39 protein-coding genes and 1 pseudogene are annotated in these 43,143 nt (G+C 63.2%); 22 read left to right on the top strand and 18 right to left on the bottom strand.

The features are described from left to right. Nucleotides 1-43: 43 nt before the first annotated feature. The 5 genes from tmk to ACLP2E_RS01055 form a co-directional block, all read right to left on the bottom strand. Entirely contained in the window at nt 44-745 is a 702-nt protein-coding gene (gene tmk, locus ACLP2E_RS01075) for a dTMP kinase (RefSeq protein ID WP_442464906.1), read from the bottom strand. 19 nt (nt 746-764) lie between these two features. After that, nucleotides 765-1,988, bottom strand: coding sequence for a D-alanyl-D-alanine carboxypeptidase family protein (locus ACLP2E_RS01070; RefSeq protein WP_442464242.1), 1,224 nt, complete (start codon nt 1,986-1,988; stop codon nt 765-767). Between the two features lie 195 nt (nt 1,989-2,183). Then, entirely contained in the window at nt 2,184-3,161 is a 978-nt protein-coding gene (locus ACLP2E_RS01065; protein WP_442464905.1) for a septal ring lytic transglycosylase RlpA family protein, read from the bottom strand. A gap of 291 nt (nt 3,162-3,452) precedes the next feature. Continuing rightward, nucleotides 3,453-3,908, bottom strand: coding sequence for a DNA polymerase III subunit chi (locus ACLP2E_RS01060; RefSeq protein WP_442462756.1), 456 nt, complete (start codon nt 3,906-3,908; stop codon nt 3,453-3,455). Beyond that, entirely contained in the window at nt 3,908-5,431 is a 1,524-nt protein-coding gene (locus ACLP2E_RS01055) for a leucyl aminopeptidase (protein WP_442462757.1), read from the bottom strand. Before ACLP2E_RS01055 ends, ACLP2E_RS01060 begins: the two co-directional genes overlap by 1 nt. On the opposite strand from ACLP2E_RS01055, the gene ACLP2E_RS01050 reads away from it, so the two are divergent. From ACLP2E_RS01050 to rsmA, 7 genes are all read left to right on the top strand, one after another. Further along, nucleotides 5,412-5,594, top strand: coding sequence for a hypothetical protein (locus ACLP2E_RS01050; RefSeq protein ID WP_442462767.1), 183 nt, complete (start codon nt 5,412-5,414; stop codon nt 5,592-5,594). The two genes, ACLP2E_RS01055 and ACLP2E_RS01050, sit on opposite strands and share 20 nt — an antisense overlap. 294 nt (nt 5,595-5,888) lie before the next feature. After that, nucleotides 5,889-7,016 (top strand): LPS export ABC transporter permease LptF, encoded by a 1,128-nt coding sequence (gene lptF, locus ACLP2E_RS01045; protein WP_442464904.1) that lies wholly within the window; start codon nt 5,889-5,891, stop codon nt 7,014-7,016. Beyond that, nucleotides 7,017-8,099 (top strand): LPS export ABC transporter permease LptG, encoded by a 1,083-nt coding sequence (gene lptG, locus ACLP2E_RS01040; RefSeq protein ID WP_442462759.1) that lies wholly within the window; start codon nt 7,017-7,019, stop codon nt 8,097-8,099. Then, nucleotides 8,099-10,774: an LPS-assembly protein LptD gene (locus ACLP2E_RS01035; RefSeq protein ID WP_442464903.1), complete on the top strand. Its 2,676-nt coding sequence runs from the start codon at nt 8,099-8,101 to the stop codon at nt 10,772-10,774. The genes lptG and ACLP2E_RS01035 overlap by 1 nt, the downstream gene beginning before the upstream one ends. A 141-nt stretch (nt 10,775-10,915) precedes the next feature. After that, on the top strand, nt 10,916-11,941 hold the full coding sequence (locus ACLP2E_RS01030; RefSeq protein WP_442464902.1) for a hypothetical protein: 1,026 nt from the start codon (nt 10,916-10,918) through the stop codon (nt 11,939-11,941). After that, on the top strand, nt 11,938-12,957 hold the full coding sequence (pdxA, locus tag ACLP2E_RS01025; RefSeq protein WP_442462762.1) for a 4-hydroxythreonine-4-phosphate dehydrogenase PdxA: 1,020 nt from the start codon (nt 11,938-11,940) through the stop codon (nt 12,955-12,957). The genes ACLP2E_RS01030 and pdxA overlap by 4 nt, the downstream gene beginning before the upstream one ends. Continuing rightward, nucleotides 12,954-13,823: a 16S rRNA (adenine(1518)-N(6)/adenine(1519)-N(6))-dimethyltransferase RsmA gene (gene rsmA / locus ACLP2E_RS01020; protein WP_442462763.1), complete on the top strand. Its 870-nt coding sequence runs from the start codon at nt 12,954-12,956 to the stop codon at nt 13,821-13,823. Before pdxA ends, rsmA begins: the two co-directional genes overlap by 4 nt. A 105-nt stretch (nt 13,824-13,928) precedes the next feature. Here the strand turns inward: rsmA and ACLP2E_RS01015 are convergent, their stop codons facing one another. Continuing rightward, nucleotides 13,929-14,807: a tRNA nucleotidyltransferase gene (locus ACLP2E_RS01015; protein ID WP_442464901.1), complete on the bottom strand. Its 879-nt coding sequence runs from the start codon at nt 14,805-14,807 to the stop codon at nt 13,929-13,931. Nucleotides 14,808-14,963: 156 nt separating this feature from the next. Here ACLP2E_RS01015 and katG point away from each other — a divergent pair, with 156 nt between their 5' ends. Beyond that, the gene (gene katG / locus ACLP2E_RS01010; RefSeq protein WP_442464900.1) at nt 14,964-17,165 is read left to right on the top strand and encodes a catalase/peroxidase HPI; all 2,202 of its coding nucleotides are present in this window, start codon (nt 14,964-14,966) and stop codon (nt 17,163-17,165) included. 91 nt (nt 17,166-17,256) lie between these two features. Here katG and ACLP2E_RS01005 read toward each other — a convergent pair whose 3' ends face one another. From ACLP2E_RS01005 to ACLP2E_RS00950, 12 genes are all read right to left on the bottom strand, one after another. Beyond that, a complete protein-coding gene (locus tag ACLP2E_RS01005) occupies nt 17,257-18,009 on the bottom strand; it encodes a cupin domain-containing protein (protein ID WP_442464899.1) in 753 nt (250 codons plus the stop codon). Between the two features lie 5 nt (nt 18,010-18,014). Then, nucleotides 18,015-18,302 (bottom strand): hypothetical protein, encoded by a 288-nt coding sequence (locus ACLP2E_RS01000; protein WP_442464898.1) that lies wholly within the window; start codon nt 18,300-18,302, stop codon nt 18,015-18,017. A gap of 36 nt (nt 18,303-18,338) precedes the next feature. Next, complete coding sequence (locus ACLP2E_RS00995; protein WP_442464897.1) at nt 18,339-18,743, bottom strand: hypothetical protein; 405 nt, start codon at nt 18,741-18,743, stop codon at nt 18,339-18,341. Continuing rightward, a complete protein-coding gene (locus ACLP2E_RS00990; protein ID WP_442464896.1) occupies nt 18,740-19,105 on the bottom strand; it encodes a hypothetical protein in 366 nt (121 codons plus the stop codon). The genes ACLP2E_RS00995 and ACLP2E_RS00990 overlap by 4 nt, the downstream gene beginning before the upstream one ends. Nucleotides 19,106-19,211: 106 nt before the next feature. Beyond that, entirely contained in the window at nt 19,212-19,874 is a 663-nt protein-coding gene (gmk, locus tag ACLP2E_RS00985; protein WP_442464895.1) for a guanylate kinase, read from the bottom strand. A gap of 87 nt (nt 19,875-19,961) precedes the next feature. Next, nucleotides 19,962-20,846 carry a YicC/YloC family endoribonuclease gene (locus ACLP2E_RS00980; protein WP_442464894.1) on the bottom strand — a complete coding sequence of 295 codons (885 nt, stop codon included), beginning with the start codon at nt 20,844-20,846 and terminating at the stop codon, nt 19,962-19,964. A gap of 137 nt (nt 20,847-20,983) precedes the next feature. After that, entirely contained in the window at nt 20,984-22,738 is a 1,755-nt protein-coding gene (gene mltG, locus ACLP2E_RS00975; protein ID WP_442464893.1) for an endolytic transglycosylase MltG, read from the bottom strand. 200 nt (nt 22,739-22,938) lie between these two features. Further along, nucleotides 22,939-24,192 carry a beta-ketoacyl-ACP synthase II gene (gene fabF / locus ACLP2E_RS00970; protein WP_442464892.1) on the bottom strand — a complete coding sequence of 418 codons (1,254 nt, stop codon included), beginning with the start codon at nt 24,190-24,192 and terminating at the stop codon, nt 22,939-22,941. Nucleotides 24,193-24,586: 394 nt separating this feature from the next. Then, nucleotides 24,587-24,829 carry an acyl carrier protein gene (locus ACLP2E_RS00965; RefSeq protein WP_442462310.1) on the bottom strand — a complete coding sequence of 81 codons (243 nt, stop codon included), beginning with the start codon at nt 24,827-24,829 and terminating at the stop codon, nt 24,587-24,589. A gap of 210 nt (nt 24,830-25,039) precedes the next feature. After that, nucleotides 25,040-25,777, bottom strand: a complete 738-nt coding sequence (gene fabG, locus ACLP2E_RS00960; protein WP_442462311.1) for a 3-oxoacyl-[acyl-carrier-protein] reductase — start codon at nt 25,775-25,777, stop codon at nt 25,040-25,042. A 22-nt stretch (nt 25,778-25,799) separates the two neighbouring features. Further along, nucleotides 25,800-26,747 carry an ACP S-malonyltransferase gene (fabD, locus tag ACLP2E_RS00955; protein WP_442462312.1) on the bottom strand — a complete coding sequence of 316 codons (948 nt, stop codon included), beginning with the start codon at nt 26,745-26,747 and terminating at the stop codon, nt 25,800-25,802. Between the two features lie 217 nt (nt 26,748-26,964). Continuing rightward, nucleotides 26,965-27,336, bottom strand: a complete 372-nt coding sequence (locus tag ACLP2E_RS00950; RefSeq protein WP_442464891.1) for a hypothetical protein — start codon at nt 27,334-27,336, stop codon at nt 26,965-26,967. Between ACLP2E_RS00950 and kaiC the strand changes: the two genes are divergently transcribed. The 14 genes and pseudogenes from kaiC to ACLP2E_RS00880 all read left to right on the top strand — a co-directional run. Beyond that, nucleotides 27,335-29,020, top strand: a complete 1,686-nt coding sequence (kaiC, locus tag ACLP2E_RS00945; protein ID WP_442464890.1) for a circadian clock protein KaiC — start codon at nt 27,335-27,337, stop codon at nt 29,018-29,020. The two genes, ACLP2E_RS00950 and kaiC, sit on opposite strands and share 2 nt — an antisense overlap. Beyond that, entirely contained in the window at nt 29,017-29,322 is a 306-nt protein-coding gene (locus ACLP2E_RS00940) for a circadian clock KaiB family protein (RefSeq protein WP_442464889.1), read from the top strand. Before kaiC ends, ACLP2E_RS00940 begins: the two co-directional genes overlap by 4 nt. A 9-nt stretch (nt 29,323-29,331) precedes the next feature. After that, nucleotides 29,332-29,634, top strand: coding sequence for a circadian clock KaiB family protein (locus ACLP2E_RS00935; protein WP_442462316.1), 303 nt, complete (start codon nt 29,332-29,334; stop codon nt 29,632-29,634). Between the two features lie 3 nt (nt 29,635-29,637). Continuing rightward, entirely contained in the window at nt 29,638-34,113 is a 4,476-nt protein-coding gene (locus tag ACLP2E_RS00930) for a PAS domain S-box protein (protein WP_442464888.1), read from the top strand. 222 nt (nt 34,114-34,335) lie between these two features. Next, a complete protein-coding gene (rpsF, locus tag ACLP2E_RS00925; protein WP_442464887.1) occupies nt 34,336-34,788 on the top strand; it encodes a 30S ribosomal protein S6 in 453 nt (150 codons plus the stop codon). Continuing rightward, on the top strand, nt 34,788-35,042 hold the full coding sequence (gene rpsR / locus ACLP2E_RS00920; RefSeq protein WP_442464886.1) for a 30S ribosomal protein S18: 255 nt from the start codon (nt 34,788-34,790) through the stop codon (nt 35,040-35,042). The genes rpsF and rpsR overlap by 1 nt, the downstream gene beginning before the upstream one ends. A 150-nt stretch (nt 35,043-35,192) precedes the next feature. After that, on the top strand, nt 35,193-36,194 hold the full coding sequence (locus ACLP2E_RS00915) for a DUF2232 domain-containing protein (RefSeq protein ID WP_442464885.1): 1,002 nt from the start codon (nt 35,193-35,195) through the stop codon (nt 36,192-36,194). Nucleotides 36,195-36,206: 12 nt separating this feature from the next. Beyond that, nucleotides 36,207-36,776 (top strand): 50S ribosomal protein L9, encoded by a 570-nt coding sequence (gene rplI / locus ACLP2E_RS00910; protein ID WP_442461562.1) that lies wholly within the window; start codon nt 36,207-36,209, stop codon nt 36,774-36,776. 306 nt (nt 36,777-37,082) lie between these two features. Next, the gene (locus ACLP2E_RS00905; RefSeq protein ID WP_442461561.1) at nt 37,083-38,570 is read left to right on the top strand and encodes a replicative DNA helicase; all 1,488 of its coding nucleotides are present in this window, start codon (nt 37,083-37,085) and stop codon (nt 38,568-38,570) included. Nucleotides 38,571-38,582: 12 nt separating this feature from the next. Continuing rightward, nucleotides 38,583-39,737, top strand: a complete 1,155-nt coding sequence (gene alr, locus ACLP2E_RS00900; RefSeq protein WP_442461560.1) for an alanine racemase — start codon at nt 38,583-38,585, stop codon at nt 39,735-39,737. 18 nt (nt 39,738-39,755) lie between these two features. After that, nucleotides 39,756-40,259: a hypothetical protein gene (locus ACLP2E_RS00895; RefSeq protein WP_442464884.1), complete on the top strand. Its 504-nt coding sequence runs from the start codon at nt 39,756-39,758 to the stop codon at nt 40,257-40,259. Nucleotides 40,260-40,341: 82 nt separating this feature from the next. Then, nucleotides 40,342-41,775, top strand: a complete 1,434-nt coding sequence (gene radA, locus ACLP2E_RS00890) for a DNA repair protein RadA (RefSeq protein ID WP_442464883.1) — start codon at nt 40,342-40,344, stop codon at nt 41,773-41,775. A gap of 130 nt (nt 41,776-41,905) precedes the next feature. Next, nucleotides 41,906-42,640 carry a CvpA family protein gene (locus tag ACLP2E_RS00885; RefSeq protein ID WP_442464882.1) on the top strand — a complete coding sequence of 245 codons (735 nt, stop codon included), beginning with the start codon at nt 41,906-41,908 and terminating at the stop codon, nt 42,638-42,640. A gap of 192 nt (nt 42,641-42,832) precedes the next feature. Continuing rightward, nucleotides 42,833-43,143, top strand: a pseudogene (locus tag ACLP2E_RS00880) (amidophosphoribosyltransferase); the annotation flags it as partial.

Below are 43,143 nucleotides of genomic sequence, written 5' to 3'. Positions count from 1 at the left end.
GGAAGAAAGCGATCGCTTTCCGGCGGCGCGTCGGCCGGCTTTCTCACGCCCATTTCTTGCCGTCCGTAAAAGCCTTCAGAAATTTTTCGCAAACCGTCGTCCAGATGGCGTCGGCGACGATTTCGGGTGGAAGCGTCGCGTCGATGACGCGGCAGCGCTGGGGTTCGGAGGCGGCGATTTCGAGAAATTTATCGCGTAGTTGCGCATGAAAAGCCAGGTCTTCGGCCTCGAAACGGTCGGCCTCGCCCTCGCCGCGCCGGCGCCGCGCCCGCTCCAGGCCCACTTCCGGCGGCAGGTCGAGAATGAAGGTCAGGTTCGGCGCCAACTTGCCGAGCGCGACTTTTTCCATTGCCAGCAGCAGAGCGGGATCTGCGCCACCCTTGGCGCCTTGATAGGCGCGGGTCGAATCGGCGAAACGGTCGCACAGGACAAAGGCGCCGCGCCGCAAGGCCGGGCCGATGACGCGGTCAATGTGGTCGATGCGGGCGGCGGAAAACAGCAAAGCCTCGCCGAGCGGTCCGAATTGCCTGGCGGCGCCGGAAAGGATCACTCCGCGGAGTTTCTCCGCCAGCGGCGTGCCGCCCGGCTCGTGCGTCACCACCACTCCTCGCACGGCATAGGGCGTCCCTTGCCGCAACCGCTCGGCGAGCAGGCGAATCTGGGTCGATTTCCCGGCGCCCTCGCCGCCTTCGAATGTGATGAACCGACCGTCGCGCAAACCAGGCTCCTGAATGCACACAGTCATAACGCTTATCAAGACTGGTTCAAGGCGCCGCGTTCGCCGAGGGTTCGGGTTTCTTTTCGGTCGCATGAAGGGCGCTGGCGAGCCCCTTGTGGAACAGTTGCATTGTCAGTTCCAGCGCCGCGTCCTTGGCGCGCTGGGCCAGCGGTCCCAATTCGACCGCTTCGCCGGTCTTCAGCGGCGTGTCGAGCGCCAGTGTCGTTCCACGATAAATCTTAAGCCGCGCCACGGTCTGTCCGGCGGCTACCGGCGCGATCAGCGGCCCGGTATAGACGATCTTGCCGCTGAGCTTGTCGCCGGAGCCGCGCGGCGCCAGCAGCCTTACGTCTGTATCCGATACCAACGGAATCTCCGTCTTGGCGCCCCCAAAGACCTTCGCCGATCCGATGGTCTCGCCAGCGGAAAAAAGCATTTTGGCGTCGAAGCCGTGAAAACCCCAGTTGAAGATGCGGCGCGCCTCCTCGGCCCGGTCCTTGGCGGTCTTGGCGTCGAGAATGACGACGATCAGCCGCTGATTGTCATAAACCGCCGATCCCACCAGATTGAAGCAGCAGCCCGGCAGGTTGCCGACTTTCAGCCCGTCGCCGTTGATGTCGTTAAACAGAATTGGATTGCGGTTGAGCTGCCGGATCTTGCTCCAGGTGAACTCCTTCTCGCCGAAGAAATGATAATATTCGGGATAGGTCTTGATCAGATATTCGGCGAGCGTCGCCATGTCGCGCGCCGTGACGACCTGGGCCGGATTGGGCGAACCCCAGGAATCGGTGAAATGGGACTTGGTCAGCCCCAATTCCGTCGCCCGGACATTCATCATAGCGGCGAAATTCTCTTCCGATCCGCCCAGACCTTCCGCCAGTGCAGTGGCGGCGTCATTGCCCGACTGCACGATCAGGCCGCGCAGCAGATCCTCGACCCTGATCTTGGTGTCGACCCTGGCGAACATCGATGTGCCGCCGGAACCGGCCTTCCAGGCTTTTTCGGAAATATAGAAGGGCGTATCGAAGGTGATCGAGCCCTTTTTCAGGTCGCGAAACACCAGTTCCGCCGTCATCAATTTGGCGACCGAGGCCGGCTGGACCGGATCGTCGGCGGCTTTCTCCAGCAAAATGGTCTGGGTGTCGACATCCATCGCCATGGCGTGAGGCGCGACGGTGGAGAAGCTCTGCGCGAAAGTGTTTCCGCCACACGCGATCACTCCCAGCGCAAGGGCGAGGCGAACCATAAAGGGCAAGGGAATCGACCGCACGTAACCCCCATCGTCGCCGTTGGCGGCGAAAAAACCACCCTGAATAATGAGCAGGCGTCAACCTTCCCGGCGCGAAAAGCGCGAGCGACGCGGGCAATAGATAGCGCTTTTGGACCGAACCCGCCAGACCCTCGAGGGAAATTGCGCCGCCAAAAGGCGTGTTTGGAAGCCTATCTTTCGACGGGCCTTGGGGCCTTATCGGCGGGCGACGGCGATCGGCGTGTCGGCGCCGGGGATCGTGCCGAGATCGAACGGCCGTTGTGGCGGCAGCGGCGGATTCTTTGGCAAGGGAACGGCTGGAGCGGCAAGTTCGGCCAAGGCGAGGCGTTCGGACGCCGGGACTGGGCGAACGGCGGTCTCGACCGGCCGGGACGGCGGCAAGGGCGCGGCCTGTTCTTCCGCCGCGCTTTCCGGTTCGGCCAGCGCCATGCGCTCCATGTCGCGGCCGGGCTGCGGCTGCGGCGCCGAGCGCGGCATTTCGCGTTGTTCGGCGACGCGCGTCTGGGAAAAGGCGAAGTCGTCGAGTTGCGCCGGTTGGCCGTCGAAGCGCAGGGTGGCCAGCAATTTGCGGTCGTCGGAGCCGGCGATGGAGGCGCGGCCGACATATTCGACTTTCACTTTGGTCGACCCGATATGTTTGTATTCCAGCGCTTCCGCCGCCTTGGCGGAAAGGTCCATGACGCGTCCGCCATGATAGGGACCGCGATCGTTGACGCGGACGATGATCGAGCGGTGGTTGCGCAGATTGGTCACCCGCGCATAGCTTGGCAGCGGCATGGTCGGATGGGCGGCCGAAATGGCGTCCTTGTCGTAAATCTCGCCATTGGCGGTGCGGCGGCCGTGAAAGGCGTCGCCATACCATGACGCCATGCCGACAGCGGCGTATTTGCGCTCGCTGGGGACATAGGTCTGTCCGGCGACCGTATAGGGGTGGCCGACGAGATATTGGCCGCCGCCCTTGGGCACAGGTTCGCCGTCGGCGATGACGCGCGGGCTGGCGGCGCCGTAGATGCTCGATGGGAAATATTCTTTGGCGTGGCGCTGCTGCTGTGAAGTCGGCGCCTGGGCGCAGCCGCCCACGGCGAGCGCGCTGGCGAGGGCCGCGAGCGACCCCGCCCTGGCGAGCAGGCGGCGGGATGGATCGGGAAGGTGGCGGGAAGCAGGCGCGGTCATGATTGGCGAACAACCCGGTTTTTCAAAACCGCGAATTCGCAGGCGCCCCATGCACGGCGGTGCAAGGCGCGGCGGTTCGGGCTCGAGACCAGCGAAAAGGCGGCGATTGGACTCATCACGCGCCACTTTGCGCCAGGGAAGTAACCACACGGTTGAGGCAAATGGTAAACTCCATCGCATGCGCGCGGCCAACAAGCCGCCACGTTGCCATAAGTCGTGCGGCCAAGCCGCACAATGGCCTTCACATTTTGGCCGAAATACGGCAGCCGCTCAGAACAGGCTTTTTATGGTTTACGCCTGTTGGCGCCAACCACCCTCTTCCGTCTCTGCCCAGTAGGCGAGTTTTGCATTGCGCTGGCGCAAAATTTTCCATTGTTCACGAGCCTGGCCGAGAGTTTCCTCATCGCGTCCGTCGAACAGCAGGATCAGCCGGACATAGTCCGTTTCGACGAAAGGCTCTGCGGCGACGCCTTCGACGAGAAAGCGGATTTTTGCGCCGTTGGGATTATCCGGCCCGAGCGTCAGCCACACGTCCTGTAGATCAGGGTTCCCATCGGCGGCGGCGCCATGAGGCAGGAAACTATCCTCGGCATAGGTCCAGAGCAGATCGTCGATGGCGGCGAGACGCTCCGGCGTTTTCGCCTGGACTACCGCTCGCCAGCCGCGTTGCAGCGTCCGCTCGACCAGATTGGGCAAAACCTGTTCGAGCGTCCGCCGCTTCAATTGATAGAACCAGATCTCAGGCATTATTTCTCATAGAAATCCGCCACGAGACGGTCGAGCAGGCGTACGCCGAAACCAGAACCCCAGCTTTGGTTGAGGTCGTTGGTGGGCGAACCCATGCCCATTCCGGCTATGTCGAGATGCGCCCAGGGCGTGTCGTTGACGAAGCGCTGGAGGAATTGCGCGGCGCTGATCGAGCCGGCGTGGCGGCCGCCAGTGTTTTTCATGTCGGCGAATTTCGAATCGATCAGCTTGTCGTAAGTCGGCCCCATCGGCATCCGCCATAACTTCTCGCCGGTGGCCACGCCGGCCTTGGTCAGGTTTTCGGCCAGTTCGTCGTTATTGCTGAAAAGGCCGGCGTATTCCTGCCCCAGCGCCACCATAATGGCGCCGGTGAGGGTGGCGAGATCGATCATGAATTTGGGCTTGTAGGCGCTCTGCACGTGCCAAAGCACGTCGGCCAGCACCAGGCGTCCCTCCGCGTCGGTATTGATGATTTCGATGGTCTGGCCCGACATGGAGGCGACAATGTCGCCTGGCCTTTGCGCCGCGCCGCCGGGCATGTTTTCGACCAGCCCGATCGCTCCGACCACGTTGGCCGCCGCCTTGCGCGAGGCCAAGGCGTGCATCAGGCCGACGACGCAGGCCGCGCCGGCCATGTCGCCCTTCATGTCTTCCATGCCGGCGCCTGGTTTCAAGGATATGCCGCCCGAATCGAAACAGACGCCCTTGCCGATGAAGGCCACCGGCGCCGCGCCCGAAGCCCCGCCGTTCCAGCGCATGACGACGACACGGCTTGGTCGCACGGAGCCCTGCCCGACCCCGAGCAGCGCCCGCATCCCCAAGGCCTCCAGCGCCGGAACGTCAAGAACCTCGACCTCGACGCCGAGCTTTTCCAGTTCCTTGGCCTTTTCCGCGAACGATTCGGGATAGAGCAGGTTCGGCGGCAGATTGACCAGGGTGCGGGCGATATCAACGCCGTCGGCTAGACCTTCGATCCTCGATGTCGCCGCTTCGAGCGCGGTCTTGTCGGCGCCAGCGAGTTGCAGATCGAGCGGCGAGGGCGAATCGGCTTCGTCCTTCTGGCTCTTTTTCGTCTTGAACTGGTCGAATTTATAGGCGCGCAGGCGCAGGCCCAAAGCAAAATCGGCCGCTGCGGTGGCGACATTTTCGGGCGGCGCGGCGAAATCGAACAGGATCAAGGCCTTTTTCGCCTTGCCGAGTTTCGACACGGCGAGGCCGCCGAGCCGCACATAATCGAGCTTTTCGCCTTCTTTTTCCGGCGCGGCTCCGAGCACGATCAACCGAGGCGCGGCGACGCCCGCCGGCGCAAGAATGTCGAGGCTGGAGCCGATCTTGCCCTTGAAACTGGCGGTTTCCGCCGCGCGCGGGATCAGCGCCGCCGCGTCGCCGAGCGCGGCTTGCGTCGCCGCCCCTAGTCCGAGCCCGTCACCCGCGAAAACCACCAGGACCTGCCCGCTATGTTCGGGCAGAGAGGCCACGCCCTCCGAGAGTGAGACGACGTCAATGGAAACCGACCCGGACATGGAAACCTCAATCGATGCCGACGCCCGAAGCGGCGCGAAGCGCGCGGATCCGCGGGAGTCGAAGGAAATCACCGGCCTTTTGGGCGCGGCGTGCGCGATGCCGATACTATGCGCCGGGGCGGCGAAACCGGTCAATGCGTGGAGTTCATCGAGTGTGAACTAAGGCCCCGCACAAGCGGACATGGAAATGCCGCATTGGCGGCGAAAGACGATGGGCGCGAAAGACGATGGGCGGCGAAAGACGATACCCAAACGACACAGCCGGGAAAAAAGTTCAAACGGCGCTTTTCGCGGAGGCTTTATGCGGTAGAAAGCGTCACGGTGATTTGGGTCGGACCCTCGACCAGAATCCTCGATCCAGATCCGCGATTTGGGTCATCGATCTCAGGTCTCGAATTAGATCGTTGACGCAAGCCTTTGATTAACCTCTCGGCACAGGACCAGGTTCAGCGAAGAAATGACGCTCATCGAACGCTATATTTTCAAGATCGGCGCGTCGGCCTTCCTGGCCGCCCTGGGGGTTTTGACGGCGGTGATCTGGCTGACCCAGGCTATGAAGGATTTCGATCTGATGACCACCAAGGGCCAGTCGCTGATTGTGTTTTTTCATATCACCAGCCTGATCATCCCTTCGCTGATCATGGTGATCGCGCCGATCGCCTTGTTCATCGCTACGCTGTTTTCTCTCAACAAGCTCAATGGCGACAGCGAACTGGTCGTGACGGCGGCCGCCGGGCTCTCGCCTTATCAATTGTTTCGGCCCTATGCGGCGCTGATCGTGTCGGTGGCGCTTTTTTCCAGCTTCATGTCGCTCTGGGCGATGCCCTGGAGTTTTAGCGTCATGCGCGACGCGATGACTGAGGTGCAATCCGATTTCCTCACCCGGGTCGTCCGGCCCGGCGCCTTCAACATGCTGGAGCCCGGCCTCATCTTCCATTATCGCGACCGGGGACCAGGCGGGTCCCTTCTTGGCATTTTCATGCTCGATCGCCGCGATGAAGGCCAGAACAACGTCTATCTCGCCGAAACCGGCATAGCCGCCAAAGTCGGCGAGCAGAATTATCTCGTGCTGGAGACCGGCACGATCCAACGGCAAGACAAAGGCGCCACGACGCCGGCGATGATCGTGTTCGATTCCTACGCGCTCGACCTCAGCCATTTCGGCTCGCGCGCCGACGGAGCGCCATTGCGTCCCCGCGAACGATCCACCCCTGTGCTGCTCGCCTACGACACCGCCGAAGATTATGTAAAGTTCAATGAGGGGCGGTTCCGTGCGGAACTTCACGAACGGTTCATCGCCCCGCTATATGCTCTGGCCATGGGCATGATCGCTTTCGCTGCCCTCGGCGCGCCACGCACCACAAGACAGAATCGCGGCGCGGCCATGGCCGCCGCCGTTGGTTTTGCGTTGCTGCTGCGGGTCGGCGGCTTCGGCGCTTCCGCCTTGATGGCGCGCGGGGCCGCAGCCATTCCTCTTGCCTACGCACTGCCTCTTTTCGGCTGTGCGCTGGCGGCGCTTTATGCTTTCCGATTCGCCTTCGAAAACCCGTTCCGGCGCGCCCGGACAGGCCTTGCGGCGGCCTGAATGATCGGAAAAACCCTAGGTCTCTATTTTGCCTCGCGCTTCGTCAAAAGCGTCGCCGTGGTGTTTTTCACCATTTTCGGCCTGATCTACATGGTTGATTTCGTCGAAATGCTGCGCCGCGCCAGCGATGTTCCCAAAGCCAGCGCCGGCCTGGTGGCTTTGCTCTCGCTTTTGCGCACGCCAGCGGTTTCCGAACAGGTCATGCCCTTCGCGGTGCTGTTCGGCGCCATGGCTTCTTTCATCAATCTTACCCGCAAGCTGGAACTGGTGGTGGCGCGCGCCGCCGGCGTCTCGGTGTGGCAATTCCTGACCCCGCCTTTGCTCGGCGCCTTGGGTATCGGCCTGTTCGCCATAGGAATCTACAATCCGGCCTCGGCGCTGATGCGCCAGCGCGCCGACTCGATCGAGACCGATATTTTCAAATCGAAGTTATCGCTCAACGATTCCAGCCTGTGGATCCGGCAGAAGAGCAAGGACGGCCAGTCGATCCTGCGCGCCGAGACCTCGGCCGAATCGGGCCTCGCCCTCGGCGCCGTCTCGGCCTATGTGTTTGACCCCAAAGGCAAGTTCATCGAGCGCGTGGACGCCGACAACGCCCGCCTGGAAGGCAAGGAATGGCGCTTGAGCCACGCGACCATCACAGCGCCGGGAATCGACCCGCGATTGACGGAAATTTACCTTCTTGCGACTAATCTTTCCCCAAGTCAGGTCGTGCAGAGTTTCGTATCGCCCGAATCCGTGCCCTTCTGGTCCTTGCCGCGCGTGGTGGAGGACACTCAAGGCGCGGGGCTTGACGCTGTGGGGTATCGCTTGCGTTTTCAGTCGCTTCTAGCTCTGCCTCTGCTTCTTGCGGCCATGGTTCTCATCGCCGCCTCGTTCTCGTTGAAACAAACCCGCATGGGCGGAATCGGCATTATGGTTTTGGGTGGCGTCGGCGCCGGCTTCGTGCTTTATGTCGCGACAAAACTGGTCTCCGATCTTGGCGGAGCGGGAGTGCTGAGCGCGCCCGTCGCCGCCTGGTCGCCGGCGATCGTAGCGAATATGTTGGGTGCGTTGACACTTTTGAACCGCGAGGACGGCTGATGGCGAAAAGCTCTCATCGCCGTAAAAAAGACCGAGCGGCTACCGGCCGAGCCGTTGCGGGCTTTACGCGCGGTTGCGTTTCCGGGTTTCTCGCCGTCGTTTTCGCGCTTCTCGTCTCCCTGCCCGCCTTTACGCGCGACGCTCAGGCCCAGACGCCGGCGCCTGCGGCGCCCACCCATACGCTTAACGACCGCCTCGCCGGCGCCGCCGGCGACAAGAAGTCGCCGATGGTGGTCGAGGCCAACAGCGTCATCTACGACGACAAGGCGCATACGGTCACGGCCGACGGCGACGCTCAGATCTATTACCAGGACAAGATCCTGGAAGCGGATCACGTCACCTATTTCCGCGACACCGGCCGCGTGCTGGCGGAAGGTTCGGTCAAGCTCACCGAACCCGACGGCGGTGTGACCCACGCCGAGAAAATGGAGCTTACCGGCGATTTCAAACAGGGTTTCGTCGATACGGTGCGCGCCGACACCAAGGAAAAGACCCATATGAGCGCCTCGCGCTCGGAAAAGCGCGACGCCAACACCACAGTGTTCGAGAAGGGAACCTATTCCGCCTGCGCCAGTTGCGCCGAGCACCCGGAAAGGCCGCCTTTATGGCGGCTGCGCGCCGACCGGATCATCCACAAGAACGCCGAGCAGATGCTCTATTACGAGCATGCGTGGTTCGAGCTTTATGGCGTGCCGATCGCCTATATGCCCTTCTTCTCCGCGGCCGACCCCAGCGTGACGCGCCAGTCGGGCTTCCTCGCGCCGCGCCTGACCTATCGTTCGACCACCGGATTTGGCGCCGGCGTCCCTTATTTCTGGGCGATCGCGCCCAATATGGATGTGACGCTGACGCCGATGTACATGACGCGGCAGGGGGTGTTCGGCGAAGCCGAATTCCGTCACCGCCTGGACAACGGCTATTACCAGATCCTGGCGAGCGGCATTCATCAGGAACAGGACGCCGCCTTCGAGCCCCAGCCCTACGGATCGGGCAACACGACGAATCGCGGCGCGATCGAATCGCTCGGCTCCATTTGGCTGAGCCCGATGTGGAAGTTCGGCTGGGACATCGCCCGCGTGTCGGACAAATGGTATCTGAACGATTACGGCCTGCCCACCGGCGACCTGACCGGCAATCCGAACAGCTTTTTCTTCCGCGAAACCTCGTCGACGGTTTTCATCACCGGCCAGGGCGATCGCGGTTATTTCGACCTGCGCGGCTTCTCCTTCCAGGGCTTGGCCAATTCGGACCTGCAGCAGCAGCTCGCGGGCGTCTGGCCGATCATGGATTACAACAAGACCATCGACGTCAAGCCGGAACAGAGCTTCGGTCTCGGCGGCCAGCTTGAGATCGACGCCAATGTGACCAGTTCGTCGGCTGGCCTGGCCTCCTATCAGCAGATCGGCGCGGTGACGCTCGACCGTCAGTACGGCCTCTTTAACGTTTGCCGCAATCCGGTGACCGGCCAGCCCGATTATAACCAGAGCAACTGCTTGTTGCGGGGCATCGGCGGCGACTATACCAGCGGCACCTTGCAGGTCTCCTGGCAGCGCAAATATATCGATCCGCTGGGGGAAGTCTGGACGCCCTTCGCCTTCGCGCGGGCCAATGGAAATTACCTGAGCTACAACACGTCCGGTTCGGACACGTTCTTCGGCAGCAGCAACGGCATCCCGGTCACCGACACCATCGCCAACTCCAGCCAAAGCGCCTTTTTGTCGAACAACAACCAGGCCAATGGCTTTGTGACTCCGGGAATTGGCGTCGAATGGCGTTATCCGCTGCTGGCCAGGAGCCCGATCGGCAATGTGGTCGTCGAGCCGATCGCCCAGGTCATCGCCCGGCCGAACGCCCAGAACCCCAACACGCTGGTCAATATGGACGCGCAGAGCCTGGTGTTCGACGACACCAATCTGTTCGAGTGGAACAAATATTCAGGCTACGACCGCTTCGAAACCGGCGTGCGCGCCAACTACGGCGCCCAATTCACGCTGGACATGGACCAGAACGGCTATGCCAGCGCCTTGTTCGGCCAGTCTTATCAACTGGCGGGGATCAATAATTACGACCAGCCCGACATGGCCAATATCGGCCTTTCCTCCGGCCTCGACACCAGGGCCTCGGATTACGTCTCGCGAATCGCCTATTCGCCGAATTCGAATTACACCCTGGTCGCCAAGGCGCGGTTCGACGAGGACACTTGGGCTATGCGGCGGTTCGACGCAGCGGCCACGGCGAATTACGGCCCCATTCACTTCGGCGCACAATTCGCCAATTACGAACAGCAGCCGCTGATAGGCTATGTCTATCGGCGCGAAGGCTTGCAATTCAATACGCGTTATGACGTGATCGAACATTACTTTGTGCAGGGTAACATCAATTTCGACCTTGGACGCCATTATTACAATGGCGTCCCCTTGGCGCCGAACGTATATCCGCCAGATGCCCCTGTCTTCGCCATCGCGACCTGGGGCATGGGCGTCGGCTACGCCGACGAGTGTACCAAGCTGAGCCTGCTGTATACAAATGCAATCTCGGATAACTACGGCTACCCGCCTACCTATACCCGTAACCAGACATTGATGTTTACGCTGGACTTGCGCACCCTCGGCAATATCAAGGCGCCGTTCGCGCTGTCGCCGTCGGAGATCCAGGACGGGGTGAGGTATAACTGAGCCTTCCCGCGAAGCGGATGCGTCGCAACAAAACCATAGTCCGATTCCATTGAGTCGCGGCTAAACTGGATTTATTGCTGAACTGGCTTTATTCAGGGCGTAGCGCCGATCTCGCGGGACCGGCCGCGTCTGAGAATAGGCGTGAAACAAAACTGGACGGCGCGATTCCATCGGATCGAACACGGCTCCAGCGTCCCGGAATGGGCTTCAGACGAGCGGATGACAGGCATGGTTTTCAAGTCGAACGGATTTTCATTCAAGGCGCGCGCGATCGCCTGGGGCTTGAGTCTGGCGCTGCCGGGAGCGGCGTTCCTGCCCTGTGCTCCCGCTTTCGCGCAATCGATCGTCGCCAGCGCCAATGGCGATCCCATCACCACTTTGGACGTAGCGGAACGGGAAAGGCTGCTGCGGGCCCTGGGCGAGCCCGCCTCGCCGGCGGCGGCGCTTGAAAGCATGGTAAAATCCCGGATCATGGCCTCGGAAATCAATAAATACGGCATCAAGATCAGCGCGAGCGAACTCGGACCCGCCTTGCAATATTACGCCGACCGCGCTCATGTCACCCCGGAGGTGCTGAACGCGCGGTTGACCGCCGCGAAGCTGGACAAGAAACATTTGGAGAATTTCCTCTCCATCCACATGGCGTTCAATATTTACGCCCACGCCCGCAATCGGGCGGTCGAGGTCAGCCAGTCTGAAATCGACGCCGAAATCGCCCGCGACAAGAAACTCGCCAATCAGCAGACCTATGTGATCCGCCAGGTTTTGCTCGCGGTGCCGCCCGAAACCGGCGTTGCCGGACTGCAGCAGGCAGCCAAGCAGATGGAAGCCCTGCACGCCCGTTTCACCGATTGCGAAACCGGCGCCAAACTGGTCGCCGAGTATCCCAATCTCGTGGTGCGCGAACCGATCACCCGCTCGTCGGCGCAGTTGAACGAACAATTGACGACTATGCTTGACAAGTTGCCGGTCGGCCATCTGTCGCCGGCAAGCCGCGACTCCACCGGCATCGTTTCTCTCGCGCTGTGCTCGCGTTCGGCGTCTAAGAGCGACGCGGCGAGGGAGGCGGCGCAAACACGCATCATGGCGCGCAAGATTCAGGACCAGGCCGACAAGCTGTACAAGGAAATACGCGCCAACGCCGTGGTCGTCATCGCCAAGAAATGACGGGAAAATCGAAGCCGCTTTGTCTCACGCAGGGCGACCCATCCGGGATCGGTCCCGACATAACGTTGGCCCTTTATGCCGCCATGCGCGCCGGCGAGGTGGCGACAGAACCCTTTTTTCTGCTCGCCGATCCGGATTTTCTTCGGCGCCGCGCGAAAACTCTCCTGATAGACGTCGAGATCATCGAGACGACGCCTGAACAGGCCGGCGCCGCCTTCCTGGCTGGCCTGCCGGTGGCGGCCCTTCGGGCTCAAGTCGCGGGCGCCCCGGGCCGTCCCGATCAGGGCGACGCGCTTGCGACCATCGAGGCCATCTCATCCGCTGTGGAACTGGTCGCCCATGGCCGAGCCAGCGCCGTCGTCACCAATCCGATCGCCAAATCCGTGCTTTACCAGGCGGGTTTCACCCATCCCGGCCACACCGAATTCCTCGGCGAACTGGCGGCCCGTCATTTCGGCGGCGTGAGCCGGCCCGTGATGCTGTTGTGGTCGAGCGAACTGGCGGTGGTTCCAGCGACCATCCATGTTCCGCTGGCCCGCGTACCTTCGCTATTGAACGCCGACGACCTGGTCGAAATCGGCGGCGTCGTCGCCGAGGCTTTCATGCGGGATTTCGGTGTTTCCGCGCCACGCCTCGTCTTCGCCGGACTCAATCCGCACGCCGGTGAAAACGGCGCGATCGGCCGCGAGGACATCGAGATTGTCGCGCCCGCCGTCGCCCGCCTCGCGGCGCGGGGCATCGACGCCAGGGGCCCTTTTTCCGCGGACACGTTGTTTCATGCGGAGGCGCGGAAAATCTACGATGTCGCCATCTGCATGTATCACGATCAGGCCCTGATTCCGATCAAGACGCTGGCTTTCGACAGCGGCGTCAATGTCACCCTCGGCCTGCCGTTCATCCGCACTTCGCCCGACCACGGCACGGCTTTCGATCTCGCCGGAACCGGACGGGCCAGCGCAAAAAGTCTGGCAGAGGCGCTGTCGCTCGCGGGACGCATGGCGCGGGCGCGGACGTGACCGACAATTTGCCTCCCTTGCGCGAGGTGGTCGCCGCCCACGGCCTGGCGGCGAAAAAATCGCTTGGCCAGAATTTTCTGTTCGACCTCAATCTCACCGGGAAGATCGCCCGCGCCGCCGGCCCGTTGGAGGAGGCGACGATCCTCGAAATCGGTCCCGGCCCGGGCGGCTTGACCCGCGCCCTGCTGACGCAGGGGGCGAAAAAGGTCATCGCGGTTGAGCGCGACGAGCGCTGCCTTGTGGCTTTGGCGGAAATTTCCGCGCATTATCCGGGCCGCCTGGAGGTGGTCTGCGCCGATGCGCTGGGCTTGGACTATCCTGCATTTCTTAGCCAGCGCGGCGTCGAGGGCCCGCTGCGCATCTGCGCCAACCTGCCCTACAATATCGGGACCCCCTTGCTGGCCGGCTGGCTGACGCAGAAGGACTGGCCGCCATTTTACGAGCGGATGGTGCTGATGTTCCAGCGCGAGGTGGCGGAGCGCATCGTCGCCACACCTGGGGAACGGGCCGATTACGGCCGCCTCGGCGTGCTCGCCGGCTGGCGCTGCGAGGCCAGGATACTCTTCGACGTGCCGCCTGCCGCCTTCACCCCACCGCCGAAGATCACTTCCAGCGTGGTGGAATTGCGCCCGCGCGCGAAACCGCTGGAATGTGCGGGCAAGGCGCTGGAGGCTGTGACGCTGGCGGCCTTTGGCCAAAGGCGCAAAATGCTGCGCCAGTCGCTGAAAAGCCTTCCCTTGCCGATCGATCCGCTCGAATTGCTGCAGTCGGCGGGGATCGAGCCGACCAAACGCGCCGAGGAAGTGGAAATCGCCGGCTTTTGCGCGCTGGCGCGGGCCTATGCGAAAAAGACCGGACTGGTCTGAGAGCTAGAGGGTTTTCAAGCGAAGCGGATACCGGTTCGCATGAAGAAAACGCGTAAAAACAAAAAACTAGAGCCCAGATCCGATTCAATCGGATCGGAAAAGGCTCTAGTCCTCTTCGCCCGACCAGCGCTGCGAGTTGAAAGCCCAAGCGATGGCGGCGGCGCGGGCTTCGTGCAATTCTTCCTCGCCGCCCTGCCCCGTCAGCTCCGCCTCGTCGATTTTCGCGCAGGCTTCCAGCGCCAGTTCCAGCAAAGCCGCCTTGGGATAGGCCGCGCCCGAGCGGTCGCCGTAGGCGCGGTAATCGCAGGCGCAGACCGTCATCAAAAGCTGGAAACGCTCCGGGGCTTCGAAGGCGCCCAGCCGTTCCAGCATCAAGGCGACGGGACCGGCGCGCGTTTTCGAGGCGCGGTGCACCCGCTCGCCTTCGGCCGCCGCCAGCAGCGCCAGCTCCCGGCACTCTCGGGGAGCGCCGAGCCGCAGGCAAATTGCCTCGATACGCGGCAGACCGCGCTCTATGTGGCGGTAGTGCGATGGGAGATGTTCAGGCGGCGAATCCCCCTTGCCGACGTTCATCAGCAGAAGAGCCACCCGGACCGGCAGAGGCGCCTCGCAGCGGGCGGCCTCTTCCAGCGCTTTCTTGAGATGCTCGCCGAGATCGACGGGCGCCGGCTCGTCGGCGATTTGCGGCACGCCAAACAAGGCCTCCGTCTCGGGCAGGATTTGCGCCAGCGCGCCGCATTCGCGCAGGGTCTCGATCATTTTTGCCGGCGAGCGCGCCATCAGGCCGCGCACCAGCTCCGGCCAGATTTCAGACGGCGCCACATCCAGCAGAAAACCGGCGTCGACCTGTTCGAACAGCAGGTCGAGCGCGTCGGCGTCCGTCGCGGCCTCGGCTTCGGCGAGCAGAGCCGCCAGGCGGATGATCCCGAGCGCTGGGTGAGTCTGGGCCAGATCCGCCAGCGACCGGGTGAATTTGCGAGCCATGGCGAAATCCAAGCAAGAATCGGGCCTTACAGGGCGAGCAAATCACTTAAGTAATTTGCGGGACAGACACTCCGGAGGGCTTGTCGTAGCCTTGATCAAGCCAAATCTACCGGCAAGGGTTAAAAAACCTGCATCGAACAAGCTGGAGGCGACGACATGGATGACTCAACAAAATGCCCGGTCATGCACGGGGCGCCAAGGCGTCCGGTTTTCGGCGGGGCGACCAACCTCGACTGGTGGCCGAACCAGTTGAACCTGAAAGTGCTCCACCAGAATTCTCCCCTTTCCAATCCGATGAGCCCGGCGTTCGACTACGCCGAAGAGTTCAAAAAACTCGACCTTGCGGCAATCAAAAGAGACCTCACGGCGCTGATGACCGATTCTCAGGAGTGGTGGCCAGCCGATTTCGGGCATTACGGGCCGCTGTTCATTCGAATGGCGTGGCACAGCGCGGGCACCTACCGCATCGGCGACGGGCGCGGCGGCGCCGGCTCCGGCCAGCAACGTTTCGCGCCGCTCAACAGTTGGCCGGACAATGTCAATCTCGACAAGGCGCGCCGGCTTTTGTGGCCGATCAAGCAGAAATACGGCGACAAGATTTCCTGGGCCGACCTGATGATCCTCACCGGCAATGTCGCGCTGGAATCGATGGGCTTCAAGACTTTCGGCTTCGGCGGCGGGCGGCCGGACAGTTGGGAGCCGGAAGAGGACGTCTACTGGGGCCCCGAGGGCAAATGGCTGGCGGACGAGCGCTACAGTGGCGACCGCAATCTGGCGAACCCCCTCGCCGCCGTCCAGATGGGCCTGATCTATGTCAACCCCGAAGGACCGAACGGCAAGCCCGATCCGCTTGCCGCCGCCAAGGATATTCGCGAGACTTTCGCCCGCATGGCGATGAACGACGAGGAGACCGTGGCTTTGATCGCAGGCGGCCACTCATTCGGCAAGACCCATGGCGCCGGCGATGTTTCGCTGGTCGGTCCGGAGCCGGAAGCGGCCCCCATCGAGGAACAGGGCCTTGGCTGGAAGAGCGCATTCGGCACGGGCAAAGGGGATGACGCGATCGGCAGCGGGCTGGAAGTCATCTGGACCCAGACGCCGACCCGGTGGAGCAATAATTTCCTCGAGAACCTGTTCGGCTATGAATGGGAGCTGACCAAGAGTCCGGCCGGCGCTTTTCAGTGGAAACCGAAGGGCGGCGCGGGCGAAGGCGCGGTCCCCGACGCGCAGGACCCAGCGAAGCGCCACGCTCCCTCCATGCTGACCACCGATCTCGCCCTGCGATTCGACCCCAACTACGAGCCAATCTCGCGGCGCTTCCTCGCGAACCCGGATCAACTGGCGGACGCCTTCGCCCGGGCCTGGTTCAAGCTGACCCACCGCGACATGGGGCCGCGTCCGCGCTACCTAGGCCCGGAGGTTCCCTCCGAGGAATTGATCTGGCAGGACCCCGTGCCGAAAGTCGATCATCCGCTGATCGACGCGGCGGACATCGCCGCGCTCAAGGGACGGCTGTTGGCGTCGGGACTTTCCATCTCGGAGCTGGTCTTGACCGCCTGGGCCTCGGCGGCGAGTTTTCGAGGCTCCGACAAACGCGGCGGAGCCAACGGCGCGCGCATTCGGCTGTCGCCGCAGAATGGTTGGGAGGTCAACCAGCCGGAGCAACTGGCCAAGGCGCTCGCAGTCTTCGAGCGGATCCAGAACGAGTTCAACGCGGAGCAATCCGGGGGCAAGCGAGTTTCGCTGGCTGACCTGATCGTTCTCGGCGGTTGCGCCGCCATCGAGCAGGCCGCGAAGAAAGCCGGACACGACATCGAGGCTCCTTTTACGCCGGGCCGCACCGACGCTTCGCAAGAGCAGACCGATGTCGCCTCCTTCGCTGCGATGGAACTGAAGGCCGACGGCTTCCGCAACTATTTCAAGGATGATTTGCCCGCGTCGGCAGAGGAAATGCTGATCGACAAGGCGCAGTTGCTGACGCTGACGGCGCCCGAGATGACGGTTCTGGTCGGCGGCATGCGGGCTCTGAACGCCAATTTCGGCCAGTCGCGCCACGGCGTGTTCACCGAACGGCCCGAGACGCTGACCAATGACTTCTTCGTCAACCTGCTCGACATGGGCACGGTATGGAAGGCCGCTTCGGACTCCGAAGACTTGTTCGAGGGACGCGACCGCAAGACGGGCGAACTGAAATGGACCGCCACGCGCGTCGACCTGTTGTTCGGTTCGAACTCGCAACTTCGCGCCCTGGCCGAGGTCTATGCATGCGACGACGCCGAGCCGAAGTTCGTGCGCGACTTCGTTGCCGCCTGGACCAAGGTGATGAATGCGGATCGCTTCGATCTGGGGAGAGCTTGAAGTAAGTCATGGAGCTTCCCGCCCGGCATTCCCCCTCCTCGTTCTTGACGAGCAGGGGGCCCCGCGGGCCGGCATTGCGAAGAGTTTCCAGCTATTCCTTTTTCGCTGGCGCGCCCGGAAGCACGGCCGCGACGCCCTCCGGATTGATATTGAACGCCAGGAACACCAAGGGCTCGTCGCCCGGGTTGCCCCATTGGTGCACCAGCCCATGGGGTTCATAGATCAGCGAACCCGGCCCCCAGTCGCGGGTCGTGCCGTTGACCGTGTTGGCGCCGACGCCGGACAAAATATAATACAGCGCCGCACCTGAGCGATAGTGCGGCGGGTTGGGGGGCATGCGCGCCGGAAAACTGACCCGTGTGAGAGTAAGATCGTAAGGCACTGGCTGCAGGTCGGGGATCGGAGCCGAGGTTTGGAAAAGTTCTTTTACGGCCGCGGGCGACGACTCGACCGGACTATCACGTTCCGCAGCGGGAAGAATGAAGAAGTGCAGCAATGAGGACGGCCCCGCGCCGCCCGTCCTCAGCGTCGCCGGGATTCCGCCCGTTATGAACAGCGCCTCTCCCCCGCTGAGTAATTTGATCTCGCCGCCGAGCGAGACCTCGGTCGTTCCCGACATCTGGTAGAGGATGCCAGCGGCCGCCGTGACTTGGCTTTTTTCGCCGGGCTGGAGAGCGACGCTTACCGCCTTGAAATACCGCGGCGTGTCGGTGACGGTCGGCAATTTGGTTGCGGCGAGCAAAGTTCGCGTAATCGCCGGCGGCGCCGGGGGCGTCTGCGCGGTTGCGGAGCCGGCAAGCGCCATCGCGCCGAGCAACGCCAGTCCCATGGTCCAGAACCGCATGATAATTACTCCCGGGTTATTGTCTTCGGCTTGCTGACGAAGCCGAAATAGAAACAAAGCACGAAAAAGATGAAATGAACTATTCCACGCGCGCCATTGACCAGCGGCGTGAAGACAAAACCCGTCCCCAGCAGCGGAACCGAAACATCGGCGAGATAAAAATAGAACAACACGCCCGACGACATGAAGAAAGCGCCGGCCAGAAACTTGCGAAACTCCCGGTATCGCAAGGCGAAATAAAGGCTCGCTCCGGCATCGACCACGCCCGCGACAATCCAGAGGGCGATATTCATGGCTTCCTCCCGACGATCGCTCCGGGGCGCCCGCCGCTACCCTTGTTTTCCAGCAGACCGGCTTTTCGCGCGCAACAGCGCGAGAATGGCCACGACCAGCCCCGCCATGCTCGCGGCCAGTTTGGCGTTGCGCGCCGCGAAGCGAAGGGCCATCGGCGCCGCCAAAGCCACTGCGCTCGATCTCACGCCCGTCTTCACCTCATCAACGGTCCGCCCCGCCAGACGGAACGCCAGCACCAACGCGATCAGGGCGATGATCAAGGCGACGCCGGCGACGATCAGCGACGCCTGCCATGGCGCGAGATGGTCAAGAAGCGCGAGATAGGCGGAAAAAGCCAGAAAACCAGCCGCCAGGGCGATCAGCAATCCGCCAGCCGCCACTCCGGCGACGAAAAGGGCCAGCCGCCTGGAGAGGAGGTTCCCCTCGATCGGGCCGCTCATGTACGTCCGCCGCGGTTGTTCCACAGGCCCAAGATCAATCCCAACCCGGCCGCCGCCGCCAGCCAGCTGATGGGATTGCGGCGGACGGCGGCGCAAAGTTCGTCCAGCCGGTCGCGGCCGATGTCGCTCGCGTTATGGGCCAGATCGCCAGCCATGCCGCCGATATTGTTTCCGGCCGCCTTGCCGGCCTCCTTCAGCGCCGAGACCGCGCCCGGCGCATTGGCGCGCAATAGTTCGGTCATGTCGTCCACGGCCTTGCGCATGGCGTCCATGGCTTGCGCCGCAAGTGCGGCAACGTCTGTCGCCGCCGTGTCCGCGGCCTGTTGCACCTGTTCGGATTCGAGCTTTTCGCCAGCGTTCATGGTCCGGATCCCCATTCCCCGTATTCGGCAAGCCTAGCAGAGGCGATGCCGCAGGAGAATGATACAGAACAACGCAAACGTCGTTTTGGTTCGATCGTCCCCGCGCTCAGGCCGGTTCCGCCAGCAGGCGCGCGACGAAATCCGCCATGCCGGCCGCTACCCGGGGGCGCCGCAGCCGCTCGGAGCGCAGGATCGCCTGGAGGTCATCGAAACTGTTCTGGATGTCGTCGTTGACCAGCACGAAATCGTAATCCGCCCAACGGCCGATCTCATGCCGGGCGTTGTCGAGCCGCTTGTCGATGGTGTCCGAACTGTCCTCCGCGCGCCGCTCCAGCCGGGCGCGCAATTCGCTCATCGACGGCGGCAGGATGAAAACGGTGACGACGTCGTGCGGGATTTTTTCACGCACCTGACGCGCGCCCTGATAATCGATGTCGAACAGCACGTCCCGGCCCTGCGCCAGAACGGCCTCGACCGGCGCGCGCGGCGTGCCATAGAAATTGCCGTGCACCTCGGCGTATTCGAGCAATTCGCCGGCGTCGCGCCGCCGCTCGAATTCTGCGTGGTCGATGAAATGATAGTGAATGCCGTCGGCCTCGCTGGACCGCCTCTTGCGCGTGGTCAGCGAGATCGACAGGGTCAGGTCGAGTTCCTGTTTTTGCAGCAGCATGCGGGTCAAAGTCGTCTTGCCCGCGCCCGACGGCGAGGAAAGGATCAGCATCAGCCCCCGGCGCGCATGTTTTTTTCGCGACGCTTCGTCCTTTTTCATTTCTTTAAACCTATTCCCCTCGCATAAGCTCGGCGTCGCGTTCGCTCCTAGCAAAACCTGGCAGGCTCTCGCCAGCAAGGATTTGCGTTACTCGATATTCTGCGCCTGTTCGCGCAATTGCTCGACTTCGACCTTTAATTCAAGGCCGAGATTGGTCAGGGACGCGTCGTTCGATTTGGCGCAAAGCGTATTGGTTTCGCGGCCGAACTCCTGGGCCAGAAAGTCCAGCCGCCGCCCGACCGCGCCGCCCTCGGCGAGCAGTTTGCGCGCCGCGCCGACATGGGACAGCAGCCTGTCCAGCTCCTCGCGAATATCCGCCTTGGCGGCGAGCAGCACCGCCTCCTGATAAAGCCGCGTCTCGTCGAAACGGCCCAGTTCGCAAAGCTGCGCCACCGCCTCGCGCAATTTTTCCCGTATCGCCTGCGGCTGACGGGCAGGGCTGGCGTCTGCGTCCCGAGTCAGCGCCTCGATCCGGTCGAGTCTCTGCCCAAGGACAACCGCCAAAGCCTCGCCTTCGTCGCGCCGCATCGCCTGCAACTGGTGAAGCGCCGCGTCGAGACCGGCGAGAATTTGCGCTCTGGCGCTCGCGCTCGCGGCTTCGTCTTCTTCCACCTCGCCGGTCTCGACGACGCCGCGCAGGCCAAGCAGGCCATCGAGGGTCAGCGGTCCGATATTTTCCGGGTGCGGCAGGCTGGAGAGCGTCTCCATCAGATGGACGAGCAAGTCGCGGTTGATCTTCGCCGTCACCGCCGGACTTTCCCTCGTCACCGATAGATTGGCGTAACACGCGCCGCGCGCGAGCGCCCTGGAGATGGCGGCCCGTGCGGGAATGTCGAGTCCGTCGAAACCGGCCGGCAGGCGCAGGCGCAGGTCAAGCCCCTTGGAATTGACGGTCTTGATCTCCCAGCGCCAGTGAAAGGGCGCGGAAAAGCCCGCGCCTTGGGAAAAACCCGTCATGCTCGAAATGGTCATGGCGATCCAGCCTGTAGAAAAAATGCGGCGGATCGTCCTTGGTGGGATTCGCGCCTTGCCGTTGGCTTAAGCCAGCGAAGGGCTAAAATCCATCCCCGGAGCGATTTACGGCGAGGCGGGAACGCTTCTGTCGCGCTTTATTTTCCGCCCTTCCCGATGGAATCTTCCTTGATGAAGGCTGAGTCGACGGTTTTCGGGCTATTGAGGTCCCAGCTCTTGTCAAGCAGCGGATCGAGCGCCGTGCCCTCGGAAGCGTCGATGATTCGCGGCTTGCCATTGGGCGCTGCGTTGACCGGGGCGCCAGAATAACCCAAGGCGCTGCCCTCGACCGGGGCGGCGGGACCGTCGAGAGCGGCGGCGTTGTCGGAAGCTGGCCCGTCGAGATCGTTTTCGGCGCGGGTGACGCCGCCGAGCTGGGCTTCGACGAGTTCTTTGCCAGCCGAGAACAAGGGTTGCGGGCCCTTGACGGCGACGTAATCGGCGATGCGGCGCGGCGCCGGCGGCGCGCCGGGAAGGACGGGCGCCAGCCGGGCAATGGCGGCAGGATCGCGCGCCAGCCGTGGTTTGGGCGCCGAGGCGTCTTGCCGGGCGTAAAATTCCGGCTCGACCGGAACGCCGCCATAGGGCGACGGCGCGATCTGCGTGTGGTCTTCATGGCTCGGCACGGTCTCCGAGGCAGGCGCGCCCGGCGAGGCGCCCGCAGGCACACCCCTGGCCTTGTTGGTCTGATCGATCTGGCGCCAACGCTGGACATTGCGGTTATGCGTGTCGAGCGAATCGGAAAACACGTGACCGCCCGAGCCGTCGGCGACGAAATAAAGTTCCTGCGTGCGCGAGGGGTTGGCCACCGCTTCGAGCGCGGCGCGGCCGGGATTGGCTATCGGGCCGGGCGGCAAGCCATCGATGACGTAAGTGTTGTAGGGCGTCTGCGATTCGACGTCGGCGCGGGTCAGCGGCCGGCCAAGCGGCCCCTGCCCGCCGACCAGGCCATAAACAATGGTCGGATCTGATTGCAGCCGCATGTGTTTACGCAGCCGGTTGATGAAGACTCCGGCGACGCGCGGGCGCTCGTCCGCCTTGCCGGTCTCCTTTTCGACGATGGAGGCCAGCGTCACCAGGTCATAGGGCGAGGCCAGCGGCAGGTCGCGCGCCCGCCGTTTCCAGATTTCGTCTATCAGCTGGTTCTGGTCGCGCGCCATTTTTTGCAACAGCTTGTCGCGGCTGTCGCCGCGCTGGAACTTGTACGTTTCCGGCAGCAACGCGCCTTCGCGCGGAATCTCGCGGATGTCGCCGGCGAGAACGTCGTCGGCGCGCAGGCGCTCGACAATCTGCTGGCTGGTCAAGCCTTCGGGAATGGTCAGCGAATGAAGGATCGCCCTGCCCTGCACCATGGTGTCGATCACCTCCTGCAACGAGGCGTTCTGCTTGAACAAATATTCGCCGGCCTTGAGTTTGCCGCGCGCGCCCTCGGCGTAGAGCGCCAGGGAGAACAGGAATGGGCTGTCGATGACGCCCTGGCTCTGCAACGTTTCCGCGATTTCGTCGACTTCGGCCCCTTGCGCGATCACCACCGAAGTGTCGCTGGCCAGAGACCCGGGCTGGCGAATGGCGTGACTGGCGTAGACCGCCGCCGCGCCGGCGACGAGGCTGAGCAACAGGAGAAAGGTCAAAAAGCCGGAAAAAGCTTCGAGCGCCGGGCGCTTGCGGCGGGCCGGCGGCGATGGCGCCTCTTCGGGTTGCAAAGCCTCGGCCGGGCTGAGCGCCGAGCGGCGACCGAACAATTGCGCCTTTTCGCTACGGCGCGGCTCTTCCGCCCGGCGAGACTCATCTGCCCGGCGAGGCTTGGGCTCCGGGCTTTCGGCCTGTTCGCTATGCTGCGGATCGTCGCTCATATCCTGGATGCCGCCTTAATTTGACCGCCCGCGCTGCGGGACCTGCGGTTTTTGCACTCTTTTGGCTCGGACGGCAGTTTGCCCGTTATTGTGGCAAAATCAGGATCAGGGCCGAAACCCAGGCCGATTGGATCGGAAAAGGTTTCAGATTTAATTAAGCTCCCTGCTTTCGCGGACCCCACGGCGGTTCGTGGAAAAGCTCAGTATCGCCGCAGCACCAGAGAGGCGTTGGTGCCGCCGAAACCAAAGGAATTGGATAGCACGGTGTCGATTTTGCGCGGACGCGGCTTGTGCGGCACGAGATCGATCGCCGTCTCGACCGACGGATTGTCGAGATTGAGCGTGGCCGGAGCAATCTGGTCGCGAATCGCCAGGATGCAGAAAATCGCCTCGACCGCGCCGGCCGCGCCGAGCAGATGGCCGATTGAACTCTTGGTCGAAGACATGGAAATGGTCGCCGCGGCATTGCCGACGACGCGTTCGACCGCCGCCAGTTCGATGCCGTCGGCCATCGTCGAGGTGCCGTGGGCGTTGACGTAATCGATGTCGTGCGGGGTGATCCCCGCCCTTTTGATCGCCGAGTTCATGCAGCGGGAGGCGCCGTCGCCGTCTTCGGCCGGGGCGGTGATGTGATAGGCGTCGCCCGACATGCCGTAGCCGATGACTTCGCCATAAATGCGGGCGCCTCGCGCAAGAGCATGTTCGAGCGATTCCAGCACCACGGCGCCGGCGCCCTCGCCCATGACGAAACCGTCGCGATCGCGATCGTAGGGACGCGACGCGGCCTTGGGATTGTCGTTGAAGGCGGTGGCCAAAGCCTTGCAGGCGGCAAAGCCCGCGATGCCTATGCGATTGCAGGCCGATTCGGCGCCGCCCGCCACCATGACCTCCGCGTCGCCGAGCATGATCAGCCGCGCCGCGTCGCCGATGGCGTGGGCGCCCGTCGAACAGGCCGTGACCACTGCATGATTGGGGCCCTTCAACCCGTGCATGATCGAGACATGGCCGCTGATCAGGTTAATGAGCCGTCCCGGCACGAAGAAGGGCGACACGCGGCGCGGGCCCTTTTCATGAAGGGTTATTGCCGTCTCGCAAATGCCGCCCAGGCCGCCGATGCCGGAGCCCATCAGTACGCCGGTCTCGATCTGGTCCTGATAGGTCTTTGGGGCCCATTCGGCGTCTTTCAACGCCTGGGTCGCGGCGGCGACGCCGAAAATGATGAAATCATCGACCTTGCGCTGTTCCTTGGGCTCCATCCAGTCGTCAGGATTGAAGGCGTCCGGCGCGTCGCCCCGCGGAACCTGCATGGCGATCTGGCAGGCGAGATCGGAAGCCTCGAAGCCCTGGATGCGCCCCGCGCCGCTTTCACCAGCCAGCAGGCGTTTCCAGGTCGTCTCCACGCCGCTGGCCAGCGGCGAAACCATGCCCAATCCCGTAACGACTACCCTACGCATAGGCTCCCTCGGGCTTTTGCTGTCGGAACGAGCCGGCGTTGCAATTCAACGTCAGCCCCTTCCCGCATGTTGTTCCGATCCAATCGATTCGAATCGGAGCTTGCGGCTGTTAATCTCAGGCCTTTCCGCTGACCAAATCATCAGGGTTGGCGCGAAGACGCAATTTTTACTGTCATTTCGAGGGGCGGATCCGCGACTCGCGGATCTTTCCTAAAATCACCATTGAAGGCAAAGACGCTGGCGTCAATAACATTCGCGCGACCATGACAATCACGCGACTAGGGCATTCACGCGACAAGGATAGTCACTCGCCAAGGACGATCACGGACAAACAGATTCGCGCGCGACCGGGTTTGGCTGCCGGCCGCGCGCGTAAAACTCTTGCCCGCCGGGATCAGCCCTGCGCCGTGGCCTTTTCGAGGAACTTGACCGCATCGCCGACCGTGACGATGGTTTCAGCGGCTTCGTCGGGAATTTCCACGCCGAATTCTTCCTCGAACGCCATCACCAACTCGACCGTGTCGAGAGAATCGGCGCCCAGATCGTCGATGAAATTGGCGCTATCGACGACCTTGTCGGCGTCAACGCCGAGATGTTCAATCACAATCTTTTTCACGCGCTCGGCGACATCGCTCATTTGCTGCTTCCTCGTTATTCATTCAGGCTGCGCGGCCCGGGGGACAGGCGGCGCGGGTTTCGGGGGTCCGCTGACGCGAAAATTTCTTGCAGTCGAGGAAATTTCACACGCTGGAACGCATAAACGCTGGCTAGCTAACATACTTCCGTCACGATTGCGAGGCCCCCCCGAAGCTTTCCGTCAGGCGACCGCATCAAACGCGCAAGCGCTTCAAATCATTGCCATTCCGCCGTTCACGTGGAGGGTCTGGCCGGTGACGTAGCCGGCCTCCTCGCTGGCGAGGTAGACCGCCGCCGCGCCGATGTCGGCGCCCCTGCCAAGCTGACCTGCCGGAATGGTCGCCAGGATGGCTTCCTTCTGCTTGTCGGTCAGCGCGTCGGTCATCGGACTTGCGATGAAACCCGGCGCGATGCAATTGACCGTGACATTGCGCGAAGCCACTTCGGCGGCGAGCGACTTGCTCATGCCGATCAGCCCGGCCTTGGAGGCGGCGTAATTAGCCTGCCCGCCGTTGCCGGTGACTCCGACCACCGAGGTGATGTTGATCATGCGGCCATAGCGGCGCTTCATCATGCCCTTGAGCGCGGCGCGCGACAGTCGGAAGGCGGAGGCGAGATTGACGGTCATCACCGCCTCCCAGTCTTCGTCCTTCATGCGCAGGAACAGGCCGTCGCGCGTCACCCCGGCGTTATTTACCAGGATGTCCAGTGGTCCGGCGGCCGCCTCGGCGGCAGGAACGAGCTTTTCGACCTCTTCCTTGTCGGCGAGATTGCAGGGAACGACGAAGACGCGCTCGACCATCTGGGCGGCGAGTATTTCGAGCACCTCGCGCCGGGTGCCGGACAGCACGACGGTCGCGCCCTGCCCGTGAAGGGCGCGGGCGATGGCGGAGCCGAGGCCGCCGCTGGCGCCGGTGACGAGGGCGACGCGGTTGGTCAGGTCGAACATGGGGGTTGTTTGCTCCGGAATTTCAGGCGGTCAATTTGAAGGATTCGACATCGGAGGGAACCCCGACATTCAGCGAACGCGCGCCTTCCGCCGTGCGCTTGACGAGACCCGCCAACACCTTGCCGGCGCCGATTTCGACGAACAGCTCGACGCCTTGGCGGTGCATGAAACCCATGCATTCGCGCCAGCGCACCGCGCCGCAGACCTGGGCGACCAGAAGCTGGCGAATCTCATCGGGATCGCGCGTGGGCGCGGCGGTGACATTGGCCACCAGATCGACTGCCGGGGGCTGGATTTCGGTCGCGGCGAGCGCCTCGCGCATGGCGTCGGCGGCGGGCCGCATCAAGGCGCAATGAAAGGGCGCGGAGACCGGCAGCAGCATGGCGCGCTTGACGCCGTTTTCCTTGGCGATTTCGATCGCCAGTTCGACAGCCTGGCGGGCGCCGGAGACGACGATCTGGCCGCCGCCATTGTCATTGGCGACTTCGCACAACACGCCCGAAGCGGCGGTGGCTTCGCCGGCGATTTTCGCCGCGAGTTCGGGATCGGCGCCGATGAGCGCCGCCATGGCGCCCTCGCCCACCGGCACGGCGGCCTGCATGGCCTTTCCACGCAAACGCAATAACCGCGCAGCATCGGCGATTTTCAGGGCGCCGGCGGCGGCTAGCGCCGAATATTCGCCGAGCGAATGGCCGGCGACGAATTTTACGTCGCGCGCCAGCACTGCGCCGGCTTCGCTTTCAAGAGCGCGCAGAGCGGCGAGGCTGACCGCCATCAACGCCGGCTGGGCGTTGGCGGTGAGCTGCAATTGCGCGGGATCGCCTTCGAACATCAAGGTAGAGAGCTTTTCGCCGAGCGCTTCATCGACTTCCTCGAAGATTTTTCGTGAGGCGGCGAAAGCGTCGAAAAGCGCCTTGCCCATGCCGATGGCCTGCGAACCCTGGCCCGGAAAGATGAATGCGACCGTCATGGGGTTTTTCTCCCGTTTTTTGGCAGTTGTGGTCAGCGCAAATTCGCGTCAGCCAATGGCGCCGCGCGGCGAGGCTGTCAAGGCGCGAACCGTGGCGGAAAGCGGCAGCGGAACCTTTTGGCGGAGATCGCTTCCCGAACCTTTTGCTGAGCTATACAGTCAAAACAACGTGAGTTTCGGGCCACGGTTTTCGGTATGGAAAATAATCATCGTTTTTTCATTGCGTTAGATACAACATATAACGTTCTTGTTTAGCTTTTGATTTTGGGGATTTGGAGTCACGCAACCTATTCATCTTGTGGCGCCGCGCAAGGTGTAGATTCTGCAAGTAGTGCTGGCGGTATTTTTGGAATTCGGCGGAGGGAGCAATCCAGACTAAAGCTTGCAGCTGCTGGATCGCCGCGTCGCTTCGCCCCTGACGGGAAAAATGGCAGGCCGTTTCGAGTCGGTCGCCCGGTGCGAAGCATTGCCGCGCTTGAATGACATTATGTCTTGGAAACCGGGTAACTATTTCAAACGTTGTATTCGTCGGTTTTGTTGGTAGGTTAATGCCTTCATTCATAGCTTGAAATTGTTTTTGGCCAGGCATGAACAACTTCACAAAGGCGCTTGCGAAGCTCCCTTCCGGCATTCGCGGACTTGACGAAATCACCGGCGGCGGGCTGCCAAAGGGCCGCGCCAGCCTGGTCTGTGGCGGCGCCGGCAGCGGCAAGACCTTGTTCGCTTTGACCTATCTCGTCGAGGGCGCGCTGAAATACGGCGAGCCCGGCGTTTTCATGTGTTTCGAAGAGAACGAGGAAGAACTGGCCGCCAATATCGCCTCGCTCGGCTACGATCTCGATAGCCTGATCGCCTCGAAAAAGCTTTCGGTCGACTATGTCCATGTCGAACGCAGCGAGATCGAGGAGACCGGCGAATATGACCTCGAAGGCCTGTTCGTCCGGCTCGATTACGCCATCAAGTCGGTCGGCGCCAAGCGGGTGGGGCTGGATACGCTCGAGGCTTTGTTCGGCGGCCTGTCCAACGCCGGCGTGCTGCGCGCCGAATTGCGCCGTCTTTTCCGCTGGCTGAAGGACCAGGGCGTCACCTCGATCATCACCGCCGAGCGCGGCGAAGGGGCGCTGACGCGGCACGGGCTGGAGGAATATGTCTCCGATTGCGTCATTATGCTCGACCAGCGTGTGGCGGAACAGGTGGCGACCCGGCGGTTGCGCGTGGTCAAATATCGCGGCGCCGCCCATGGGACCAACGAATATCCGTTCCTGATCGATTCGGACGGAATCAGCGTGCTGCCGGTCACCTCGATTGAACTGGCGCATGAGGTTTCCAAAGAGCGTATCTCAACCGGCGTCGCCGGGTTGGACGAAATGCTCGGCGGCAAAGGGTTTTGGCGCGGCTCCAGCATTCTCGTTTCCGGCATGGCCGGCACGGGCAAGTCCACGATGGCGGCGCATTTCGTCGACGGCGCCTGCCGGCGCGGCGAAAAAGCGGTCTATTTCGCCTTCGAGGAAAGCCCGCACCAGATCGTGCGCAACATGCGCTCGGTCGGCCTCGACCTGCAGCAATGGGTGGACGCCGGACTTTTGCGTTTTTCGGCGTCGCGGCCGACGTTCTGGGGGCTCGAGATGCATCTCGCCCGCATGCACAAGGAGGTCGAGCAGTTCAATCCGGCGGTCGTGGTCGTCGATCCGATCTATAATCTCAGCGCCGTCGGCTCCGCCAATGAAGTGCGGCTGATGCTGCTGCGGCTGATCGACCATCTCAAGAGCCGGCAGGTGAGCGCGATGTTCACCGCCATTGACGCCGACAATCTCAAGGATGTCGAACACGCCGGGGTTTCGTCGCTGATGGATTCCTGGCTGCTGGTGCAGACGATCGAGGGCAATGGCGAGCGCAATCGCGGCCTTTATGTCATCAAGGCGCGAGGCATCGCCCATTCCAACCATATCCGCGAATTCCTGCTGTCGGACCAGGGAGTCCAACTGCGCGACGTCTGTCTAGGCGAGGGCGAAGTGCTCACCGGTTCGGCGCGCGCCGCCCAGGAGGCGCGCGAAAACGAAATGGAGGTCGAGCGGCAATTGGCGCTGGCCGCCAAACAGCGCGAGGCGGAGCGCAAGCGCTCCGTGATCGAGGCGCAGATCGCGGCTCTGCAAGCCGAACTCGAAGCGCAAAGCAAGGAGGCCGAATTGTTTGCAGCGCGCCAGCGCGCCAGTTCTGACGCCGCGGTCATGGCGCGGAAGGAAATCGCCAGCATGCGCGGGAGGGGAAAATGAACGGAGCTGCCGGGCCGGCCGCCGAATCATGGATCCTGCGGCTTTATATCGCAGGGCGCACGCCGAAATCGGTGACCGCCTTGGCCAACCTGAAAAAGCTGTGCGAACAACAGTTGGCCGGCCAGTATCAGCTGGAAGTGATCGACCTGATGGAGCATCCCGAGCGCGCGAAAACCGACCAGATCGTGGCGATTCCAACCCTGGTTCGTACATTGCCGCCGCCGCTGAAGCGAATGATCGGCGATCTTTCCAACAAGGACCGTGTTATAGTGGGATTCGAACTTGATCTTCTAGGACCCTAGGAACGCATCATGGCTTCGGGCCCAGACGACAGTGAATGCCCGGAGAAGCTCCAGCTTCGCCTGTTCGTCAGCGGCGCCACGGGGCGCTCGATGCGGGCGATCGCCGTGGTGCGCAAACTCTGCGAAACGGCGGCCGCCCAAGGCTACACTCTCGAAGTCATCGATATATATCAAAACCCGGCCGCGGCGCGCGATAACCAGATCGTGGCCTTGCCTACCCTGCTGAAGCTTGCACCGGTCCCCAAACGAATGTTTATTGGCGATATGTCCGATACCGCGCCGCTCGCGGCGGGTTTGGGCCTCCCGGGTTAAGCCATGAACGAACAGGGCAAGACGCTTGGCGAAATGCTGAGTTCCTTCGCGCCGACCGGCAAGGCGGCGGAAGAAACGCTGCACGCCATTTATCTCGGCGAAGCCGACGCGCTGGTGATAGAGACCAAAAATGGTCCGCGCGTCTTCACCTTGCGCGACGCCAACGAGCCTTACCGCGAACTCGTCGAACGCATGTCCGGCGCAGCGGTCATTGTCAGTACAGATCATACCATTCTTTATTGCAACGGCGCGTTGGACCGCATGCTTCGCCGCGACGGCCTTGCCGGGAGCGATCTGCTCGATCTTGTCGCGCCAGCCCAGCGCGGTCTTGCCAAAGAAATTCTCATTGCAGGCGCCAGCACGCCGTCAGCCGCCGAAGTAACGCTGATCTCGGCCGATGGCGGCGAGACGCCGGTGCGGGCGTCCGCCGCGCCGATGACTTTCGACGGCCAGAATTGCGTCGCTCTGGTGGTGACCGCGCTCGACGATATCGAAGCGCTCAAGACGTCCGAAGCCGCCGTGCGCGAAAGCGAGCGGCGCTTCCAGTTGGCGCTGACGGGTTCGCCCATCGTCGTCTTCGAGCAGGATCTCGATCTTCGCTATACCTGGATCTACAACGTCAAATTTGGCTACGCCGCGCGCGAGTTCATTGGCAAAACCGACGCCGATTTGATGGACGGGTCTTGCGCCGCGCGCCTGACGACGATCAAGCGCGGCGTGATCGAGACCGGCCAGCCTGTCCGGCTTGAGACCGTCGCCGGACCCCCCGGCGGTCCGCTCGACGATTTCGATCTCATGGTCGAGCCGCGACGCAACGCCGCAGGCGAAATCATCGGCGTTATTGGCACCGCCACCGACATTACGACGCACAAACGCTCCGAACAGGCGCTGCGCGACAGTCAAGATCGAACCCAGTTGGCCATGGAGGCGGCGGAAGTCGGAATTTGGGAATGGAATCTCATCGCCAACACCGTTCGTTGGGACGCCCAAATGTTCCGAATGTACGGAATTGCGCCGACGCCGGATGGAATGGTTCCCTATCGCGCCTGGGCTGATGCTCTTGGGCCGGACGAATTGGCCCGGCAGGAGGAATTGTCGCGGCAACATGCGCGCGAGGGCGGGGTGTACCATCGAGAATTTCGCATTCGACGCTGCGACGACGGCGAAATCCGGGTAATCCACGCGGTGGAACGAGTTCGCGTCAGCGCGGACGGCCGTGTCGAAAGTTTCGTCGGCACCAACCGCGACATCACCGAGAGGAAGCGCGCGGAACTGGCGCTGCGCGAGAGCGAAGAACGAAAAAGCTTCCTGCTCGAACTGGGCGACGCGCTGAAGCCCCTGCTCGATCCCGACGACATCAAGGAAGCCGCCTGCGAGTCTCTCGGGCGGCATATCGGCGGCAATCAGGTTCTCTATGCCGAAATCGACCCAACCGACACATTCGGGATCGTTTCGCGCGACTGGAGCGACGGTTCGATGGCGAGCAATGTCGGGGTGCACAGGCTCGTCGAATTCGGCGCGCAATTCATTGACGGGTTGAGGGCGGAAAAGACTGTTTTCATAGACGACGTCAGGGCCGATCCCCGCACATGTTCGCCTGAGGCGCAGGCGACGTTCCGGGCGAGCAACATCGCAGCCTTCATAAGCGTGCCGCTGGTCAAGAACGGCCGCCTGATCTCGGTCCTGTCCGTTCATAGCCATTCGGTCCGGCGCTGGAGCGCGCTCGATGTTTCTTTGGTGGAGGAAGTCGGGGACCGCACCTGGGCCGCGGTGGAGCGGGCGCGCGCCGAACAGGCGCTGCGGACGAGCGATGGCTACAGCCGGAGCCTGTTCGAATCGAGTCCCGACTGCGTCAAGGTCATGAGCCTCGACGGGCGCCTGGAACAGATGAACGGCAACGGCCGCTGCGCGCTGGAGATCGACGATTTCGAGTCGGTCCGCGGCCGCTACTGGCCCGATCTATGGCCACCGGAGACGCGCGCCGGACTCGAGGCTGCGATGGCCGAGGCTCGCACAGGCCGAACCGCGCATTTCTCCGGTTTTTGCCGGACTTTGAAAGGCGCCCCTAAATGGTGGGACGTGATGATCACGGCGGTTCCCGGCGCGGACGGCTCTCCGGCGCGTCTCATCGCCTCGTCGCGCGACGTCACCGAACGTCGGAAAACCGAGGAGACGCTGCGAAAGAACGAGGCGCTGATGAGCCTGGCCGCCGACGCGGCGCGGATGACTTATGCGGAATTCGATTTCAAGAGCGGCCGGTTATACCTGGCGGAAAACTTCGCCCGCGTGATGGGCTACATGCCGTCGGATGTGGGCGACAAAACCACTCTCGCCGAGATCGTCGCCAAGTTCCTGGAGCATGTCGACCCGGAAGACCATTCGATTGTCCAGACCACCGCCCGCGATTTTCTGGCAGGCAGGCGCGACGGCGCGGTCACCTACCGCGTCATCGGCGACCGCGGCGCTCGGCGCTGGATCGAAGGCCGGTGGAGCGTGGAAACGGATTCCAGCGGCGCGCCTTCTCGAGGCCTCGCCGTCAACATGGATATTACCGAGCGCAAGCAGGCTGAAGAATCGCTGCGCGGAAACCAGCAACGCAGCCAACTGGCCACCGAGGCGACCGGCGTCGGCGTATGGGAATGGAATCTGAAAACCAACGCGGTCTGGTGGGATCGCCAGATGTTCAGCATTTACGGTCATCCGCCGACGCGCGACGGAATGATGAGCTTCGATATTTGGGCGGCTTTCGTCCTGCCGGAGGATTTGCCCGAACAAGTGAAGCTTTTGAGAAAGCACGCGCGCGAAGGCGGAATCAACCGCCGCGAATTCCGCATTCGGCGAAAGGACAATCAGGAAATCCGGGTTATCGAGGCTGTCGAGACGAGCCGCTCCGGGATCGGGGGGCAGATCGAATACGTCGTGGGGACCAATCTCGACGTTACCGAGCGCAAGCGCTCGGAACTGGCGCTGATCGAGAGCGACAAGCGCCTGCGCGTCGCGCTCAGCAGTGCGGAAGCGGCGGCGTGGCAATGGAACATCGCGACCAACGAATTGACCTGGTCGCCGGAATGTTACGAAATGTACGGTCGCGACCCCGAGCGCGATCTGGCGCGATATGAACTGTGGCGCGCGTGCCTTTTCCCCGAGGATCTCGAACCGACCGAGCGCGTGGTCCGCCGCCTCATCGACCAGGGCGCGACGGAATACAGGTGCCAGTACCGCGTCATGCTGCCTTCAGGCGACATTCGCTGGCTCGCGGCGCTGGGCAAGCTGGAATATGGCGCCGACGGGAAGCCGCTGCGAATGTCCGGCATCAATCTGGACATCACCCAGCAAAAGCGCGCCGAACAGCAGCTCGCCGCGGCCAAGGTCGAGGCCGAACACGCCGATCGGGCCAAGTCGAGGTTTCTTGCCGCGGCCAGTCACGACCTGCGCCAGCCAGTGCAGTCGCTGGTGCTGCTGCTGAGCATCATGGAGCGGCAGGCGCAGGCCGCCGGCCTCGCCAAGATGGTCGACACGGTCAAGATGATGCAATCGGCGGTCGGCAGCCTGAACGGCCTGCTAAGCGGCATTCTCGATATTTCCCGCCTTGACGCCGGCGTGGTGGAACCGGAGATGCAGACGGTCGATGTCGCCGCGATCATCGAGAACCTCACCGACGAATACCGCGCGAAGGCCGCGGATAAAGGGCTGGAGATACGCGCGGCGGGAAAGGTTCTGTGGGCGCGCAGCGATCCCACGTTGCTGCAGCGCGTCTTGCGCAACCTGATGGAAAATGCGCTGCGCTACACCAAAGAGGGCGGCGTTCTCGTCGGCGCCAGACCACGCGGCGGGCGCGTCAGGATCGACGTCGTGGACACCGGCATAGGCGTCGCGGAAGATCAGCAGAAGCATATTTTCGAGGAATTCTTCCAGGCCAACAATCCCGGCCGCGATTATGGCGAGGGTCTGGGCCTGGGACTGGCCATTGTTTCCCGTTTGGCGAAACTGCTCGGGGCTGAGGTTGAGGTGCGTTCGCGACTCGGCAGAGGCTCGCGCTTCTCGCTGTTGCTGCCAAGGGCGCAGGATGCCGGCCTCGTCGAGGCAAGGGCGGAAGACGTCAGGAAGCTGGACGCCCGCATCCTTGTCGTCGAGGATAATTCGATCGTGCGCCAAGCCCTGGTCAGCATGCTCGAGGAATGGGGGGGCCACCCCTCGGCCACCGCCTCGGGCGAGGAGGCGCTCGATCTTGCGGTGCGCGGCGAGTGGCGTTTCGATGCGATGATTGTCGACCACCGGCTGGGCGCGGGCCTCACCGGCGTACAGACCGCTCTGCAAATCGGGCGCTGCATCGGCCGGCGCGTCCCGACGCTCGTGCTGACCGGCGACACCGCCAAGGAGCGCATCGCCGAAATCGAATCCAGCGGCTTCGTTTTCCTGCACAAGCCCGTGGACGCCGAAAGCCTGCTGCACGAACTTGCGCAACTGACGAGCGGCTGAAACCTCGCCATTCCGCCTGCCCTTTTTGCTTGATCGCGCCAGAAATTCCTTTATAAGGCGCGCTTCGCCATTCGGCCGGGGGCTGAACGGAAGGCCGCATTGCGGCAGGTTTGCAAAGACCGTCTTCCCGTGTTCCCGCCTTCGATAAAGTTTCCGTCGGGCCTTTCTCCGGGCTCGAAGGGCTCCGCGCCGAGTGATGCGAATACAGAGAAAGGCAATCAAATGGCTCTTTACGAGCACGTTTACCTTGCTCGCCAGGATCTGACCGCCCAGCAGTCGGAAGCCCTGACCGAGCAGTTCAAGACCACCGTGACCGGCCTTGGCGGCACGATCGGCAAGGTTGAATATTGGGGCGTCAAGTCCCTCGCCTACCGGATCAAGAAGAACCGCAAGGCGCATTTCACTCTCATCAACGTCGACGCGCCTCCCGCCGCCCTCGCCGAGGCCGAGCGTCAGTGGTCGATCAACGAAGACATCCTGCGCTTCATGACCATCCGCGTCGAGGCTCACGAAGACGGCCCGTCCGCCATGCTGCGCAAGCGTGACGACGACGATCGCGGCGACCGTGGCGACCGCCCGGACCGTGGCGATCGCGGTGACCGTGGCGACCGCCGCCCGCCGCGCGGCCCGCGCGGCCCGCGCCGTGAAGATTCCGCCGAAGGAGGGCAATACTGATGACCAATGCCGCCGCCGCCGGCGCTCCGCAGCGCCGCCCGTTCTTCCGCCGCCGCAAGACCTTCCCCTTCACCGGGCCGAACGCGCCGAAGATCGACTACAAGGATACGCGCCTTCTTTCCCGCTACATCTCCGAGCGCGGAAAAATCGTGCCCTCGCGCATCACCGCCGTATCGGCGAAAAAGCAGCGCGAAATGGCGCAGCCGATCAATCGCGCCCGATTACTGTGCCTGCTGCCCTACCTGATCGCGTAAGTTAGTTCCGTGCGCCGCGCCAAAAACCGCGGCGGTCGCCCAATGGCTGGAACGGGCCTTGACCCGTCCCTAACCGCATTCGCATCATCCCGAAAAGTGGCTACCGGTTTTCGGACAAGATGATGCGCATGGACGCGGGACAGCGAAAACATGAACGATAATAATCCGCCGGCCAATTGGACCGATCGCGCTATCGGCCTCGGCGCCGGCCTCGCCAGCGCCCTGCTGTTCGCCGCCTCGGCGCAAGGCTCAAGCCTGGCGATGGCTCTCGCCTATTTTGCGCCGCTGCCGCTGCTGATCGGCGCGCTGGGCTTTTCGCTCACCGGCGCGCTCGTCGGCGCCCTGCTTGGCGCGGGCCTGCTCACCCATCTCGACGAGCCTGTGCTCGGCCCAACCTTTTTCCTGCTATTTGCCGCGCCGGCGCTGATCTCCGCCGCCTTGGCGCGACGCAATTTTCCCACCCGCGTGGCGGAAGCCTCGCCTTTGCCGCGCTATTTCGGTCCTGGCGCGCTGCTCGCCTTGATGATGGCGCTGGCCGTCGCCGCCGCCTGGCTCGGCGTCGGCGCGCTGGTGCAACTCCATCACGGTTTCGACGCCGCCTTGCAGGCGATGAGCGAGCGCTTCGGCCCGGCGCTCGATGAAGTCGTCGAAAGCCTGAAGAAATTATCGCCCGAGATCGAGGCCGAACCGGTCAAACGCCTCATTTTGTCGAGCATCCCAGCGGCGTTCGCCGCCTCGCAGACGCTACTGCTGGCGATCAACCTGTACCTCGCGGCGCGCACGGTGGAAGTTTCCGGCCGGCTCGGACGGCCCTGGCCCGCCCTCCCGGAAAATCTCGTCCTGCCCCGACTGGTCGCGCCGCTTTTCGTGGTCGCATCCGGATCGGCCTTCAGCGGCGGCCTGATCGGGCTGCTGGCCGGCGTGTTCGCCGCCGCCAGTGGCCTTTGCCTGGCGATCCAGGGCCTTGCCGCCCTGCACGCCTTCACCCGCGATTCGCGGTTTCGCGGTTTTCTGCTGTCGGCGCTCTATGCCGCCGTCTTCGCGCTGGAGCCCTGGTCTTTCATCGCTCTCGCCCTGTTCGGACTTGTCGAGTCCGTTTTTTCCCTGCGCGCCCGCAAGGCGCGTCGTCTCAACGCCAAACAAGAAGTCTAAAGGAGTCCTCCAATGCAAGTCATCCTGCTCGAACGCGTCGCCAAGCTCGGCCAGATGGGCGAAGTCGTCCGCGTCCGCGACGGTTACGCCCGGAATTTTCTTCTGCCCCGCGGAAAAGCGCTGCGCGCCACCGAAGCCAACAAGAAGCATTTCGACGGCCAGCGCGCCCAACTCGAAGCCCGCAATCTTGAACGCAAGGGCGAGGCCCAGGCGGTCGCCGACCAGCTCAACGGCCAGACCTTCGTGATCCTGCGCCAGGCTGGCGAATCCGGCCAGCTCTATGGTTCGGTCTCGACCCGCGACATCGCCGAGGCGGCCACCGCTGGCGGTTTCTCGGTGGAGCGCCACCAGATCGTGCTGCACGTGCCGATCAAGTCGCTCGGCCTGCACAAGACCCCGGTTCACCTGCATCCGGAAGTCGACGTCGAAATCCTGGTCAATGTCGCCCGCTCGGCCGAAGAAGCCGAACGTCAGGCCAAGGGCGAATCGGCGACGGTGCGCGAGGAAACCACGATGGCCGATCTCGGACTGGAAGTCGGCGCCGCCCTGGCCGAAGCCGGCGGCGACATGGGCGACCGCTGATTTTTTCATCCATCGACACGCAGAAAGGCCGGGTTCGTCCCGGCCTTTCTTGTTTGCGTTCGACTGGCGGAGCCGTTCCGCTTCGCCGCGTCAATCGCTTTCGGCGCCATTGCGCCACATTTCGCCGCCTTTTGTGGATAACGTGGACGACGGCGCCTGTTTAACGATTCGTCCAACCTTTTTCCGGGCGGACGTGCGACAACACTTGAGCGATTGCGTTTTGTCCGTCGCGTCTCCCCGTACCGATCCTGTTTCGCGCCGCCTTCGAGCGGCGCACGAATATATTGGTGTAACTAAATGGCGCTAATGGAAAAAAGACAAGACCGACAGCTCGTGGCTTTGGCCCCGGAGCCGGCTTTTCGCAGCCCGCCCGCCAATATCGAGGCCGAACAGGCGCTGCTCGGCGCCATCCTGGTCAACAACGACGCCTTCGACCGGGTGTCCGACTTCCTGAAGCCCGACCATTTCGCCGAAGAAATTCACCGCCGCATCTACGAGACCGCCGGCCAGCTGATCCGCGCCGGGAAACTCGCCACCCCGGTCACGCTCAAGACCTTTTTGGGTGAGCAGGACCTCGGCGGCATGACCATTCCGCAATATCTGGCGCGTCTCGCCGCCGAAGCCACCACCATCATCAACGCCGTCGATTATGGCCGCGCCGTCCACGATCTCGCGGTGCGCCGCGAATTGATCAACATCGGCGAGGAAGTGGTCAACACCGCCTATGACGCCAGCGTCGATTCCTCGCCCCGCGTGCAGATCGAGGAGGCCGAGCGCAAGCTTTACGCCATCGCCGAAACCGGCCGCTACGACGGCGGCTTCCATCGCTTTTCCGAGGCTCTGGCCAATGCCGTCGACATGGCGGCGAAAGCCTGGGAGCGTGAGGGCGGCCTGTCCGGCGTCTCGACCGGACTGCATGATCTCGACCGCATGATGGGCGGATTGCAGCCGTCGGACCTGATCATCGTCGCGGGACGTCCCGGCATGGGCAAGACCGCGCTCGCCACCAATATCGCCTTCAATATCGCGCGCAGCTACCGCTTCGAGGAACGCCCGGACGGCAGCCATGAAACGGTCAATGGCGGCATTGTCGGCTTCTTCTCGCTGGAAATGTCCTCCGAGCAACTGGCCACACGTATCATCGCCGAACAGGCGCAGGTGCCGGGCTACAAGATCCGGCGCGGCGACATCACCGAGGGCGAGTTCCACCGCATCACCCATGCGGCGAGGGAAATGCAGTCGATCCCCTTCTTCATCGACCATACCGGCGGCATTTCCATCGCCCAGCTGACCGCGCGCGCCCGGCGTTTGAAACGCCAGCGCGGGCTCGATCTTTTGGTGGTGGATTATCTCCAGCTGCTCTCCGGCTCGAAAGCGCGCAGCGACAATCGCGTGCAGGAGCTGACCGAAATCACCACCGGCATGAAGGCTCTGGCCAAGGAGCTGAACGTGCCGATCGTCGCCTTGTCGCAATTGTCGCGTCAGGTCGAATCGCGCGACGACAAGCGGCCGCAATTGTCCGACCTGCGCGAATCCGGCTCGATCGAGCAGGACGCCGACGTAGTGATTTTCGTCTATCGCGAGGAATATTATCTGAAGAACAAGCAGCCTCGCGAAGGCACGCCGGAATTCGCCGCCTGGCAGAGCGAAATGGAGCGCGCGCATGGCCGCGCCGAAGTGATCCTCGGCAAGCAGCGCCACGGACCGACCGGAACGGTGGAATTGGCCTTTGAAGGCGAATATACACGGTTCAGCGATCTGGCGCAGGAAGACCATCTGCCCGCCCATATGTGAAGGAGCCCTTCGATGCAGGATCTGTCCGCTCCCGACGAAAACAGGGCTTTGGGGCAGGCGATCCTCACCATCGACCTTGGCGCGTTGGCCGATAATTGGCGCCAGCTCGCTGAACGCGCGGTGGACGCCGAATGCGCCGCCGTGGTCAAGGCGAACGGCTACGGCCTGGGCGTCGAGCCGGTGGCAAGGGCTCTTTCCGCGGCAGGCTGCGAGACGTTTTTCGTCGCCCATCTCTCGGAGGGCGAGATTTTGCGGAAACTCGCGCCGGAAGTGCGGATTTTCGTGCTCAATGGCCTCGCCCCCGGCGCATCGAAGATCTACGCGCGGGCGGGGTTGATCCCCGTGCTCGGCTCCTTGCCGGAATTGGCGCAGTGGTCCGATTTCTGCCGGCGTGACGGGGCCCCGCACCCCGCGGCGATCCATATCGACACCGGCATGAACCGGCTGGGCCTGAGCGCTGCCGACCTGCCCCGCGCCCGCGCGCTGATGGCCGGATTCACCCCGGTCCTGGCGATGAGCCATTTCGTTTCGGCGGAAGACACCTCGGCGCCACGCAATCGCCGGCAGATCGAACGGTTCCACGAAGCCTGCAACCAATTGCCGCCCCTGCCCGCCTCCCTTTGCAATTCCTCGGGAATGTTCCTCGAAGAAGCGCCGTTTCTCGATCTGACGCGTCCTGGCTATGCGCTATATGGCGGCAATCCGACGCCCGGCAGCGACAATCCGATGCGCCGCGTCGTCGGTCTCACCGCGGTCGTGCTGCAGGTCCGCGACATTCCCGGCGGCGAAACGGCGGGCTATAACGGCCGCTGGACCGCGCCGTCGCGGCGCAAGCTGGCGACGATCAATATTGGCTATGCCGACGGTTTTTTGCGCAGCGGTTCGGAAGGCGAGATCGGCGTCGACGTTTTCGCCGGCGGAACTTTTTGCCCGGTGGTCGGGCGGATCTCGATGGACCTGTCGATCATCGACATCAGCGAGGCTGCCTCCCTTTCTCGCGGCGACCGGGTCGAAATCCTCGGACCGAATATTGGCGTCGACGATCTGGCCGCTCAAGCCGGGACGATCGGCTATGAAATCCTCACCAATCTGGGGCGGCGCTACCACCGCGAATATGTCGGGGAGGCGACCCCGGCGGCGACGGCTGGAGCGGCCGGGACTTTGTGAGCGCGAGGAGGATCGACCATGCGATCTCAGGTATTGTCGGGCGCCGCCTTGCTCGCATTGGTCTTGGCGAGCTCCCCGACGCGCGCCGAGGAGCCCATCGGCTGCGACAAATTCAAATGGCCTATTGTCCGCGAACAGGCGGCGCTGGCGGCGGCGGACAAGCAGTCCATCGCGCCGGAGAGCGCCCTCGCGCCCGGAACCGCCGCGCTGGTCCATCTCGCGCCGGTCGAACAGGCGCATTTCGCCCTTGAGCCGCAACGCACGCCCGCCGCCGCTTCCAATGCCGCGGTGCTGAAATTCACGGCGCCGGCGGCGGGCGTCTATACGGTCAGCCTGTCGGCGGGCGCCTGGATCGACCTGATTCAGGACGGCGCCGCGCTAAAGCCGCTGGCCTTCAGCGGCGTTCGCGAGTGCCCTCATATCCGCAAAAGCCTGAAATTCCAGCTGGCGCCGCAGGAGGCCTTGATTCAGATCTCCAATGTCGCCGAGCGGGAAATTTCCGTGGTCGTGATGCCGCAATAGGGGAAAACAGCAGCCGGCGCTGGACAAGGCGAAGCAGGTATGTTCTATACTTGTTCTCATTTTCCTCAACGGAAAGCCCGCCTTGGCCAAAGCCCGCACCACCTTCATCTGCCAGAATTGCGGCGCTGTCGCGCAACGTTGGCAGGGCAAATGCGAAGCCTGCAACGAGTGGAATTCGCTGGTTGAGGAGGCGCCTTCCGCCGGCATCGGGGCCTTGGCGGCGCGCAACGCCAAAAAGGGCCGGATTTTCGCGCTCGAAGGCCTGTCCGGCGAATCCAGGCCAGCGCCAAGGATGCTTTCGGGCATGGCGGAGCTCGATCGGGTGACCGGCGGCGGTTTCGTGCCTGGCTCGGTGCTGCTGATCGGCGGCGAACCGGGGATCGGCAAGTCGACCTTGCTGATTCAGGTCTGCGCCGCCATGGCGCGGCGCGGCGAACGGGTGGTCTATATTTCCGGCGAGGAGGCGGCGGCGCAGGTGCGGTTACGCGCGGAAAGACTCGGCCTTGGCGACGCCGCCGTTGAACTCGCCGCGGAAACCGCCGTCGAGGACATTATCGCCACCCTGTCGCACGGACGCACGCCTTCCCTCGTGGTGATCGATTCGATCCAGACCATGTGGACCGAAACCGCCGATTCGACTCCGGGAACCGTGACGCAGGTGCGCGGCGCGGCGCAGGCCCTGATCCGCTTCGCCAAGCTATCCGGCGCCTGCGTGATCCTCGTGGGCCATGTCACCAAGGACGGCCAGATCGCGGGACCGCGCGTGGTCGAACATATGGTCGACGCCGTGGCCTCCTTCGAAGGCGACGGCAGCCATCATTTCCGCATCCTGCGCAATATCAAAAACCGCTTCGGGCCGACGGACGAAATCGGCGTGTTCGAAATGACCGGCTCGGGCCTGGCCGAAGTGGCCAACCCTTCCGCGCTTTTTCTCGCCGGGCGCGACGGTTCGACGCCGGGCGCCGCGGTTTTCGCCGGAATGGAGGGCACGAGGCCGGTGCTTGTCGAGATCCAGGCTCTGGTCGCGCCGAGCGCACTGGGCACGCCGCGCCGCGCTGTCGTCGGCTGGGACCCGAGTCGGTTGTCGATGCTGGTGGCTGTGCTGGAGACGCACGGGCGCGTAAAACTCGGCCAGCACGACATTTATCTCAATGTTGCCGGCGGCATGAAAATTTCCGAGCCGGCGGCCGATCTCGCGGCGGCGGCGGCTCTGGTTTCCTCGCTCACCGGCGCGGTGCTGCCGCATGACATGGTGTTTTTTGGCGAGGTTGGCCTGTCGGGCGCGGTGCGTCCGGTGCCGCACGCCAATCTCCGGCTCAAGGAGGCGCAAAAACTCGGGTTTTCGCGCGCCGTCACCCCCCAGGGAATCAAGGACCGCAGCGTCAATGACAAGTCCGGGTCCGGTCCGGTCGGGTCGGCGGACAGGGCGATCCGCCATATCGGCGAGGTCATTGCCGACATCGCAGCGCTGGGACGCGGGGTTTCTAATCCCAAACCGCGCGTAGCGGCCAACTGAGTCGACGCAGCAGAATGCATTCGCTATAAGCGGGCTCGGAAAAAAGCGGAATCGTCATCCACCCTGCCCGTTCCCGTGAGAAATCAAGGCTTTCGCGGGAGCGGGGCGATCATACCTGTTTGAGGCTCGAATGCCGTCCTATCTTGACCTCGGTTTGCTCGGCGTGGTGGCGGTTTCGGCCCTGCTCGCGATGTTGCGCGGTTTCACCCGCGAAGTCATGGCCATCATCTCCTGGGGCGTGGCGGCGGTGTCCGCGGTTTATTTTTACCCGATGCTGGTTCCGAAACTGGCCGACCCGACCTCGCCCGTGTTCATCGCCAAGGACGCCCTGCGCCCCTATGCCGCCGGCGCGGCGATCTTTTTCCTGGTGCTGATCCTGGTGTCGATCATCACCATCCGCCTTTCCAGCGCCATTCTCGATTCGAAAATCGGACCGCTCGATCGCGCTCTGGGCTTTGCTTTCGGCGCCGTACGCGGCCTGCTGCTCTGCGCCATCGCCTTCATCTTCTTCAACTGGCTCGCGCCCGAGTCAACGGCGGCCAACCCCGATTCGAATTCCAGCCTGCGCAATCAATGGCTGGCCAATTCGCGCGGCCTGCCGCTTTTGAAAACCACTTCCGATCAGTTGCTGGCCCTGCTGCCGGACGATCCGGATGGAATCCTCGCCAAATTGAAGAAGCACAAGCCGGGCGCGGGCGAAGAAGCGCCGCCCCCCGAAACCGATCAGGAGCCGAAAGCCGCGCCGGCCACGCCGTCGCCGCCCGTGCGGCCCAAGGCCCAGTTGGCGCCGACGGCTTTGCCGGCGGCCTCAGCCGCGGGCGACGACAAGCGCAAGATGGATTCGCTGATCAAGGGCGGGCGTTGACGCCTGCCTGCCTCCCGCAAGCTTGGGCTGTGGCCCGGGAATTGCTCGGGGTTGCCGGGTGGATAAGGGCTCGTTTTTCGGAGGCGCCCTTCCCATTTGCCGAGTAGGGGTCTATTGAACTTTTTTCGCAACGGGGTCTTTTTTGGCCCCTTTCGCGCGCGCCTGTGATGACGCGCATCGGGAGCCTGTTCCATGGACGATTCCGGCGCTGCCAGCGACGTAAGCGGCGATTTCGATATTAATGCCGATCGGCTGCGCGAGGAATGCGGCGTGTTCGGCATTTTCGGCCATCCGGACGCCGCCGCCATCACCGCGCTCGGCCTGCACGCATTGCAGCATCGTGGGCAGGAGGCGGCGGGCATCGTCAGCTACGACGGCAAGCGCTTCAATTCCGAGCGCCGCATGGGCATGGTCGGCGACGCCTTCTCCAAAGCCTCGACCATCGAACGCCTGCCCGGCGACCGCGCCATCGGCCATGTCCGCTATTCGACCACCGGCGAAAC

The organism is Rhodoblastus sp. (genome assembly GCF_052145335.1).
GTDB lineage: Bacteria > Pseudomonadota > Alphaproteobacteria > Rhizobiales > Beijerinckiaceae > Rhodoblastus.
The sequence above is the reverse complement of the archived record's forward strand: the minus strand, read 5'-3'. Positions and strand labels throughout refer to the sequence as shown.

What these genes read in the sequence shown, in the direction of transcription:
- tmk (WP_442464906.1), bottom strand. Translation starts at nt 745, where the DNA reads ATGACTGTGTGCATTCAGGAGCCTGGTTTGCGCGACGGTCGGTTCATC.
- ACLP2E_RS01065 (WP_442464905.1), bottom strand. Translation starts at nt 3,161, where the DNA reads ATGACCGCGCCTGCTTCCCGCCACCTTCCCGATCCATCCCGCCGCCTG.
- ACLP2E_RS01060 (WP_442462756.1), bottom strand. Translation starts at nt 3,908, where the DNA reads ATGCCTGAGATCTGGTTCTATCAATTGAAGCGGCGGACGCTCGAACAG.
- ACLP2E_RS01050 (WP_442462767.1), top strand. Translation starts at nt 5,412, where the DNA reads ATGGAAACCGACCCGGACATGGAAACCTCAATCGATGCCGACGCCCGA.
- ACLP2E_RS01055 (WP_442462757.1), bottom strand. Translation starts at nt 5,431, where the DNA reads ATGTCCGGGTCGGTTTCCATTGACGTCGTCTCACTCTCGGAGGGCGTG.
- lptF (WP_442464904.1), top strand. Translation starts at nt 5,889, where the DNA reads ATGACGCTCATCGAACGCTATATTTTCAAGATCGGCGCGTCGGCCTTC.
- lptG (WP_442462759.1), top strand. Translation starts at nt 7,017, where the DNA reads ATGATCGGAAAAACCCTAGGTCTCTATTTTGCCTCGCGCTTCGTCAAA.
- ACLP2E_RS01035 (WP_442464903.1), top strand. Translation starts at nt 8,099, where the DNA reads ATGGCGAAAAGCTCTCATCGCCGTAAAAAAGACCGAGCGGCTACCGGC.
- pdxA (WP_442462762.1), top strand. Translation starts at nt 11,938, where the DNA reads ATGACGGGAAAATCGAAGCCGCTTTGTCTCACGCAGGGCGACCCATCC.
- ACLP2E_RS01015 (WP_442464901.1), bottom strand. Translation starts at nt 14,807, where the DNA reads ATGGCTCGCAAATTCACCCGGTCGCTGGCGGATCTGGCCCAGACTCAC.
- katG (WP_442464900.1), top strand. Translation starts at nt 14,964, where the DNA reads ATGGATGACTCAACAAAATGCCCGGTCATGCACGGGGCGCCAAGGCGT.
- ACLP2E_RS01005 (WP_442464899.1), bottom strand. Translation starts at nt 18,009, where the DNA reads ATGCGGTTCTGGACCATGGGACTGGCGTTGCTCGGCGCGATGGCGCTT.
- ACLP2E_RS01000 (WP_442464898.1), bottom strand. Translation starts at nt 18,302, where the DNA reads ATGAATATCGCCCTCTGGATTGTCGCGGGCGTGGTCGATGCCGGAGCG.
- ACLP2E_RS00995 (WP_442464897.1), bottom strand. Translation starts at nt 18,743, where the DNA reads ATGAGCGGCCCGATCGAGGGGAACCTCCTCTCCAGGCGGCTGGCCCTT.
- ACLP2E_RS00990 (WP_442464896.1), bottom strand. Translation starts at nt 19,105, where the DNA reads ATGAACGCTGGCGAAAAGCTCGAATCCGAACAGGTGCAACAGGCCGCG.
- gmk (WP_442464895.1), bottom strand. Translation starts at nt 19,874, where the DNA reads ATGAAAAAGGACGAAGCGTCGCGAAAAAAACATGCGCGCCGGGGGCTG.
- ACLP2E_RS00980 (WP_442464894.1), bottom strand. Translation starts at nt 20,846, where the DNA reads ATGACCATTTCGAGCATGACGGGTTTTTCCCAAGGCGCGGGCTTTTCC.
- mltG (WP_442464893.1), bottom strand. Translation starts at nt 22,738, where the DNA reads ATGAGCGACGATCCGCAGCATAGCGAACAGGCCGAAAGCCCGGAGCCC.
- fabF (WP_442464892.1), bottom strand. Translation starts at nt 24,192, where the DNA reads ATGCGTAGGGTAGTCGTTACGGGATTGGGCATGGTTTCGCCGCTGGCC.
- ACLP2E_RS00965 (WP_442462310.1), bottom strand. Translation starts at nt 24,829, where the DNA reads ATGAGCGATGTCGCCGAGCGCGTGAAAAAGATTGTGATTGAACATCTC.
- fabG (WP_442462311.1), bottom strand. Translation starts at nt 25,777, where the DNA reads ATGTTCGACCTGACCAACCGCGTCGCCCTCGTCACCGGCGCCAGCGGC.
- fabD (WP_442462312.1), bottom strand. Translation starts at nt 26,747, where the DNA reads ATGACGGTCGCATTCATCTTTCCGGGCCAGGGTTCGCAGGCCATCGGC.
- kaiC (WP_442464890.1), top strand. Translation starts at nt 27,335, where the DNA reads ATGAACAACTTCACAAAGGCGCTTGCGAAGCTCCCTTCCGGCATTCGC.
- ACLP2E_RS00950 (WP_442464891.1), bottom strand. Translation starts at nt 27,336, where the DNA reads ATGCCTGGCCAAAAACAATTTCAAGCTATGAATGAAGGCATTAACCTA.
- ACLP2E_RS00940 (WP_442464889.1), top strand. Translation starts at nt 29,017, where the DNA reads ATGAACGGAGCTGCCGGGCCGGCCGCCGAATCATGGATCCTGCGGCTT.
- ACLP2E_RS00935 (WP_442462316.1), top strand. Translation starts at nt 29,332, where the DNA reads ATGGCTTCGGGCCCAGACGACAGTGAATGCCCGGAGAAGCTCCAGCTT.
- ACLP2E_RS00930 (WP_442464888.1), top strand. Translation starts at nt 29,638, where the DNA reads ATGAACGAACAGGGCAAGACGCTTGGCGAAATGCTGAGTTCCTTCGCG.
- rpsF (WP_442464887.1), top strand. Translation starts at nt 34,336, where the DNA reads ATGGCTCTTTACGAGCACGTTTACCTTGCTCGCCAGGATCTGACCGCC.
- rpsR (WP_442464886.1), top strand. Translation starts at nt 34,788, where the DNA reads ATGACCAATGCCGCCGCCGCCGGCGCTCCGCAGCGCCGCCCGTTCTTC.
- ACLP2E_RS00915 (WP_442464885.1), top strand. Translation starts at nt 35,193, where the DNA reads ATGAACGATAATAATCCGCCGGCCAATTGGACCGATCGCGCTATCGGC.
- rplI (WP_442461562.1), top strand. Translation starts at nt 36,207, where the DNA reads ATGCAAGTCATCCTGCTCGAACGCGTCGCCAAGCTCGGCCAGATGGGC.
- ACLP2E_RS00905 (WP_442461561.1), top strand. Translation starts at nt 37,083, where the DNA reads ATGGAAAAAAGACAAGACCGACAGCTCGTGGCTTTGGCCCCGGAGCCG.
- alr (WP_442461560.1), top strand. Translation starts at nt 38,583, where the DNA reads ATGCAGGATCTGTCCGCTCCCGACGAAAACAGGGCTTTGGGGCAGGCG.
- ACLP2E_RS00895 (WP_442464884.1), top strand. Translation starts at nt 39,756, where the DNA reads ATGCGATCTCAGGTATTGTCGGGCGCCGCCTTGCTCGCATTGGTCTTG.
- ACLP2E_RS00885 (WP_442464882.1), top strand. Translation starts at nt 41,906, where the DNA reads ATGCCGTCCTATCTTGACCTCGGTTTGCTCGGCGTGGTGGCGGTTTCG.